This is a genomic window from uncultured Tateyamaria sp. (genome assembly GCF_947503385.1).
Lineage (GTDB): Bacteria > Pseudomonadota > Alphaproteobacteria > Rhodobacterales > Rhodobacteraceae > Tateyamaria.
The window spans coordinates 1-56290 of the sequence record NZ_CANNDO010000006.1 but is presented as its reverse complement, the minus strand read 5'-3'; the positions used below and the strand labels follow the sequence as shown (position 1 = coordinate 56290).

Sequence of the window (56290 nt, the reverse complement as noted above, 5' to 3'; positions counted from 1 at the left end):
TGATTGTCACCTCAAAGCTGTCGGGACCGTTGTAGTCGGGGTCCGGCGTGTAAGTCAGCGTGCCGTCAGGGTTCTGAGTGACAGTGCCGTTGTCAGGCTGGGTAAAGCTGTCGACCTCGAGCGGATCGCCATCGGGGTCCAAGTCGTTGGCGGTTGGGTCAAAAGTGACCTCGCCATCCTCGTCCACCTCGATGTCATCATCATTCGCGGTTGGTGCTTCGTTCTGCGGGTCGGTCAGGATCGTTTCGATCTGGCTGAACGTCAGGACCGAGCCGTCTTCGAATGTGACCGTACCCGACTGGGCGCCGCTGTCGGAGCCGTCGGTTGTGGCGTTAATGGTCACCTGACCGGTGCCACGCAGGTCGAGCACATCATTGTCGCTGGTGTCGTCGGGGCCATTGCCGCCCACAACGGTGTCGCCGTCTGCATCAGCCACATCGTCCACGATGAAGGTATCGTCGCCGTCCTCGCCAAACATCAGGTCGGACCCGGCACCGCCGGTGATCACATCATCGCCGGCCTCACCAAAGGGCGCATTGGCGTCAAATGCGATATCCGTGACGTTGATACCGGAATCGTTGCCACCATCCTGTTCGTGGATGATTTCCCAACGGCTGACCGGACCGGGGATGGTCACCAGAACCGAATGTTCGGCGCTGTCGTCGGAGGTGTAGTCGCTGTCGTTGCTTGTGGCCGTATCATTGCCCGGTACGCCGTTGCTGTCGGACAGGGTCAGACCGGATCCGGCATCGGACAGGATAACCTCAATCGGGTTGTCGTTCTCGTCAAAGGCGCGCACACGGATGACACCGTCACCATCAATGTCGTTGACGCGGAATTCCACGTTCTGCAACGGCGTGTCGGATTCCCAGCTGTAACGGCCGCTGTCACCCGCATTATTGAGCAGGCTCTCAAAGGACGAGCTGGCGCTGACCTCCGGATCATCGAGACCGGTGATGTTCTGGGTGTTTGTCTCGTATTCGTTATGATCGCCCGTGAACGCATCAATGGAGAATGTGATGTTTGCAGTGCCGGTGTCCTGCGTAAAGCCGGACACAGCCGCGTTGTTGGCAAAGTCAGACTGTTCGTCCCACTGGAACACTTCGCGGGTTACACCGCTCGTGCCGCTGTCGCCATAAATTGTGTCGTCGCCGCCCGCACCGTCGATGGTATCGTCACCACCGTTGCCAAAAATGACATCGTCGCCTTCGGTGATCTGGTCGCCACCCTGATTGGTTGGTGCGTTGGCATCGTCATAGCCAAGCTCCATGAGCTCACCTGACGCTTCGCCGTCCACCACGCCATCAGGTTCGACAGCCTGAATATCGCGGTCATAGACGGCGACATAGTCGATGGACCCCTTGAAGAACTGGTCGTAGCTGCCGTCGTCCGCTTCGCGCGCTCCAAAAGTGAAAATTTCGTCGTCGTTGTCGCCGATATCCATGGAGAAACCGGTTTTGTCGCTTTCGACCACCTGCGTTTCGCCCGTCGTCAGGTTCTCGACCGTAAAGGTCAGTCCACTGCTTGCGTCCCAGGAATAGGTCGCTTTGACGTTGTCACCCTGATCAAAGAAGTTCGTGCTGGTCTTGAGCACGGCTACGTCTCCATCGACGTAATGCAAGACTTTGACTTCGCCGTCCTGGCTCACTTGGATGCCAAACCAGCCTTCGCTGCTGCGATCTGCGTATTCGCCGCGGTTGACCAGCGTATCGTGTGACGTGCCGATGTGTTCCTCTTGGGTGAACTGAACCGAGATGGTGCCTTCGTTCAGGTCAAATGCAGATTCGTTGGGTCCGCCGTTGTCACCTTCGACATCGAAGCGGTCATTGTGACCATCGAGGTGCAGGCGTCCGCCCGAAATGTTTGCGCCGTTTTCGGGCGTGCCATTCTGTGTGAGACCGTCCGCGTTTCCGGTGTCCCCGTTTTCGTTACCGTTCAAAAAGTCCCACAGGCCAATGAGGTTCGTCGCAAAGGGATCGTTGAAGTTATCAGCCATTGTAATCGTCTCCATTCACAGGCGTCGGCACGCCATGCCGCACCACCGCGACCACCAAAAAAACACCCCGTAGGCTTGTCCGCGTCACACGCGACCGCCCCATCGAACGTCACCAAAACAGGAGAGCGCATTATGCGCATCGGCCCGGCAGGTTTAGGCCGGTGCCACATGCAGATCACATGGTTGCACGAAACAACCGACGCGACGGCACACCTCCTGCGTCTGCAATGACGCAAAATGTGCGGTCGCCCCCATGACCACAGACAAAGCCCCCCAGTTGGGCAAGGTGGTTGTACGGCCCGGTTTGAGGCAAACAAAGGGAAAAATGTCCGAAAAACGGCAGCATTTTGGTAACCATGTTTCACCAAACGGGACAGTTTGTGAACAATACGCAACCGAGGGTAGCGATTTCCGCGCTGTCGGACTTGCGAAGCGATCGGCGGAAAAGCGCTCATGGCCTTATGAAAAAGGGGTTTCGGCGGGATTTGACCGACACGCGCCTTCAACTTCTGGTTTCCAATTTGGAAACAGTCTGACCCCGCCGTTTGGAGAACCGTGCGCCACAAACGGCGCTGCACTGCGTTCACATTTTGTAATCAATTGTACCGCAAGCGCGAAATTGGTTCAGATTGGTGCTGTGAGGCGCCACATTTAACGAATCGTTTGCCTTATTTCGGTCAGCGGAACGCTGCTTGTGCCGGGTAAGCCTCGATGCGGCCATTTCCAAAGCGCTTCGATTGAACCGACTGTATACCAACCGCGCAACCGCGCAGCAGGCACCGAACCTTAGAAAGTACCGTTTATGACAACATTTTCCCTGAACATTTCCATTGATTCCTCGGATCTCATGCAGCTTCGCCAACAGGCCCTCGACATTGTCGTGCTTAAACCCGGCAGCGGCGGCACCGATCTGGTTTGGGTTGAGGGCACCCCGCAACAGCAAAACACGCTGACCTGGACCGACAACCTTCTTGTCTACACCTCCAACACCCCGGTGCAGGTTGGTGCGGTCATCACCCCCACGTCAGAAACGCCCGCTCAGACAGGCGAGGTTTACAGTGCGCAATCCTCGGGCCTTTTGACAAATGCTGGCCGGGGCGCGCCGGGCCAAATTCAGGTCACCAATGATGATTCTAATACAAATGTGCGCGGCTCCATGATGATCACAACCGGTCTGGCCCAAGCCTACACCTTCAACGGCCAGAACACGGCCAACCCGTTCTGCGCCGAATCTGTCATGTTCAACGCCCAAGCAAGCTTTCGGCCGGACAACACAGTGAGGCTTGTCATTGCGTCGAATGTGCTGCCCGGCGCAGTGCCACAGCAGATGTTCGGCCCTGCACTGACGGTCAGCATGGGATCGCAGACGAGCAAGGACATCGCCTATCAAAACGGCACGTTCGTCGAAACGTGACACCAAAAGCGGCCATGCGCCGCACGAAAGGGAAAAAGTCGGAAGCCTTGGTACCGATGGCCGGACTCGAACCGGCACGCCCGTGAAGGCGGGGGATTTTGAATCCCCTGCGTCTACCATTCCGCCACATCGGCTTCGCGCCCTGAATTAGCGAAGCGGATGCGGCGGGGCAAGCGCAATCCGTCTTGACGGCGCGCCACCTGCATGGTCTGCCCCGCCCCATGATACGCAGACTGTATGACTGGACGATGGGTTGGGCCGACCATCCTCGCGCTTTGTGGGTTCTGGCTTTTGTCGCCTTCATCGAAAGCTCGGTCTTTCCGATTCCCCCGGATGTCCTGATGATCCCGATGATCCTTGCCGCCCCGCACAGGGCGTGGCTGATCGCGGGGGTCTGCCTTGTGGCGTCGGTGCTGGGCGGCGCGTTGGGATATGCCATCGGGGCGTTCGCGTTCGAGACCATCGGTCAGCCCATCCTCGAAGCGCTTGGCAAGGGCGACACGATGGAGGCGTTCAACACGCGGTTCAACGATTTCGGGTTCTGGGCCGTGCTGACGGCAGGGATCACGCCCTTTCCCTATAAGGTCATCACCATCATGTCGGGTTGGACCGGAATGCCGCTGGCCACATTTATCGCCACATCCATCCTTGCCCGCGGCCTGCGCTTTTTCATCGTCGCGGGGCTGTTGTGGAAATTCGGCCACCCGATCCGGGACTTTATCGAACGCCGTTTGGGCCTGATGTTCACGCTGTTCATCGTCATTCTGGTGGGCGGGTTTTATGCGGTGACCGTGCTATGACGCGACGCGGACTGACTGCGCTGGCCGCGGGTGGCTCGCTTGCGCTGTTGCTGGGCGCATTTGCCTTTCAACATCTGGGTGGCCTGCCGCCATGCAAATTGTGCATCTGGCAACGCTACCCGCACGCGGTCGCGATTGTGCTGGGTGCGGTCGCCGTTTTGATCCCTGCCCCGATCCTTTTGGCGGCTGGCGCGCTTGCGGCGCTCGCAACCGCAGGGGTCGGCGGTTATCACGTGGGTGTCGAACAGGGGTGGTGGGAAGGCCCGACATCCTGCTCCGCGCAAGGTGTCAGTGGCGTAGACGCCGGGGCGCTTTTTGATCAGATCATGGCCGCGCCGATTGTGCGATGCGATGACATCGCATGGCAATTCGCGGGGCTGAGTATGGCAGGCTGGAATATGGTGATCTCACTTGGTCTGGCCGCCCTTTGGATCGCGGCCCTGCGGATCAAACTGACAGCCTAGTCGACAGCAACAGCGACGTCTCGCTCGCGACCACACCGTCGAGCCGCCGGATACGAAACAGAACCGCGTCAAACGCATCCAGCGTTTCAGTGCCGATCTCCACAATCACATCCCAGCGCCCATTGGTCGAATGCACGGCACGCATCTCCGGCATCCCTTGCAGGCTGCGCATGATCTTTTCAGTGCCCCGCCCCTCGATCCCGATCATCATTAAGCCGCGGACCGGATCGCGCTGCACATCCGCCTGCGTGACGACGGAAAAGCCGACGATGTCACCGCGCGCCACCATCTTGTCGATCCGCGCCCGCACCGTTGCCCGCGACAGGCCCAGCGTTGCGGCAAGGGTCGAATGCGACGCCCGCGCATCCGCGCGCAAGGCCGCCAGCAATTGATTGTCCACTTTGTCCATTCATACTGTCCAATTTGTACAATCATCGTGCAATACCGTCGATCCACACGCTTGTCGATGCCACAAAACGCACGCATGTCTCCCACAACGTCACCCGCCGGAGAATCCAACCATGTCCGTCCCTCCCATACACCTGATCGGCGTGCCGATGGATTGCGGCAAGCGCCGCCAAGGGTGCCTGATGGGCCCTGATGCCTACCGCACAGCCGGTCTGCAAGCGGCACTCGCAGATCTGGGCCACAGCGTCGACGATCGCGGCAATGTCGCACCCGATCCCTATTCCGAAACACCCGATGCCCACTTGCACGCCCGCGACGAGACCGTCGCCTGGACCACTGCGCTGTCCCGCACAGCGGCAAAGGCTGCGGCAACCGGCCTGCCCATTTTCATGGGCGGCGATCACGCGCTGGCCCTTGGCACAGTGCACGGCGTTGCGGCCCATGCCGCATCGGTTGATCGCGCGCTGTTTGTCCTATGGCTTGATGCGCACACCGATTATCACACCCCCGCCACCACCGCGTCGGGCAATCTGCACGGCACGCCGATGGGCTATGCCACGGGACGCGACGGATTTGATGGTTTTCCCGCTGTTGTCCACCCGGTGCCCCATGACCGCATCGCGATGCTGGGCCTGCGGTCTGTGGACGCGCCCGAACGCGCCGCAGTGCAGGCCACGGATGTGACTTACATCGACATGCGTCACATTGATGAGCACGGCATAGCCAAACCGCTGGCGGCTTTCCTCGACCGGGTTCAGGCCGCGGACGGAATGTTGCACGTCTCGCTTGACGTCGATTTTCTCGATCCCAGCATCGCGCCTGCCGTGGGCACGACGGTCCCCGGTGGCGCAACCCTGCGTGAAGCGCATCTGGTGATGGAAATGATCTGCGACAGCGGTCGCCTCACCTCGCTTGACCTTGTGGAACTAAACCCGTTTCTCGACGAACGCGGCCGCACGGCGCAGGTCATGGTTGATCTCGTGGCCTCGGCTTTTGGCCGCCGCGTTTTCGACCGCCCCACACGCGCCTATTGAAAGGATCCGGAATGGAGCCGTCTGACAAAGCCCTCGTGCCGTTCGTGTCTGTCGAACACATGATGCATCTCATCCATTATGTGGGACTGGACAACATGCTGTGCGGTCTCGCCGATTATATCGCCGACGACTTCAGCCGGTGGGAACAATTCGACAAGACGCCGCGCGTTGCCGCCCACTCGCCCGAGGGTGTGATCGAACTGATGCCCACGTCGGACGGAATCAGCTACGGCTTCAAATATGTGAATGGCCACCCCAAGAACATGGGTCAGGGCCTGCAAACCGTCACCGCCTTTGGCCTGCTCGCCGATGTGGACACCGGTTACCCGGTGCTGCTGACAGAGATGACCCTGCTCACCGCCTTGCGCACTGCCGCCACTTCGGCGTTGGTGGCCCGCACCCTCGCGCCCAAAGGTGCGACCACCATGGCGATGATCGGCAACGGCGCGCAATCGGAATTCCAAAGCCGTGCCATGCAGGCCATTGCAGGCATCACCCATGTGCGGCTCTTTGACATCGACCCTGATGCAACCGCGAAATGCGCGGCCAATCTCCAAGGATCGGGGCTGCACGTGACCACCTGCACGAGCGCCGAAGACGCAATGATCGATGCGCAAATCCTGACCACCTGCACCGCCGACAAAGCCTATGCGACGATCCTGACAGACAACATGGTCGGCGCGGGTGTGCACATCAACGCCATCGGCGGCGATTGCCCCGGCAAGACCGAAATCGCACCCGCGATCCTCGAACGCGGCGAAATATTTGTGGAATACCCGCCCCAAACCCGGATCGAAGGCGACATCCAACAACTCGACCCAGACCACCCCGTCACCGAAATCTGGGAGGTTCTCAAGGGTCGCAAACCAGGCCGGACATCCGACAAGCAGATCACGATCTTTGACAGTGTGGGTTTTGCCATCGAAGACTTTTCCGCCTTGCGCTTTGTGCGTGACCGGATTGCTGGCACGCCCTTTTACCATCCGCTCGACCTGCTCGCCGATCCCGACGATCCGCGCGACCTCTACGGAATGCTCACCCGCGCTCAAACCTGATCCCATCGTGGGTGCGCCCTCGGCGCACCCTATGCTGGGTTGGTGGGTGGGCGCCTTTGCGCAGCAAACAGACCACCCCACCAACAAAAAAGAAAAAGGCGCGCCAATGGCACGCCTTCCCAAACACTGCATCCACCCCTGCACCAAACCGCATTTTCAATGCGGCCTGATCCGCGGAGCCAATGTGCTGGCGCATTCAGTCGTCGCGATGAACCTTCTCACGCCGCTCGTGACGCTCCTGCGCCTCAAGGCTCATGGTCGCGATGGGACGCGCATCCAGCCGTTTCAGCGAAATCGGTTCGCCCGTCACGATGCAATAACCGTATTCACCTTCGTCGATCCGGCGCAGCGCTGCGTCGATCTTGGCGACCAGTTTGCGCTGACGATCCCGGGTGCGCAGTTCCAACGCGCGGTCGGTCTCTTCGGAGGCGCGGTCTGCCACGTCAGGAATATTGCGTGTGCCGTCCTGCAACCCCTCAATGGTGTCGCGGCTGCCCGCCATCAACTCGCCCTTCCACGTCAGCAACTTCCGGCGAAAGTACTCGATCTGCCGATCGTTCATGAACGGCTCGTCTTCGGCCGGGCGATAATCGTCCGGCAAGAACATTTCCTGCTTCATTTGCTTCCCCTCAATACGACTTGCGTTGGCCATGAACGGTCTGTTGGCTCCTCGTGCATCGCCCCCACCGGCTCCCTGCCGCAGCGTCTACCGGACGTATATGGGATTGTCACTACACAATCATGCGCCACATTGGCTAAAAGCCTCTCCATGAACTGAGGCCCGCAACAAGGTGATCCCACATGAAATTTCAAGGCACCGACGCCTATATCGCCACTGACGACCTGACGATTGCCGTCAATGCCGCCGTCACGCTGGAACGCCCCCTGCTGGTCAAGGGCGAGCCCGGCACTGGCAAGACAGAGCTGGCCAAACAGGTGTCGCGCAGCCTGGGCCTGCGCCTGATCGAATGGAACGTCAAATCCACTACCCGCGCGCAGCAGGGCCTTTACGAATATGACGCCGTCAGCCGCCTGCGCGACAGCCAACTGGGTGAGGACCGCGTGCATGACGTGTCCAATTACATCAAAAAGGGCAAGCTCTGGGAAGCCTTTGAGGCGGACGAGAAAGTCGTTCTGTTGATCGACGAAATAGACAAGGCGGATATCGAATTTCCGAACGATCTGCTGCAAGAACTCGATAAAATGGAGTTCTTTGTGTACGAGACCGGCGAGACGATTCAGGCCCGTCAGCGTCCCGTTGTCATCATCACCTCGAACAATGAAAAAGAACTGCCCGACGCGTTTTTGCGCCGCTGTTTCTTTCACTACATCCAGTTTCCGGACATGGAGACGCTCAAAGCCATCGTCGAAGTGCACCATCCCGGAATTAAGCAAAACCTGCTGACCACGGCGCTGACCCAGTTTTTCGAAATCCGCGACCAGCAGGGGCTGAAGAAAAAACCGTCAACATCCGAGGTGCTCGACTGGCTCAAGCTGCTCTTGGCCGAAGACATGGACGCCGAAGACCTCAAGGCCGACGGTGCAAGTGCCCTGCCCAAGCTGCACGGCGCATTGCTGAAAAACGAACAGGATGTGCACCTGTTCGAACGGCTGGCCTTTATGGCGCGTGGACAGCGATAGCCGCACGCCCCCTCTGGTACCCAACTCCAAAGGATCGCGCGCGCCCTCCGCGCTGCGCGCCTGCACGCATCTGCCTGAATTGCCAAAATTTCATCGCACCAAGCGAGTCTTTTGGGCCACAACGGAGCGCTGAGCCCTCTTGCCGCAGGGCCTGTGGATAAAATGTCTTTCTTTTGCCTGAAATGCTCCATATCTTGACCGTGATGAGAGGCGAAAACGCCCGCATCCAATATGCTAAAAAGCAGGCAGGCAGTATAAATGACCCCGAACGACGCACTCAACGTGCGCCCTCTGACTTTGTCGGATCGCCCGCAATGGGACGGTCTGTGGGCGGCCTATCTTGAATTCTATGGCACGTCCCGCCCCAAGGAAGTCTTTGACACGACCTTCCAACGCCTGATTGGCACCGACCCGCAGGATTTTTCTGCGCTGGTCGCCGAACAGGCCGGCAAGCTGGTCGGGCTGGTTCATTTCCTGTTTCACCGCCACTGCTGGCGCGTCGAAAATGTCTGCTACCTTCAGGATCTCTATGCGGATCCGTCGGTGCGTGGTCAGGGCATCGGGCGGCGCCTGATCGAGGCGGTATATGCCGCCGCCGACGCCGCAGGAAATCCGTCGGTCTACTGGCTGACGCAGGATACCAACGCGCAAGCGCGCAAGCTCTATGACCGCGTCGGCGCCCTGTCCCCTTTCATCAAATACGATCGGGGATAATCACCATGCGCCGCTTTGTTCTCCCCTTCGTGCTGTTGCTCAATGCCTGTGTGCCCGTGACCCCCGGCGATACGCCGTCGCGTGCGCTGCCGCAAACCTCCGACCTGCCGCCGATGAAGACCTTTGGCGCGCCGCGCCCCGAGGCACCGGTCAAATCCAACAATGATCTGGCGCTCGACTTTATCGAGTTGAGCTTCCAACTGGAATCGGGCCGTGACCTGCCCGTCTTTACCCGGTTCGAAGGACCTATCTCGGTCCGCGTCACCGGCGCGCCACCCGCCTCGCTGGGTGGTGATCTGCGCCGCCTGATGCACCGTCTGCGCACCGAAGCAGGCATCGACATCTACGAGGCAGCGCCGGGCAACAGCGCCAACATCACGATCGAGGCCGTCAGCCGCGCCGAGATCCGCCGCGCCCTGCCCCATGCCGCCTGTTTCGTGGTGCCCAACATCACAACCATCCGCGAATACAAGCCCAACCGCCGCAGCACCCGCACCAGTTGGTCGGCCCTGCGCAAGCGGGAAAAGTTGGCGATCTTCCTGCCCAATGACGCAAGCCCCCAAGAGGTGCGCGACTGTTTGCACGAGGAACTGGCGCAGGCCATCGGCCCGCTCAACGATCTTTATCGCCTGCCTGACAGCGTGTTCAACGACGACAACGTGCACACGGTGCTGACCGGTTTCGACATGCTGATGCTCAAGGCGTATTACGCACCCGAACTGCGCTCTGGCATGACGCGCGGACAGGTGGCACTGATGCTGCCCAAGATCTTTGGCCGCATCAATCCGCGTGGTGAGGCGTTGCCCGCCAAATTCGCAACCCGCACCCCCCGCGCCTGGAGCGATGCGGTCCAAACGGCGCTTGGCCCCGGGGCCAACGCCAACCAGCGCCGTGCCGCCGCCGCCCGCGCGCTGGAAATTTCGCAAGCCATGGGATGGCAGGATCACCGCCGCGCCTTTGCGCATTACGCCAATGGCCGTCTGCTGCTGTCCTCCGATCCCAAGGCCGCACAGACCCATTTCCGCGCCGCCGACCAGTATTACGCCGCGACCCCCGGTGCCACGCTGCACCGCGCCTATGTCGCGACACAGCTGGCCGCCTATGCGATCACCCGCGGTGACGGCGATGCCGCAATGCTCATCCTGTCGCGCCATATTGACGAGGCCGCGCAGAACGAAAATGCAGCCCTTTTGTCCACGCTCCTGCTGTTGCGCGCCGAGGCGCTCGACCTTCAGGGACGCACCGCCGAGGCACGTACCGTCAGGCTGGACAGCCTTGGCTGGGCGCGCTACGGCTTTGGCTCGGATTGGGCGGTGCGGGCCAAGCTGCGGGAAATCTCTTCTCTGAGTCCGTTGAAAGGTTAAGTCGCGCCGCTAAGTCCCTGACAGGGAACACGAAAGGCGCGATATGATCTATCTACCTGCAGCACTGATCGGCGCCGTGATCGGCGGCCTGAACGCCAAACGGCGCGGTGGCAAGGGTCTGGACATTGCGCAATACGCCGCCGTTTACGGCATCGCCTTTGCTCTGCTGGGTTTGATCGTGACAATCATTCTCGACCGCAACGGTGTGTTTGGCTGATGTTCCTGCCATTCTTCGAGCATTTGAGGCGCGCGGGTATCCCCGTCTCATTGCGCGAATTTCTGAGCTTTCTCAAAGGGTTGAAAGCCGGTCTTGCCACATATGACATCAAGGCGTTCTATTATCTCGCGCGCATCAGTCTGGTCAAAGACGAACGCAATATAGACAAGTTCGACCGCGCCTTTGCCGCCGCATTCGAAGGGTTGGAAGGCATCAGCATCGAAGAGGTGCTTGAGGCCGTCGACATTCCCGCCGACTGGCTCGAAAAGATGGCCGAAAAGCACCTGAGCGCAGAAGAACGCGCCGAAATCGAAGCATTAGGTGGTTTCGACAAGCTAATGGAAACGCTCAAGAAACGCCTTAAAGAGCAAAAGGGACGGCATCAGGGCGGCAACAAGTGGATCGGCACGGCAGGTACGTCGCCCTTTGGTGCCTATGGCTACAACCCCGAAGGTGTGCGTGTGGGCCAGAAGGACAGCCGCCACCAGCGCGCGGTCAAGGTCTGGGACAAGCGCGAATTCAGGAACCTCGACGACTCGGTCGAATTGGGCACGCGTAACATCAAAGTGGCGCTCAAACGCCTGCGCCGCTGGGCGCGGGATGGCGCGGCAGAAGAACTGGACCTGAACGGCACGATCCGCGCCACCGCCGAACACGGGTATCTGGATGTGCAGACCCGGCCCGAACGGCGCAACGCGGTCAAGGTGCTGCTGTTCCTCGATGTAGGCGGCAGCATGGACCCCCATATCAAAATCGTGGAAGAGTTGTTCTCGGCGGCAAAGTCCGAGTTCAAACACCTCGAACACTTCTACTTTCACAATTGTCTCTACGAGGGGGTGTGGCGTGACAACCGCCGCCGTTGGGACGCACAAACGTTGACCCACGAGGTGCTGCGCACCTATGGTCCGGACTACAAATGCATCTTTGTGGGCGATGCCAGCATGTCTCCCTACGAGATCGCCTATCCCGGTGGGGCCAACGAACACTGGAACGCTGAGGCGGGTCAGGTCTGGCTGCAACGGGCGCGGGACCAATGGGCGTCGAACCTGTGGATTAACCCGGTGCCCGAGAAATACTGGCCCTACACCCAATCCATCGCCATGGTGCAGGAGATTTTTGGTGCGGATACCATGGTGCCCATGACCCTCGAAGGGTTGAGCCGGGGGATGCGCGCGCTCACGCGTTAACACTTTGCGCGGGCGAGCGTCTGACCTAGGCTGCGCTCCATGTCGAACGCCCCTGTCTACCACATTGATCCGACGGCCTTTCACGCCGACCCCTACCCCGATCTTGCCGCAATGCGCGCGCACAGTCCTGTCTGCTACGTGCCCGAATTGGGCGCGAGCCTGTTCACCCGTCGCGATGACATCTTTCGTGAGGAAAAGCGCATTGCGCTGTTCTCCAGCCACCAACCGGAGGGGCTGCTGACAAAGGTCATGGGGGCCAACATGATGCGCAAGGACGGCGAGGCGCATATGGCTGAACGGCGCGCGCTGTTTCCGGCGCTCAGCCCGCGCACGGTGCGCGACGTGCTGGCACCACAATTCGCCGACATCGTCGCCCGTCAGTTGAAGCGGATCACGCCGCGAGGATCCTGCGATCTGGTGACGGACTATGCCATGCCCGTGGCCGCCGACGCGCTGCGGGTTATGACCGGCCTCACCAATATGGCCGCCGCCGACATGGACGCGGCCAGTCAGGCGATGCTGGATGCCGCGGCAAACTACCAGCGCGACCCGGATGTTGATCACAAAGGCTATGCCGCAGCCGAACAGGTGCTGGCGCTGATCAAGGCACGCCTGCCCGAATTGCGCGCCGCGCCCGATCTGTCGATTATTTCGGTACTGGATCAGGCCGGACTGTCGCTTGACGCGATTGCAGGCAATGTGCGCGTCATCATCGGCGGCGGCCAGAACGAGCCGCGGGACGCCATTGCCGGCACAGTCTGGGCGCTGCTGCGCCATCCCGACCAGCACGCCCAGATCCGGCAAGGCGCGGCCACGTGGGGGGACGCGTTTGACGAATACGTACGACTTGTCGCCCCCATCGGGATGTCGCCACGACGGGTCGCGCACAATGACAGCGCCTGCGGCGTGGCGTTCGAGGAAAACGAGCTCATCTTTTTCATGTTTGGTGCAGCGTGCCGCGACCCGGCACATTTCGACGATCCGGACCGCTTTGACATCCGCCGTAACACGCGCCCCGCGATCCCTTTCGGTGCCGGGCCACATTTTTGTGCCGGTGCTGCGGCCTCGCGAGCGTTGATCGCGGATCACGCGCTTCCCGCCCTTTTTGACGCTTTGCCCGGACTGCGGATTGCGGGGGATGTTCCGTTTGCCGGTTGGGCGTTTCGCGGACCTGTGCAACTGCCGGTGGCTTGGGATGTCTGAGCGCTTGCCTGCGCCCGTCCCGCGCCCCATATGCTATCTATGCTCAAGCTGACCCCGATCCTGCTGGCACTGCTCTATGGCCTTGTCATGTACCGCTTTTCAGTCTGGCGCACCTCGCGCGAGCTGGATGCGCAATCGACCGAACTGGCCGATCCGATGCTGCGCCAGATGTGCGACCAAATGGCCGCAGCGCTCGATCTGCCGCGCATCAAGGTGCATATCTACGAGATCGACCCGATCAACGGGCTGGCTGCCCCTGACGGGCGCATCTTTATCACCCGTGGGTTCTACAACAAGTTTCGCCAAGGTGCTGTTTCCGCTGACGAAATGGCCAGTGTGATTGCGCATGAACTGGGGCATGTGGCGTTGGGGCACAGCCGCCGCCGGATGATCGACTTTTCCGGCCAGAACGCGCTGCGCACCGCGCTGGCATTGGTGCTGTCACGTTTCATTCCCGGTGTGGGGGTCTGGATCGCCAATGTGCTCACCAGACTGTTGGCGGCGCGACTGTCGCGCAATGACGAATACGAAGCGGACGCCTATGCCGCTGCGTTGCTGACCAAGGCGGGGATTGGCGTGACGCCGCAGATCACCCTGTTTGAGAAGCTCGAAAGCCTGACACAGGCGCGCAAGGGTGCCGCACCCGCATGGTTGATGAGCCATCCCAAAACGGACGACCGCATCGCGGCCCTGCGCAAACTGGAAAGCCGCTGGCAGATCAGCGAACCATCTTAGCACTCCGGTAACCCTCGGCAGGTATAGCTCCACTCTCAGATTGGCAGACTTGGTGGACGCGCTGTGAAATCGTTAGGGGCCTTTGTGTTTACGCTTTTGCTGTGCCTGCCGCTGGTATCCGCGGCGCGTGCGGATGAGCCGGACACAAGCACGCGCCTGACCCTTGCGCTGCGGCAGGCGACACTGGTGCAAAGTATGCGCGCATCCACATGTTTTGCCATGGGCGGCATTGATCAGGACCGGCAGGGCGCGCTAGCGCTGGAACACGCGGACAGCTACGGCACAACGCTTGCGGCCCTGCGCGATGGGCACGATTGGCTGGGCCTGTCGCCCGCCCGAAATGCGGACGACGTGGCTGCCGTTGCCACTGCTGAAACGGTCTGGCGTGACTTCCGTCCTGCGGTCGATCAGATTATCGCCGGCGATCTGCACAGCGTTGTCATGCGCCAGATCATGCGCGACGCGGACCCAACTGTGGACAGCGCCACGCGCCTTTCCGGACATTTCTTTGACACGCTGGACATGCCAGCATCAGGCCCGCATATCCGGCAGGCGGCGCAATTGGCCGCGCATTACAGGATGCTGACCCAACGCGCCTTGGGCGAGATGTGTTTTGTGCTGTTCGATCTGGGCGGCGCGCCGATGCGCAGCCGCTTGTTGGAAACGCTCAGTGATATCGATCAGAGTTTCGCGCTGCTCAGTGAAGGCGGCACCGACATTGCGCCGCCCCCCAGCGCCCGCGTGTCGCGGAACCTGCGCACCGCGCATCTCTTCTGGAGCAAGATGCGCCCCACAATCGTGGCAGTGCAGTCCGATACTATGCCGGATGCGCTGACGGTGCAAAAGATGCTGAAGCTCAACAAATCCGTACTCAAGCAACTGGATCAGGCGGTGGACGGATATATCGGTTAGCGGTCCGGCGCCTGTGCCGCCGCAAGCGTTTTGCCCAGACGCGGCAGACGCGCCTTTTTCATCAGCGCGCGCAGCGTCCAGTCTTCGCCCGACAGATGCCGGGCCTGATCCAGCACGGAGTGCGCAACCTCTGCCACCGGCCCCGGCTGCGTTTGTGCACAGCGTTGCAAATATCCGTCCGGATCGACGCGGGACAATCCTTCTTCGGCCAGAATGTTGCGCGGGAAATCCTTGGCGTTCATGGTCATAATGATGTCGGATGACCCCTGAATGGCGGCTGCCAGCACATGAATGTCACCGGGATCCGGCAACCACAGCCGCGCCTCCAACTCGGGCGGGTGGCGGATCACAGCCTTGGGCCACGCCACAGCCAGTTGCGCGATCTCACCCCTTGCCTGCGCCTCGGCCACAGGCCCCAGACGCGCCGCCGCGCGGGCCCATTCCTCCAGAATGCGCGGCGACCATTGCGGCGTGAACAGACCTTGGCGCGCAACGCCCAACACCACCTCACGCATGACCGTCGGAAAGAGCACGTTGGCGTCGATCAGGATTTTCATAGCCGGAAAAACAGCGCCTTGAGATAGCCGGTTTCGGCCAGTTGCGGCAATTGCGGATGGTCCGGCCCGGCAAAGCCGGTGTGGATCAACGCAGCCTGCCGCCCTGCCCGCCCGATCCCACGTGCGGACGCGGCATAAAATTTGCCAAGGTCCGCCGCGTGCGAACAACTGCACAGCCCCAACACGCCACCGTCGGCCACACGGGCCGCACCCAGCCGTGCAATGCGTTCATAGGCGCGCAATCCCGCCTCCAACGCCTGTTTTGACGGGGCAAAGGCGGGCGGGTCGCAGATGACCATATCGAATAGAGCACCGTCCTCTGCCAGCGCCGCCAGCACGTCAAACGCATCGCTCTGCCGCGTGGCAAAACGTGCGTCTGCCTGCATAAGTGCGGCCCCCTCTGCCGCGAGGCGCAGCGCGGGTGCCGCACCGTCAACACAGGTTACGTGCGCCGCACCGCCCGCAAGCGCGGCCAAGCCAAAACCGCCCACATGGGAAAACACATCAAGCACCTTCGCTCCCTGCGCCAAACGTTGGGCAAAAGTATGATTGGGCCGCTGATCAAAGAACAACCCCGTCTTTTGTCCGCCCATGACATCCGCCAGATAGGTGGCGCCGTTCATCGGCACCGGCAAAGGGGCGTCCGGCGCCTGTCCCCGCACCACGCCCGAACTGTCATCCAGCCCTTCGAGCGTGCGCGTCCGGCCCGAGGCGTTTTTGATCACCACCTGCGCGCCGGTCACTGCCATGGCAGCATCCACCAGCACATCCAGCAAGACTTCGGCCCATGCTGCATTTGGTTGCACCACCAGCGTATCGCCAAACCGGTCAATGATCACACCGGGCAACCCGTCCGCCTCGGCATGGATCAGGCGGTAGAACGGCGCATCGTAGAGCCGAGTGCGCAGATCCAACGCCCGCGACAATCGCGCCTCAAGCCACGCCGCATCAATCTGCGCTGCGGGGTCACGGTCCAGCATACGGGCAAAGATGCGCGAGGCCGGATTGACCGCAACCAGCCCCATCGGGCTGCGCGCGTCATCCTCAAGAACGGCCAACGTGCCGGGGGTCAGCGCCTTGGTCCGCCGGTCGGTTACGACCTCATTGGCATAGGCCCATGGATGGCCATGGCGGATGCGGCGGGCGTCGACCTTGGGGCGCAGGCGCACGCGCGGACGGTCGGAGGCGGAAAAAGAGGGCGCTGTCATAGCGCCCTCCTCTACGTCTTTGCGATCAGATGCGAAAGATCACTTTTGCTGGTGGTTCATCGCCTGAACAAACCCAAGCCGTGGATTCTGGAACCCTTCGGCGCGGGTCAACTCTTGCCGGATCACCTCGGCGAGATGATCGGTGATGCGCACCTTTTGCGTTTGTCCCTGCGCGTCCGCATTGATTGCCTGCTGACCGCCAAACCCGTCAAGATCGGCATGGACCTCGCGCGTTTCGGCCAATGCGGCACCGGTTTCGGGATCACGCAATGTCAGTTCAAAGGTGATGTTGTGCACGCCGCCCACGCTGTAGCGGGCCTTTTCCGTCAGAGCGTGAAAGCGTTTGACGGTGATATCCAGCGACACAGGCAATGTGCCGTTGACCGATTGCGCACCGCGGGTCATCGCCGTGTCAAAAATGTCAGCGACCTGTTGGTGGCGATCACCGATGGGGTCGCCCCGCCACACGATGTCACCTTTGGGCAAATACCGGTTCGCCTCGGACACAGTCAGGCTGCGGGGCACGGTGATGGTGATGGCTTTGACCTGCACGTCCGTCAGCGGCGCAGCGGCTGGAATTGCCTGCGCTGCAGCTTCGACCGGCGCATTGGCCGATGACAAAGGAGTTGCCTCAAACGGGGCCGTGTTTGTGGGCACAATCGGTGCGCCACAGGCCGACACTAGGCCCCCCATCATCAGCAGCAAGGTGATCTTGATGCGTTTCATATCCACTCTCCAATCGGTGCGGTGGTCTCATGCCACCTCTCGTTATGGACAGGATCATGCGCGCGAATTGCGGCGAATTTGGGACAAATTTGGGCGAATTGCGCGATTGTTTCGCGGCGCGATCAGGAAGACGCACGCCCGTTGCGCGCACGCCAGCCCCCCCGACGACGCGGCGTGGCAATGCCCTGACGGCCTTCGCGCAGCACTTCGGTCATCGGGTGATCGGTATGTGCGGCACCGTAGGTGTCCAGCAACGCGGCCAACGCCTGATCCTGCGCCCGGTCCACCGGCAGGCTCAGTGCCCAGTCAAGAAAGATCGTGCGGCAATCCGGTTTGGTGATGCCCTCGATCCGGTACGCCTCATAGATCAGACCCTTGGGGTCATTGGCGTCGCCTGACTTGCTCATGTCGCCTGTCCTCTCTCTAGCGCTGCGTCGATGATCCCAGCGCTGTTGTCATAGAGTTCGGCCAGCTTGGCCTCGCTTGCCTCTATGCGCTCGGTTTCGGTGACACGCAACAGAATGGATTGGCCGCCCGCACCAATGTCTTCGACGGCAAACGCACCGGCGCTGAGCAGCCGTGTCGCCATCTGCACCCGGCTCATCAGTTGGTGCGCCTCGGCCAGCCTGTCGGCCTCTGCCGCACGCAGGACACCTGCGGCGGCGCAGGCACGCAAGCCATCCGCAATGTCGCGCGACGCAGTGCCCTGCAACAGCGCGCCCGTTTGCGATAAAAGTTCGATATCCTGCAACCGGCCCGGCCCGACCTTGACGTCCCAGAGCGATCCCGCCGCCTTGGCCGTCGCGATCCGGGTGCGCATCTCGGACAGGTCGCGCAGCAATGCGGGGGCGTCGCGCGGGGTGGCCAGAGTATCGCAGCGGAACACCTCGATATCCTCGGCCAGCGTGTCCGGCCCCGCGATGGGCCGTGCTCGGGTCAGGGCGAGGTGCTCCCAGAACCACGCGTCGCTGCGCTGATAGCTGTGGAACGCGGACCAACTGGTCGCAACTGGCCCCTGATTGCCAGAGGGACGCAAACGCATATCCGCCTCGTACAGCCGCCCCTGCGCTGTCTGCGCGGTCACGGCTGTGATCATGGCTTGGGTCAGGCGGGCATAGTAGGTGCGCGACGGCAGCGGTCGGGGGCCGTCTGACGCCTCGACCCCTTCTGCATCGTAGATGACAATCAGGTCGAGGTCCGATTGCGGCGTCAACCGCCCTGCCCCCAGTGACCCCATGCCCAGCACCACCGCCCCGCGACCCGGCGGGTCGCCGTGCCGTTTGGCAAACTGCGCCACCACTTCGGGCCAAAGCGCTGCGACGCAGGCCGCAGCCAGATCGGCGTAATGCTGTCCCGCTTCCTCGGCGGTGACGAGCGACCGCAGCATGTGGACACCGATGCGAAAGTGCCATTCCTTGGCCCACACGCGGATGGCGTCCAGCTTGGCCTCGTAATCCGTGGTGGCCGCCAACTGCGTCGCTGCGTCCGCACGCAACGCATCAAACCCCGGCCACGGCGCAAAGAAGCCGCCCCCCAGAACCGCGTCCAATACCTGCGCGTTGCGGGCAAGGTACTGCGCAAGCGCAGGCGACGTGCTGACGATATCCACCAACAGATCGACCAGCGACGGGTTCGCTTCGAACAGCGAAAACAGCTGGACGCCTGCGGGCAACCCGGCAAGGAACCCGTCAAAGGCCAGCAGTGCCTCGTGCGGGCGCGCAGCCTCGCCCAGACGCGCCAGCAACATGGGCTCGATACGGTCGAAGAGCGCGGCACCTCGTTCAGACCGCAGCGCAGGATAGTTGCGCCAGCGCGCTTGCACGGCCGCGTCAATCGGTTCAGGCGTGGCCGCCGCGTTTGGATCGGGGGCAAAAAACCCTTCGGTCTCGCCGTGCACCTCTGACAGACGTGACCGCAGCGTATCCTTGAGCGCGCCCACCTCCATGTCCATCATCGCGGCCAGCCGGTCGAACCCTTCGTCATTGCGCGGCAAATTATGGGTCTGGGCATCCTGCACCATCTGGACCCGATGTTCGATGGTGCGGGCAAAGCGGTAATGATCGGTCAGCCGCGTCGCCTGTCCGGAGGTGATCCAGCCCTTGTCCGCAAGCCGCGCCAACGCATCGACCGTGCCCCGCACGCGCAGATCGGCATCGCGCCCACCGGCAATCAATTGGCGTGTCTGGGTGAAAAATTCGATCTCGCGAATACCACCGCGCCCGAGTTTCATGTTGTGTCCAGGCAAGGTGATCGGCCCGCCCGTCCCCTTATGCGCGCGGATGGCAAGGCGCATGTCATGGGCATCCTGCACCGCTGCAAAATCGAGATGTCGCCGCCAGACAAAGGGGCGCAGATCGTCAAGAAAAGCTTGCCCCGCCGCGATGTCCCCCGCGCACGGACGCGCCTTGATATAGGCCGCACGCTCCCAAGTGCGCCCAAGGCTTTCGTAATATCGCTCTGCCGCCCCCGCAGACAGCACCACCGGCGTGACAGCCGGATCGGGCCGCAGCCGCAGATCGGTCCGAAACACATAGCCGGCATCGGTCAGATCGCTCAGCGTGGCGCACATCTGTTGCACCGCCTTGATGCAGGCACTGCGGATGGTCGGATAGTCTTCGGGCACGTGGCGCGTCTCGTCAAAGAGGCAGATCAGGTCCACATCGGAAGAGTAGTTCAACTCGCCCGCACCCATTTTGCCCATGGCCAGCACGAACAGACCCACGTCACCTGCGGGCAGCTTTCCCCGCTTGCGCTGCACCTCCAAGGCGGCGGTCAGTGCAACGTCACAGGCCATGTCCGCCAGATCGGTCAGCGCGCCCGTCACCTTTTCCAACGGCCATGCACCGCCAAGGTCCGCCAAGGCCGTCAGCAATGCCACACGCCGTTTGGACTGCCGCAAGGCGGATTTCACATCCACCTCGGGCCCCGGCGGGCGCAAGGCATCGGCCAGTGCCATGTCGGGCGCGTCCAGCGCGCCGGGCACCCAATCGGCCTCTTTCTCGATCAATGCGGCGAGATACGGGCTGCACCCTGCCGTGCCAGCCAACAGATCCCGCGCCACCGGGTCCGTGACACCAACCGCATCGGCCACCTCCTGCCCCCGGTCAGGTTGGAACGGACGCGGCATGGATGTGAGTGCAGACATCAGTGACATATCCGCACCCTTTCGCGCAGGTCGGCGCGCGTCAATGCCCCTTGTGCCCCCTGCCGCGCGCGCTAGGCTGCCACGAATGAGCAAGAGCCTGAAACGTGTCCGCGCGGCCATCGAAGCTGCTGGTATCGAAACGGAAATCATGGAAACGCCGCTTGCGCGCACCGCCGCCGATGCGGCCAGCGCCATCGGTTGCGAGATCGACCAGATCGCCAAATCCATCATCTTTCGCGGCGCGCACAGTGGTGAGGCAATTCTGTTCCTGACCGCGGGCGGCAATCGGGTGGACCCGGATCGCGCCGCCGCCCTCGCGGGTGAGCCGCTGGACAAGGCCGATGCGGCGCTGGTGCGTGCTCAAACCGGGTTTGCCATTGGCGGTGTGGCACCTGTCGGACATGTGAACCCGATCCGCGCCTTTGCCGACAGGCGGCTTTCCGATTTCAATGTGATTTGGGCCGCCGCAGGCACACCCCATCATGTTTTTCGCGCCAGCCCGGCTGATCTTATTCAAATTTCGGGCGCGGAACTTACTGATTTTACGCAGTAAAACGCCCATATGTAAAAAACGTTCACATTTTCTCTTGCAATGCGGCCCCGGGTGCCCATTTATTTGATGTGAAAGACATTCACATACACACCCCAACGGGCCACGCCCCCTTAAGAAAGGTAACGAAATGACGTCCATGTCCACCTCCGCACCCGCCCCGCGCAGCTCGGAGGGCTGGTTTACCCGCACAGAGCGGTGGCTTGACGACCGTGGCAAGGGCGCCTGGATCGCTGCCATGGTCCTCGGGTTCATCCTCTTCTGGCCTGTGGGCCTTGCCCTTCTGGCCTATATGATCTGGAGCAAACGCATGTTTTCCAAGTCCTGCACGACCCGCCGCATGGGGCGCACCATGACCACAATGCGCTCGACCGGCAATTCGGCCTTTGACGCATACAAGGCCGACACCCTGCGCCGTCTCGAAGAAGAGCAGCACAATTTCGAGGCCTTCCTCGAGCGTCTGCGCGAAGCCAAGGACAAGTCGGAATTCGACCAATTCATGGAAGAACGCGCAACCGCCGCGAAGTCCGAAGAGTAACACACAAACCGACAGGCCCCGGCACAACCGGGGCCCGTCCCGTTCCGGAGACCTCGATGCACCTCGCCGATCCTGTTACCCAACCTCAATTCTACCGCGACGTCGCGGGCAAGCGTCTGCTCGCCTGGATCGTTGACACCGTTTTGATCACTCTGATCTGCCTGCTTATCCTGCCGTTCACCGCGTTCATCGCGCTGTTCTTTTTTCTCGGGCTGATGGCGGTTGTCAGTTTTGTCTACCGGGTGCTGACCCTCGCAGGTGGTTCTGCCACCTTGGGTATGCGCCTCTTTGCCATCGAATTTCGGGATCGGCACGGTGCCCGCTTTGATCTGGGCACCGCGTTCCTGCACACGGTCGGCTACACGGTCAGCTGGGCCGTCGCCCCGCTGCAACTCATCTCGATCGTTCTCATGGCGACCTCTGGCCGGGGACAGGGGCTGACGGACATGCTCTTGGGCACCGCGGCACTGAACCGACGCGCATAACCGGGTGACCGGACAGAATGCAGGGTTGCGTGACCGGGGCGTCTTGCTATCATCACGCGCAACCCAATCAGGTCGTCCATGCGCCACACGCTTCCCCTTGCTCCGCAGTTTTACGTAACTGCGCCCCAGCCGTGCCCTTATCTTGAGGGCCGTATGGAGCGTAAGCTGTTCACGGCCTTGCAGGGCGAGAACGCGGAAAAACTGAACGACAGCCTCAGCCAACAGGGCTTTCGCCGGTCGCAAAACGTGCTCTACCGTCCGTCCTGCGCCGATTGCTCGGCCTGCCTGTCGGCCCGGATCGACGTCAGCGCCTTTGCCCCGACCAAAAGCCAGCGGCGCACCTCCAAACGCAACACTGATCTGGACCGGAGGGCCACATCTCCTTGGGCCACCGAAGATCAATACGCACTCTTTCGCGACTACCTGGACAGCCGGCACGCCGATGGTGGCATGGCCGACATGGACGTGTTCGAATTTGCCGCCATGATCGAAGAAACCCCGATCCGCAGCCGGGTGGTTGAATACACAACGGACCGAGGCAAGACGCTGATGGGGGTCAGCCTCACGGACGTTCTGACCGACGGGCTAAGCATGGTTTACAGCTTCTACGCCCCCGGTCACGAACGGCGCTCCATGGGGACCTATATGATCCTCGATCACGTCGAGATCGCGCGCGAAGCGGGCCTGCCTTATGTGTATCTCGGTTATTGGGTCCCCGGCAGCCAGAAGATGGGGTACAAGTCCAAGTTTTCCGGCCTCGAAGTTTATCTGGGCGGGCGCTGGCAAAAGATGTCGGACCCCGACAGCTTCAGCCCGGACACCCATCCCCTGTCCACTGACCCGATTGCGGAACAGGTGGCCAATATCTCCCTGCCCGACACGCGCCCCACACGCTAACTCCGGTCCAACGCTCCAACGCGCCCCCGTCTCTGTCCCAAAAAATCCTGGGGGAGCCGAAGGCGGGGGCAAAGCCCCCTACGCGCGCAGCGCCTTTATCCATAAATAGGCGTAAGGGCGGCCCACCGGGCCGCCCTTTCCTTTGGATCACGCCGCGAACGGCGGATCGGATCAGTTCGGGATCAAATCCGGGATCAGCGTCACGATCCCCGGGAACGACCACAACAACGCCAGCCCCGCCACCTGGATCAACACAAACGGTATGATCCCGCGATAGATATGACCGGTCGTAACCTCCTTCGGTGCCACCCCGCGCAGATAGAAGAGCGCAAAGCCAAAGGGCGGCGTCAGGAACGAGGTTTGCAGGTTCACGGCGATCATGATGGTCACCCATTTCGGGTCGAACGTCCCACCGTAAATGACCGGCCCCACAATCGGGATTACGATGTAGATGATCTCGAGGAAGTCGAGCACAAAGCCCAGCACAAACAGCACCAGCATCACAATCAGGAACACCGTGAACTCATTGTCGAACGACTTGAGGAACTGCTGGATGTAGTGTTCCCCACCGAACGAGATGACCACAAGGTTCAGGAGCTGCGAGCCGATCAGAATGGTGAACACCATCGACGTGACCTTGGCCGTTTCGCGCACCACTGGCGCCAGCACGCCGCTTGTCCACAGGATATAGCACGAGAACAGCAAGCCAAAGAGCGCATAGAGATACGCGCCATAGGCCACCACAAACCCGAACCAGCTTTGCGCCGATACGTCGTCCTGGTTGATCCGCAGGTCAAAGTTGATGCCCACAAGGATACAGACCACGATGGCCAGTGTGGACCAGATGATCACCTTGGGACTGCGGTCCATGTCGGTCAGCTTGCGGTAGGCCGCCAGCATGATCGCACCACCCGCGCCAAGCGCGGCCGCAGGCGTCGGATTGGTGATACCGCCCAGGATCGACCCCAACACAGCCACGATCAGCACCAGCGGCGGGAAGACAACCCGCACCAGTTCGTTCTGTGCACAGCGCTTCACGCCCTCGACCACGCCATACAGGATCAGCGCAAATGGGATGAACATCACAAACACGTAGTAGCCCGCACTGTTGAGTGGGCCGATCAGCACGATATCGGCAAGCAGTGCCAGAACCACGCCAATGCCCCCGACGATCAGCGGCTGGCTTTCGCGGCTGGGCGCGATGCCCTTGGCTGTGGTCAGGATCAGGCCCAGCAGGATCAGCAGGATGGCGGTGCCTGTGCCGATCGGTGCGGCTTCATCCACCTTGGTCTGGATGGCGGCGGCGATCTCTTCTTCGGTCAGCGCCTCGCTTTGTGTGGACACACCTGCCGCGTCAATCTCGGCCTGTTGGGTCAGTGCCGCGTCCCAAGCCTCTTGCCCGTGCAGTTCGATCATGGACGCCTTGCACTCATCCCCCACGTTCGTACGCAGGCTGGCCGACGCGCCCACATCCGAGAAGGACGAGACCGTCGTCGACTGGCTGCCCACCACGTTCAGGTTACCCAGCAAGATGGTGCCCACGATGATCAGGACTGGTGCGCCAAGGAACCATGTGAAGGCTTCGTTACGGGTGATTGGTTCGGCATTGGTTGCCCCCATTTCCACCGCGGGCGCCTTTTCCGGGTTCAGCAGCGCATACCCAAAGGCATAAAGCGCATAGAGCAGCGCCAGCATGATCCCCGGCAACAGCGCCGCCTGAAACAATGTGCCCACGGACAGCACCGCAGGCTCACCCAGATAGGTCAGCGCGTCGGTACAGCCCGCGACCTGCGCCCGGCTTTCCTGCGCGGCCGAATACAAATCACCCGCCAGCGTGCCCAGCAGCACGATCACGATGGAGGGCGGAATGATCTGCCCCAGCGTGCCGGAGGCCGCGATCACCCCGGTGGCAATCTCGGGTGAATAGTTGTTGCGCAGCATCGTGGGCAGGGCCAAAAGGCCCATGGTCACCACGGTCGCCCCCACAATCCCGGTGGAGGCCGCAAGGAACGCGCCCACCACAACGATGGACACAGCCAGACCGCCCGGCAGCGGACCAAAGACGCGCGCCATGGTGGTCAGCAGATCATTGGCGATCTTGGAGCGTTCCAGCGTGATCCCCATCAGAACGAACATCAGCACCGCCAGCAGCGTCTCGATCGACTGACCCGCGAGGACCCGTTCGTTCATCCGGTTCACGACAAAGGATACGTTCCGGTCCAGCGCCACTTCCCAGCCGCGCGGGAACACAGGCTCACCAATGCGCGGCAAGTCCGGGTATCGGAACAGGGATATCGTATCGGGTTTGACCCCGGAGTTGACCAGATCGCGATAGGCTTGCGCGCTTTCGTCGATGGCCTGATGGATCAGCAGACCCGCGCTGTCCAGCGCCGCGATAATCGCAAAGGAGATGACCCCGGCGCCCGCAATGGCAAAGGCCACCGGAAATCCCGAAAGGATGCCGCCGAACAGGCAGACAAACACGATAATCAGGCCGATTTCGACCCCATCAAGACCAAACAGCATCAGTGCGTCCCCTCATAGGCTTCTTCACCTTCGCCCAAGGTGTCGCGGTCGAGATATTTGCCTTCGGACGCTTCGCCCTCTTTCCACTCAAGATACGAGCGGTAGAAGAAGGCGATTGCGTGCAAAAAGACGAGCCCGGCAAAGGCAACCAGCAGGATTTTGAACAGGAAATACCCGTTGAACCCGTTGGGGCTAAAGCCGATGGTTTCCACATTCCAGCGGACCGCCGCAGCCGAGCGTTCGGCGCGTTCAATTGTCCAGCTGGCCGCCGGTTTCGGCGTCACGAGGTGGCGCCACAGGAAGTACCAGCCATACATCCAGATGAGAATGGCCGACGGCGCCATAAAGATCAGAGAACCCACCATGTCGATGATGCGTTTGGTCCGGTGCGATACGGCGGAATAGATCAGGTCGACGCGCACATGCCCGCCCTGCACAAACGTGTAGGTCACGCAAAGACAGACGACCAACGCGTTGTAAAGTTTCAGTTCTTCGGCAAACCACGAAATGTCGAATTGCAGCGGAATACCGAATCCGATGGAAATGTCGGGCCGGGTAAAGATGCGCTGCATAAAGACAATGACGATCTGTTGGATCACCATCAAAAGCCCCGCCCACGCGGCAAATCGGCCAACCGTGTTGGCAATGCCTTCGAACAGGCGGACACAGCCCCACATGAACTCGTTGCGCCAAAGGCCCACACCCGTCAACACGAGTATGAGGGCAAGAATTGCAAAGAAAAACTCGACCGAACCGCCGTAGTAGACGACGTGCATCAGGGACAGCTTGTCTTCGGGCGTGTTGTTCCACGTGATCCAGTCCAGCCAGTAGGCCGGATGCAGGATCGCCCACAAGAGGTCATAAAACCCGGCTGCAAGGTTTTGAAAAAACCAGATAATCCCGTCCAGTAGCGTCAGAAAGACGCCTCTGCCTTCGGTCTCATCGCCCATGATGTGCCCCCCTTGTCCGCCGGTTCTCAGCGGGTTCTGCCTGTTGTGTGCAGACCCAAGGGCCCCGGGGAAACCCCGGAGCCCTTGGGCAGACTGTCAGATCTTGGCTTAGCCGCCCAGCACGCGCACGCGCTGTGCCACATAGTAGCCGTCGGATTTGTTGATCCAGCTGGCCGATGTGGCGAGGCTTTCCTCGAACGATTTGCGTGTTTTCGCAAACAGCTCGTCGCCCATGTTTTCGTCCATGACTTCGGCCGACGCCGCGCCAAACGCATCCCAGACGTCGTCGGAGAACTGCAGGGTTTTCACGCCTTGCTGTTGCAGACGGGCCAGTGCCGCACCGTTGTTTGCCAGCGTCTCGGACAGCTGGAAATAGGTGGTGGCGCGGCTTGCGTTCTGCAGGATCGCCTGATGCTGCGGCGTCAGGTCGTTCCACACGTCAAGGTTGACATTGGCGGCCAGAGCCGAACCCGGCTCGTGGAAACCAGCGGTGTAGTACACCTTGGCCACCTCTTGGAAACCGGCGCGTTCGTCAGCCATCGGGCCAACCCACTCCAGACCGTCCAGCGCGCCCGAAGACAGCGCCTGATACAGTTCACCGCCGGGGATGTTCTGAACGGAGGCGCCCAGTTTGCCCAGCACCTTGCCGCCCAGACCGGGCATACGGAACTTCAGACCGTTGAAGTCGGCCGCCGAGTTGATCTCGTTGCGGAACCAGCCACCGGACTGCGAACCGGAGTTCCCGGCCAGCAGACCTTTGAGGTTGAAGATCTGGCCCAGCTCGTCGTGCAGTTCCTGACCGCCGCCATGCTCGTACCAGTTGGTGACTTCCTGCGCTGTGCCGCCAAAAGGAACGGCGGTGTAGTAAGCGTAAGCCGGGTGCTGACCGATAAAGTAGTAGTCAGCCGAGTGATACATGTCCGCCTGGCCCGACGACACGGCGTCAAACACTTCGAACGCGCCAACCAGTTCACCAGGGGCTTTCTTGTCGATGGTCAGCTGACCGTCGGACATCGCGCCCACGAACTGCTCAAGATAGCTTGCAGCGTCGTCCAGCACGGCAAAGCCGCGGGGCCACGATGTGACCATGGTCAGGGTGCGCTTGCCTTGGGCATAGGCCGGTGCGGCCAGCGTGGTTGCGGCGGCGGCTGTACCACCAAGCGCAGAAGTTTTCAGAAAAGAGCGACGATCCATGAAAGTAATCCTCCCAGATATGATGCCCTGCCCTGTCGAATGGACGGGCGGATCGTTTCGAGTGTGGCACACCATACGTATGAGGTGCGCAAAGGAAATACCTAGTACTGCGTAGTCCCGCTTCCAGTTCGACGGTTTTTGCGCGTTTGTTCCGTGAAAACAGACAGGGATTCGCAGGTGTGTCGCGCTGTTAGCGCTACAACTTGAACCAACCGCACTTTGATTCGGCGCGTAATCGTCGTATCGAATCATCTTATGCTGCGTGCCCTGCCCGTCCTGCGCCTGTCTTATGCGCAAAAGCTGTCATTGGTGGCAGCCGTTCCGCTGATCCTCGCGGTGGCGGCGATTGCCGTGCTGGTGGCCAACCAGTCCCGCGCGCTGGCCGAACGCGAGATCCAGACGCTTGAGGCGCAGTTGATCGAAGCGAAAAAGCGCGAATTGCGGAATTACGTGACCCAAGCGCGCAACGGGTTCTACTTTATCTACGGCTCCGCAGCCCCCGACGATCAGGAGGCCAAGGATCAGGTGGCGCAAATCCTGTCCGCGATGATCTACGGGGACGAAGGGTTTTTCTTTGTCTACGACTATGACGGCACCAATCTGGTCAGCCCGCGCCAAACCGACATGATCAACCGCAATCATCTGGACCTGACCGACAGCACCGGAACCCCCGTCGTCGCGGACCTGATCGAGATCGCGCGGCAGGGCGACGGGTATCTCACACATCTGTGGCCCAAACCGTCAAACGGGCAAGAGGCCGAGATGATCACCTATGTCACCTCCTTTCCGTCGTGGCGTTGGGCGGTGGGTACGGGCGTGTTTATCGACGACGTCCTGAATTCTGTTGCCGCGGCGCGGGCCGATGTGGAGGCGCGGGTCGAACGGACCTTCTACTATATTCTGGGCATCACGCTGGCGGCGCTGCTGCTGGTGTTTGGCTCGGGCATGGCATTGAACATCCGCGAACGTCGGCTGGCCGACGCCAAACTGAAAAAACTCACGCAGCGCGTGTTTGACGCCCAAGAAGAAGAACGTGGCCGCGTGGCGCGCGAATTGCATGACGGGATCAGCCAGATGCTGGTCGGCGTCCGCTATGCGCTGGACAGTGCCCGTCGCCGTCTGCTGCGCAGCCCCAACACCGCCAATGAACCGCTTGAACGTGGCATCGACGATCTGGGAACCGCCATTGCCGAGGTCCGCCGGATCAGCCGCGACCTGCGGCCCGGCGTTCTCGACGATCTCGGGCTTGGCCCTGCGCTCAAGGCGCTGGTGGAGGATTTTGCCGTGCGCACGGAAATTGAGGTGGATTTCAACACGGTCGTGTTCCACAATCGTTTGGATCAGGACGCCAAGATCGCGCTCTACCGCATTGCGCAGGAGGCGCTGACCAATATCGAACGGCACGCCAGCGCCACCCGCGTGTCGGTCGATCTGCGCGGCCACCGGCGCGGTGCCACCCTGCGGATCAGTGACAACGGTGTGGGCCTACCCGCACGGGTACGCCAAGGGGCAAGCGGTCTGGGCCTGCGCAACATGCAGGAACGGGTGGAACAACTGGACGGTCAGTTCCGTATCCTCGCCTCCGCTGGCAAAAGCACCGGCACCGTGGTCGAGGTCACCGTACCGCTGACCCACCTCCTGCCCCCCGAAGAGACCGCCGCAACAAAGGACCGCGCCCGCGCATGACCCCGATCCGCATTATGATCGTCGACGACCACCCCATGGTCGCCCAAGGCATTCAATCCGTGCTCGAAGAGCATGACGACATCACCGTGATCGCCACCTTGGGCAACGGGCGCGCGGCCTTGGATGCGCTCGACACGCTAAACCCGGACGTGATCCTGATGGATTTGAACATGCCCGAGATGGGCGGGCTCACAGCCACGGAACTGGTGCTGGAAAAGCGCCCCGGCACGCGGGTGCTGATCCTGTCGATGCATGACAGTCCGGAATACATCACCTCTGCCCTCAGCCACGGCGCGATGGGTTACGTCCTGAAGGACGTGCCGACAGATGAGATCAAGATTGCCATCGACACGGTGATGCAGGGCGGTCGCTATCTCTGTACCGGGGCCGAAGGGGCAATTGCGCCCAAATCCAACGGCGCAGGCGATGCGCTGACGGGGCGCGAACAGACGATCTTGCTGCAACTGGCCCAAGGGATGTCGAACAAGGACGTGGCCGGTGCGCTCGACATTTCCGTGCGCACGGTCGAGACACACCGCAAGAACATCAGGCGCAAGCTGGGCATTTCCTCCACAGCCGGTCTGACGCGTTATGCGCTGGAACATGGGGTGCTACAGGGCACGGGGAATGCGCTGTAGCCATTTCGCGGTAACGTGAGATTTACCAATGTCCTGCTAACTGACTGCATGACACCCGCAGCGTTGCACACCGCCCCCGAACCGCAGGCGCATCAAAGCGCCGAAATGTCCCATTTCGCGCATCGGCGTGCGGCGATCGATCTGATCGCGACCCTGCGTGCCCGGATGGTGCGCTGTGCGCTCTTTGGCACCTATCTGCTGCGCCCGCATCCGATCACACCGGAAGATGAGGAGACGCGCGCAATGTGGCGCGCCAAGTTCGAAGAACAGCATGTGGACATTCTGCGCGCCTACAGCCTGCTTGAGGGGCGCGACCCCACCGGCGCATTGCCGCCGGAGATCTGCGCGTGAATCACGCAATCCGTCAAACTCTGGCCAAAGCAGTTGGACGTCCTGCACAGGATGCTTGAACTGACCAAAGCCCTGCGCGACGCGCTGTCGTGCAGTGACGCCGAACTCGACACCGCGCTAAAGGCGCATTTCGTGTTTGGCCGTGGCCAGTTCTATCAGGCGGTGACCGAGATTTGCGATGGGCTTTGGTCCCAATTGGATCAGCAGCGCGATCAGGACATGCAGCAAGCCCGCGAAAATGGTGCGGCCATCGACGACATCTTGGGGCGTCTGGAACGGATCGGCAAACACGTGCGCCTTGTATCCCTGAACGCCTCGGTAGAGGCTGCGCGCGTGGGCGACGCGGGGCGCGGTCTGGGCGTGATTGCCGTCGAATTCAAATCCCTCGCCGAGGAAATCCAGCATCTGGCCGCCTCGGCACGTGACAATATCAACGGTATGACCAAGGGTGCAGGCTAAATCCCGCCCTCAAAATTGCTGATCTGTCGCACCTGACGCTGTCTCAGCAACAATATTCCGATTTTTTCCAGCCCCACGACACATTTGTCGTGGGTTTGCCTGTTGACGCTGGTCGCAGACATGCATAACGTCCGCGTCACGCAAGCAAAGAGGTCTTCGGTCCATGACCGTTCTGGTAGACATCCTGGTACGAAAGCGCATGGGCCGGTAACGGAAATCCAAACCGACACCCATGCGCCCCCGAAACCCGGGGGCCTTTTTTTTGCGCAAAAGAAAAACGAAACCGCAATCGGAGCACGCGGATATGACACGTCAAATGACCGGAGCGAAAATGGTTGTCCAATCCCTGATCGATCAGGGTGTGGACACGGTATTCGGATATCCCGGAGGTGCTGTGCTACCGATTTACGACGAGGTCTTTCAACAGAACTCGATCAAGCACATCCTTGTGCGCCACGAACAAGGTGCGGTGCACGCCGCCGAAGGCTACGCGCGTGCCACAGGCAAGCCGGGTGTGTGCCTTGTGACGTCCGGCCCCGGAGCGACAAATGCCGTTACCGGGCTGACGGACGCGTTGATGGATAGCATCCCGATCATAGTGCTCACCGGTCAGGTGCCCACGTTTATGATCGGCTCGGACGCCTTTCAGGAGGCCGACACCGTCGGCATCACGCGCCCCTGCACCAAACACAACTGGCTGGTCAAGGAAACCGACGCCCTGTCCGGCACTCTGCACGAAGCGTTCCACGTGGCCACAAGCGGTCGCCCCGGCCCCGTCCTCGTGGACATCCCCAAGGACGTGCAATTTGCCACCGGCACCTATTCCGGGCCGAAACCGTCCGCCTCGCACTACCAGCCCCGCGTCAAGGGCGACATGGAAGAGATCACCGAACTGGTCGCCGCCATCGAAACGGCCAAACGCCCGATCTTTTACACCGGCGGCGGCGTGATCAACTCGGGCCCCGGCGCAAGCCAGCTTTTGCGCGAACTGGTTGAGGCGACCGGCTTTCCCATCACCTCGACCCTGATGGGCCTTGGTGCCTACCCCGCCAGTGGCAAGCACTGGGTTGGGATGCTGGGAATGCATGGTCTTTATGAGGCGAACATGGCGATGCACGACTGTGACCTGATGATCAACATCGGCGCGCGGTTTGACGACCGGATCACGGGCCGCATCGACGCGTTCAGCCCAAAATCGAAAAAGGCCCATATCGACATCGACCCCTCCTCGATCAACAAGGTGATCAAGACGGACATCCCCATTGTCGGTGACGTCGGCCACGTGCTCGAAGACATCCTGAAGGTCTGGAAATCCCGCGGCCGCAAGACCAACGCAAGCGCGGTCGCGCAGTGGTGGACCAAGATTGACGAGTGGAAGGCGGTGGACTGCCTCAAGTTCAAGCAGGAAGGCAAGACGATCAAGCCGCAATATGCGCTCGAACGGCTTGAGGCGCTGACCAAGGATCACGACCGTTACATCTGCACCGAAGTGGGCCAGCACCAGATGTGGGCGGCGCAGTATCTGGGGTTCGAGGACCCCAACCGCTGGATGACGTCGGGGGGTCTGGGCACCATGGGTTACGGCTTTCCCGCATCCATCGGCGTGCAGATGGGTCACCCGGACGCGCTGGTGATCAACGTGGCAGGCGAAGCGTCATGGCTGATGAACATGCAGGAGCTGGGGACAGCGATGCAGTTCAACCTGCCTGTGAAACAGTTCATTCTGAACAACGAACGGCTGGGTATGGTGCGCCAGTGGCAGGAGCTGCTGCATGGCGAACGCTATTCGCACAGCTGGTCCGAAAGCCTGCCAGATTTCGTAAAGCTGGCCGAGGCGTTCGGGGCCAAGGGTATCCTGTGTGATGACCCTGCCGACCTCGACGATGCAATCATGGAGATGCTCAACCATGACGGCCCTGTCCTGTTCGACTGTCTGGTGGAAAAGCACGAAAACTGCTTTCCCATGATCCCGTCAGGCAAAGCTCACAACGAGATGCTGCTCGGCGAGGCCGAAACGCAGGGTGTTATTGATGCGAAGGGGTCGGTTCTGGTGTGACCGCCGTTTTCCGACACGGAAAATGGACCGGAAACCGTGTCGGTTTCCGCCACCTCTGCCCAAAATAAGAAAGCCGAAAAAAATGTCCGCTCTAAAAATCAAAAAAGGCTCCACCAGCCATTCCGCCTATAACCTGCGGCCCACGTTCAGCGACGTGGTGGAAAAGCACACGCTGGCGGTCCTTGTCGAAAACGAACCCGGCGTGCTGGCGCGGGTCATTGGCCTGTTTTCAGGTCGGGGCTACAACATCGAAAGCCTGACCGTGGCCGAGGTGGACCATCAGGGACACCTCAGCCGCATTACCATCGTCACCACCGGCACGCCGCAGGTCATCGAACAGATCAAGACACAGCTGGGCCGGATCGTACCCGTCCACGAGGTACACGACCTCACCGTCGAAGGTGCCAGCGTCGAGCGGGAACTGGCAATGTTCAAGGTGGCCGGACAGGGCGAAAAGCGTGTCGAGGCGCTGCGGCTGGCGGATATCTTCCGGGCCAATGTGGTGGACAGCACTCTGGAAAGTTTCATCTTCGAAATCACAGGCGCACCGGAAAAGATCGACGCCTTTGCCGATCTCATGCGCCCATTGGGTCTGGTCGAAGTGGCGCGAACAGGCGTCGCCGCCCTGCCTCGCGGCGACTGACCCCGACGCCTAGCGGAACGGCGTGTCGGGCTGCAACAGTCGTTTGTGAAACGGCAGCAAGGCGTCAACGCCGCAGTACCCGCCCGCTTTGCCCGCCGCTTTGGCGCTGGCGTGGGACGTGCCGAGGTGTTCATAGACCATACGCACCACCCGTTCGCCATCCGGGCTTTCCCGGACGGTGCGGGCCACGTACCCCACCCAGTAATTCTGTTCGAATGACGACACCCGCGTCAAAAAATTGAACGACGCCGTGCGCGCGTTTTGACGCGAGATCATGGAGGCCACGCCATCCTCCTGCCGGAACAGGATGCCACGAAACTCACGCGCGGCCCGGTTGATCGGCAGGCCCTGCGCCTCCATCGCGGCGCGCGCCTCGTAGCCGCGCACAAACGTCGTCGTCTTTTCGCGGAACACCCAGACCAGACCGATCACATAGCGGGACTGGTCCAGAAAGCTGCGGCGGGTAAAGCGATAAAAGCCTGACGGAAACATGTCTTCGGGCACAAAGCTGACGTCTTGGCCTAGGAAAGGGCGCAGGAATGCGCTGTTCAGCGGGTCTTCACCGTCCACGATGCTGGCGACGGGTTCCAGCAATACGCGCGCGTCCACTTCGAAAAAGTCGCAGATTCGCGCCAGAACGTCGGGGCGCGGGAAACTTTCGCCCGACAAATAGCGGTTGAACTGGGTCCTGTTGATGCCCAGCTGACGCGACAATTCGGAAATTGACGGGTACGCACGCGCCAACTGGCGCAGGTTCGCTCCAAACATGCTGCGCAATTCTGCCGGTGATCGGCGCATATCCGACATAGGGGTCTCTTTTCGTCAACTTGTTTGCACGAACACCGCGCGGAACCCACATTTGGACACTGTCTCACCCCTGAGTGACGCCATATAGCATCAGACCTGACGTGAAAATGCAACCGCACGATAAGCGCACGGACACAAAATGCAAGCGTACGTTGCCCACTTTACCATGTATTCAATGCCACAAATTGAGTTTCATAGGGGCACCCCAACTCAAGGTAGAAGAATGATTGGTGTAATCCTTTGGAGTGATCCTACCGAGAAAAAAGCCGTGATCTGGTGTGAAGACCACGGCGATCTCGCGTTCTTGTCCCGGCCCGATGCGATTGAGCTGCCCGACGCCTTTGTCGACGTCGGCGACGTTGTCGAATTTGACCTGCGCACCAAGCGCAGCACCCGTCAGGTCGAAAACGTGAAAATCCTGTCCGAAGCCCGTGCGGCCCCTCTGGTGGAGGAGTTGCGCACGACGCAGTCCGCGGTGCCTGCCGCGCATCTGCACCAAACCGCAGAGGTGATCCCGTTTCGGCTGGATGCCCCGGTGCGCCGTGCCGCGCAGTCGACCCCAAAAGTTCAGCGTCAAGGCTAGGCCGATTTTGTCGGCATTGGGAAAGACCGGTCGAAATTGAACATGCAGGGGCCCTAACCGGCCCCTAGCCTCGTTACAACTTTGCGAGGCTGACATGACCCAATCCGATCTAGATACCGTTCGCCGTCCCATTGCGTCGGCGCACGGATTGCCAAACGCGCATTACACCGATCAGTCCGTTTTTGACGAAGAACGCGACGCGCTGTTGGCGGCAGAGTGGGCCGGGCTTGGCGTTGTTGCGGATGTGCCCGAACCCGGCGATGCGCGCCCCTTGGACTTTCTTGGTATGCCGCTGCTGCTTTTGCGCGACAAGGCAGGTGCGGTGCGCGTGTTTCACAACATCTGCCGCCACCGGGGCATGATCCTTGTGGATGCGCCGCGCAAGATCGAAGGGGCGCTGCGCTGCCCCTATCACAGCTGGTGCTACAGCACCGATGGTCGGCTGGTGTCCACGCCGCATGTCGGTGGACCGGGCCAGAACACGGCCCAAGGGATCGAGCGCGACAGTCTCGGTCTTATGGAAGTGCGCAGCCACATCTGGATGGGGGTTGTCTGGATCAACCTGAGCGGTGACGCCGCGCCGTTCGAAGAACACCACGCCGACCTGCTGACCCGTTGGAGTGAATTCGACCGCCCGCTGTTTCACGGCGGTGCCGACAGCAGCTTTGCCCTTGATGTGGCGTGCAACTGGAAGCTGGCGGTGGAAAACTACTGCGAAAGCTATCACCTGCCGTGGGTGCATCCCGGTCTCAACAGCTATTCCCGGCTTGAGGATCATTACCATATCGAGGCCGCAGACAGGTATTCGGGTCAAGGCACGCATGTGTACCGCCAACTCGCCGGACCAGAGGGTCAGACATTCCGGGATTTCGACGGGCTGACCTCGAAATGGGACACCGCCGCCGAATATATCGCGGCTTATCCCAACGTGCTGCTGGGGGTCCATCGCGACCACGCCTTTGCCATTGTGCTGACGCCCAAGGGTCCGGGTCACACGCAGGAGCACATCCATCTGTTCTACCCCCAAGCGGACACCGATGCCGACCTGCGCGCGCGCAACACCGCACAATGGAAGGCGGTGTTCGAAGAAGACATCTTTGTCGTCGAGGGGATGCAGCGGGGCCGCCATGCGCCAGCCTTTGACGGCGGACGGTTTTCCCCTGCCATGGATGGGCCAACGCATATGTTCCACACCTGGGTCGCCGCTCGCGTCCAGCAGCACAGAGCACAGGCACACGCCGCCGAATGAATGCGCTGAACACGGCCTTGCTGGACGCACATGCACGGGATGACCGGACCGCGCTGGTGGCGCTTTACCAGCAGGCAGCAGAGGGTGCGCAGGACGACGCGCGCGGGTTTTTCTTGACCCAAGCCTATGTGTTCGCGCTGGAAACCGGGCACCCTGATTGCGCCGCGCTGCGCGCCAGCTTGGTGGCGATGGGGCGCGAGGCGCCGGGCTGATCAGCGCGGGGGTGGGCGCCGGGTGGGCCAATCGGTGGCCTGATGCCACGCTTCGGCCAGTTGCAAGAGCCGCGCATCGCTGCCCCTTGGACCGATCAGTTGCAGCCCCATAGGCAGGTTGTCCGGGCCGCCAAATCCTGCGGGCACGGACACGACAGGCAGACCGATCAGGCTCGCAGGCACAACAACCTCCATCCAGCGGTGATAGGTGTCCATTGTCGTGCCTGCGATCTCACGGGGCCAATCAAGCGTCACGTCGAAGGGCCACATCTGCGCCGTTGGCAGCGCCAGAGCGTCATAGGACTGGAAAAGCGTCACCGCCGTCTTGAACCAGTCGGTGCGGATCACGCTGGCGGCGTGCACCTCCGTGGCCGACAGCGCCAAGCCACGGGACACCTCCCATTGCGCTTGCGTGTTCAGGTGCGCCCGCTGGCGCTCGTTGTGGTAGAGAGGCGCAAGGCCGCCCGCGACCGCAAAGCTCCGCAACGTGGTCCAGGACTGCCAAAGCGCGTCGCGCCCGAACGGCGCATCCATCGCCTCGACCACGCAACCCAGATCGCCGAATTGCGCCAACGCATCTGCGCACAGCTCCAACACGCCGGCCTCCATAGCAAGTGCGCCACCCCAGTCGCCCAGCCACCCGATGCGCGGGCCAGCCAGATGCCCGTCAATCTGCGGCAATGTCGGCGCGGCACTCAGCCCGTGCGGCTGGCGCGGATCCGCGCCCGCCATCGTGTCCAGAAGCGCCGCCAGATTGCGCGGACAGCGCGCCATCGGACCATTTGTCGCCAGTTGGTGCAGGAATGCGTCGCCCTGCGGCTCCGACGGCACCAGCCCCCAAGTGGGCCGCATCCCATAGACGTTGTTCCAACCCGCCGGGTTGCGCAGGGAGCCCATCATATCGGACCCGTCCGCCACGCTCAGCATTGCACAGGCCAGTGCCACCCCTGCCCCGCCCGATGACCCGCCCGCGCTGCGCGCCGTGTCGTATGGGTTGCGCGTCGCGCCAAAGACCGGGTTCGTGCTGTGCGAGCCGAGACCAAATTGCGGCGTATTGGTCTTGCCGATGACAATCGCGCCAGCGGCGCGAAGCCGGGCTACCATGATGTCATCCTGCGCGGCCATCTGCCCGGCAAAAATCGTCGATCCCATGGATGTCGGGAACCCGGCGGCGTTGGCCAGATCCTTGATTGCAATGGGGATGCCGTGCAGCCATCCGCTGCGGTCACTGCCATCTGCCGCGCGCGCGTCGGCCATCAGCGCGTCCGGATCCTTGAGCGCGACAATGGCGTTGACGTCGCCGTTCACCGCATCAATGCGCGCCAGCGTGGCCTGCATCAGGTCCACCGCACGCAGATCACCCGCAGCCAACGCTTGTGACAGCGCCAACGCGCTGCTGCCGGGTCCCAAGGTCACGGTATTGATCCACAGGCAGGCGGACGTGGCGTGCCGCGATCCGTCGCCCCGTCAAAACTGTACCAGCCGCCCCCATGGGCGATCAGCCATATCTCGAACGCAAGCCACGCGTTTTTATGGGTGCCCCCGGTCAGATCGTTGGGCACGCCAAACCCATCCCCATCCAGAAATGTGACCCCATTCCGGCACGGCGTCCGTGGACCCACAGCACGCACAAATGGGTCGAACCATACCACAAGCTCATCATGCGTCGCCCGCAAATTGGCCGCAGAGGCCAGCCCCGCACATCGCCCGCTGGTCAGTTGCAAGCCCGGCGGCGTGACCAGAATGTCGTCACTGTAAAATCGCAGATCGCCCGATATCAGCCCTGCCGCGACCATGCGCCCATAGGCCAGGGCCGTTTCCTCTTCGGTCCATCCCTTGGCCAGCGGCATCCAGTCATCGAACGTCGCGCGGTCCAGCACACAGCCCGGGTCCACCGCACCCGATCCGTCATCATATGAAACAAAGGCGCGCAGCACGTCCGGATCGGTCAAAGCGGGTGCGCCTGTCACTGTGGGAAATGTGATGGTACAGATGTCCGCAGCCAGCAACACGTGGCCGCCCGCCAGCGGTTGCCCGCGCGATGACAGCGCCGCGATCTGGCCCGCGTCAAATCCTTCCGCTTTGGCCTGCGCCGCAGTTGCGGGGCCAATCACGCAGCCTTGCTGGCCAAGGTATGTCGATAAGACGGGCTGGTCATGTGCTACCTGCCCAAACGCCGCACCGCCCTGCATGGCAATGGAAACAATCAGGGCAAGCGCCCTAGTCACCCTGCGCCTCGGCCCGGGTCTTGCCACTGACATCCATGGCCAGCGTGGCGGCCATGAACCCGTCAAGATCACCATCCAGCACACCTTTGGTATCGGACGTCTCGTGATTGGTGCGCAGGTCCTTCACCATCTGGTAGGGTTGCAGCACGTAAGACCGGATCTGGTTGCCCCAGCCTGCATCTCCCTTGGCTTCGTGGGCCGCGTTGATGTCGGCGGTGCGGCGCTCCAGTTCCAACTGATAAAGGCGGCTCTTCAGTGCCTTCATCGCGATGTCCCGGTTTTGGTGCTGCGATTTCTCGGACGAGGTCACCACGATACCCGTGGGATGGTGCGTGATCCGCACTGCCGAGTCGGTGGTGTTGACGTGCTGGCCACCCGCGCCCGAAGACCGGTAGGTGTCGATGCGGATGTCGGCGGGGTTCACCTCCACCTCAATGTTGTCGTCCACAACCGGATAGACCCAGACCGAACTGAACGAGGTATGCCGCTTAGCCGCCGAATCGTAGGGCGAAATGCGCACCAGCCGATGCACGCCGCTTTCCGATTTCAGCCAGCCATAGGCATTTTGGCCGGTGATCTTGTAGGTTGCGGATTTGATCCCCGCCTCGTCGCCGCCCTGTTCGGCCTGCAACTCGACGTTATAGCCCTTCTTCTCCGCCCAGCGGACATACATCCGCGCCAGCATTGATGCCCAGTCGCAGCTTTCGGTACCACCTGCGCCCGCGTTAATCTCAAGAAAGGTGTCGTTGCCGTCGGCCTCCCCGTCCAGCAGCGCCTCCAACTCCTTTTGCGCCGCCAAAACGGCCAGCGACTTCAGAGCGGCCTCGGCGTCCCCCACCACCTCTGCGTCTTCTTCCATCTCGCCCAACGCGATCAACTCGATGTTGTCGGCAAGGTCTTGCTTGATCTGCGCGTGCGTGTCCATCGCGTCGACCAGCATCTGCCGCTCGCGCATCAGTTTTTGCGCAGCGTCCGGATTGTCCCACAGGTTTGGGTCCTCAACACGTGCGTTGAATTCCTCAAGCCGATGCTGAGCGGTGTCCACGTCCAGACGCTGCGCCAGCAGATCAAGCGATTTTTCAATCTCTTCCACGGTGTTCTGAACTTCGGCGCGCATGAGACCCTTCCTCTTACAGAGCCTTCGAATAGCGGATGGTCCGGGCGGTCACAAGCCAGAGCAACGCCAAAAGGGATGGCGGGTGGGGCGTCGTGGCCGGGCGCAGGCCCGGACACGCGCGTCACATGCCATCCTCAATACAGACCACCCGAGCTGAGCGTGCCAAAATTGGCCTTGTTGCCCACCACGGCCTTTTTCCCGGTCGACGTTGTGACCTGCCGGCCCCCGCCGCCCGCCTCTTCGAACAGCGGCAGGTCCGCACCCATGGCAAACCCACCGTCAAAGGTGATGCCAAAGATCGGCTCTTCGCCCTCGCGGAAACATTCGGCCACGACATTGTCGCCCGACGCCTCGGCACTCAGCCGCGAACCGGTGAACCGGTCGATCTTTTTGAATTCACATTGCTCCGGCACTTCAAAGGCCCCGCCACCGTATTTCTTGATGGCCTCCCCCATAAAATCCGCAAACACGCCGCCACAGGTGCGTCCGCTCGACACCGATCCGCCCAAGGGCTGAGGCTGGTCATAACCGATATAGCAGCCCGCCACGATATTGCTGGAAAAGCCCACGAACCACACGTCCTTGGTGTCGTTGGTTGTGCCCGTCTTGCCTGCGATCGGCACCGGCAGCTTGATCGACCGGGCGGTGCCACGATCCACCACGCCCTTCATCATCGACGTCAGCTGATAGGCCGTGACCGGGTCCATGACCCGTTCCCGGTTCGACACAATCTTGGGGCTGAACCCGGGGTCGAGGCTCGCCAGTCGGGTGCATTCCTCGCAATCGCGCTGGTCGTGGCGATAGACCGTGCGGCCAAACCGGTCCTGCACGCGGTCCACCAGCGTCGGCCGCACCCGTTCGCCACCGTTGGCAAACATCGCATAGGCCGACACCATCTGGTACAGCGTCGTCTCTTCGGCCCCCAGCGAATTGGCAAGGAAGGGCCGCATCCGGTCATAGACCCCAAATTCTTCGGCATAGCTTGCCACCACTTCCATCCCGACCTCCTCGGCCAGACGGATGGTCATCAGGTTTCTTGACTGTTCGATGCCCGTGCGCAACGGCGTGGGCCCGTAAAACTTGTTGGACGAGTTCTTGGGCCGCCACAAACCCTGCGGCGTGTTCACCTCGATGGGCGCATCGACCACGATGGTGGCTGGCGTGTAGCCACTGTCCAGTGCTGCGGCATAGACAAAGGGTTTGAAGCTGGAACCGGGCTGACGTTTTGCCTGCGTGGCGCGGTTGAACACCGAATGCTGGTAGCTGAACCCGCCCTGCATGGCGATCACGCGGCCCGTGTTGACGTCCATCGCCACAAACCCGCCCTGCACCTTGGGCACCTGCCGCAGGCTCCAACGAAGGAACGACCCGTCACCGTCGGCGGTCATGGCGCGCACATGCACCACGTCCCCAACCTCGAAATTGTCAACGAAGTTGCCCTTGAGCCATTTGATGTCCTCGCGCGGCACCACAGGTGCCGGCTCCTCCTCGGTCCAGCCTTCGATGCCGACGCGGAGCTGTTGGTCCTCGACCGCCAGCACCACTGCCGGGCGCCACACCCCATTCAGGTCGATGTCGCGCGCCACGGTCAGCGCAGGCAGCGTCACGGCCCAGTTTTCCAGATCCGCCCCTTCCAGCTTCTTGCCGGTGCCACGCCATTCGCCCTGATTGCGATCATAATCCTCGAGCTTGCGGCGCAGGGCACGCGCCGCAAAGGGCTGCATCTCCGCGTCAATGGTCGCGCGCACGGTGTAGCCGCCGGTAAAGAATTCGCCTTCGCCAAAATCCTCACTCAGCTGGCGACGGATTTCGTCGGTGAAATAATCACGCGGCGGCAGTTCCGCCTTGAAGCTCTCGAAATCACCGTTCTGCACAGATTTCAGCGGCATCGCCCGCTCGCTCTCATATTCCGCGCGCGTGATATACCCGTTTTCATACATCTCCTTGAGCACGAAGTTCCGGCGCGCCATCAGCCGGTCCTTGCGCCGCACGGGGTGGAAATCGGACGGCGCTTTGGGCAGGGACGCAAGGAATGCCGCCTCATGCGGGGCCAGATCACTCAGCTTCTTGTTGAAATAGGTCTGCGAGGCTGCCGCAACGCCATAGGAGTTCTGCCCAAGGAAAATCTCGTTCATGTACAGTTCGAGGATCTTTTCCTTGCTCAACGCCTCTTCGACACGGGCGGCGAGGATGATTTCCTTGATCTTGCGTTCGGCCTGCCGGTCGCCCGACAGCAGAAAGTTCTTCATCACCTGTTGCGTGATGGTCGAGGCGCCGCGTACGTCCTGCCCTCGCGACCGGATCGCGTCATAGGCGGCAGAGCCGATGCCCCGCAGATCGTAGCCTTCGTGGGTGTAGAAATTCTTGTCCTCGGCGCTGATGAATGCCTGTTTGACCAGATCGGGGATCGTGTCGGCGGGCGCAAACAGGCGACGCTCCTGCGCAAACTCGTCAATGATCTGACCTTCGCCGGAATAGATGCGGCTGATGGTTGCGGGTTGGTACTGCGCAAGGCTCTCATGGCTGGGCAGGTCGCGCCCATACATCCAGAACACGGCACCAATCGACAGGGCGACCATCATGGCCCCCATCGTGATCGTGGTGAATATCCCGCCAAAGAAGGAAAGAATGAACCGGAACATGGCCGCCCGCCTGTGCATGAACTGCGTTTTTATTGGGCTTCAACATACGCCTTTGCGCAGGCATCGTCAAAAGGTTGCCCATGCAAGATGCCGCCGATGTTACTGGCGGATCAGGGGCCGCGTGGCCGCGTCCGTGTCGCGCCATGCGAGGATGCCACCCGCCAGCGCCTCCACCATCACCGCGCGCCACACCGGATCGCGCAAATTGGCCAGATCGCGGGCGTCGGACAAAAACCCGACCTCAACCAGAACGGACGGGATATCGGCGCTTTTCAACACGGAAAACCCGGCTTCGCGGCGCGGGCGCTTGTTCATCGGGCCACCGGCGGCGCGCATCGCGTTGATCAGGGCTGTGGCCAGCGTGTCAGTGCGCGGCATCGTCTCGGTGCGCGCAATCTCCATCAGGACGGTGGCCACCTCATCATCTGCACCGCTTAGATCAATGCCCGCCAGAATGTCAGACCGGTCATGCTGTGCGGCCAGTTGGGCAGAGGCCGCATCGCTTGCCTCGTCGGACAGGGTGTAGACGGTGGCCCCCCGCGCCTGCCCCTGACTGAGCGCGTCAGCGTGCAAGGATACGAACGCATCCGCGCCAACCTGATGGGCCAGCGCCACGCGACCCGGCAACGACACAAACACATCTTCGTCCCGCGTCATCACAACCTCAACCCCACCTGCCCGGCGCAATGCATCTCGCAAATCGCGGCCAATGCTCAGCATCAACTCCTTTTCACTGGTGCTTTCCCGCACCGCACCGGGGTCGATGCCACCGTGGCCGGGATCAATCACCACGACAAAGCTGTCCGGCGCAGCCGGAGCCGGTGCCGCCGCAGCCTGCACGCCCCATCCCGCATCGTCCGGCGCGCGCGCCTTGGCAGAAAATGCATCCGCATCAACGGCTTTGAGCGTTATGTTCAACGTGGCGCGCCCATTGCTCTGGTCCACCGGCATCCCGATGGACGTGGGCAGCATCGGCGCATTCAGATCCAGCACCAGCCGCGACCAGCCGGGCTTGAACACACCAAAGCGCACGTCCGCGACGCGGCCTGCCTCCGCCAGCAAGTCGCTGCGCACGATGCCTTCGAAATCGACCTCCCGGAAATCCGCCACAAGCCGCGCCGGATTGTCGAGGGTAAAGACGCGGAACGGCACGCCCTGACTAAGCGACAAGGTCAGGGTGGTCCGACCAAACCAGCCGTCCTCGATCCCGCTGGCCGCAGGATCAATCCGCGCAAGACCGCTGAGGTCCTGCGCTTGCGCCGCAGAGGCCGCCAGCCAGATCAGAATTGCCGAGAAAAGTGCCCGCATCGGTGCCCGCTTGTTTTGCCACCACCATAGGCCAAGCGGCCCGGTACGGAAATGCCCCCTGTCACCGCCGCGCCATGAAATCGCGCAAGCGCTGCAAACCCTCGGCGATGTCTTGCGTGCTGCGCGCATAGGAAAAGCGCAGCGTCTGATGTCCCCGCACCGGGTCAAAGTCGAGGCCGGGTGTCACCGCGACCCCCGCCCGGTCCAGAATTTCGGCCGCAAAGGCGCGGCTGTCATCGGTCAGGTCCGACACATCCGCATAAACATAGAACGCCCCGTCGGGTGGTGCGATGTTGGTAAAACCGGCCATTGGCAGTCCGTCGAGCATCAGCGCGCGATTCGCCCGGTAAACGGCCAGATTTGCCTCAAGCTCCTCTGGTGCGTCCATCGCGGCAAGGGCCGCCACTTGGCTCGCATGGGGCGCGCAGATGAACATGTTTTGTGCCAGCCGTTCGACCACCCGCACATGGTCCGCCGGCACCACCATCCAGCCTACCCGCCATCCGGTCATGGAGAAATACTTGGAAAACGAATTGATCACATAGACATCGTCACTGATCTCAAGCGCAGAGACCGCTTTGGCCTCGTACTCGATGCCGTGGTAAATCTCGTCGCTGATGAACGCGGCACCCGCCCCTTGCGCTGCGTGAACAAGCGTCCCCATCGCATCGCGGGCCAGCATCGTACCCGAGGGGTTCGCGGGCGACGCCACCAACAAACCCGCCAGATCTTGCCCCGCAAGGTCGGCTGCAACCGGTTGCAAACGGTGTTCGGGGGCGGTTTGCAGATCGACGGGCACAAGGCCCAGTGCGCGCAGGATTTGCCGGTAGCTTGGATAGCCGGGCGCACCGATCCCTACCCGGTCGCCGCTGTCAAAAAGCGCATTGAATGCCAGCAGGAACCCGCCTGACGCGCCGGAGGTGATCACGACGCGCGCGGGATCAAGGTCGATGCTATACCACTCGCCATAAAGCTGCGCGATGCGCGCCCGAAGCTCTGGCAGCCCCAACGCCACGGTGTAACCCAGCGGTCCGGCCGCCATCGCATCGGTCAATGCGCGGATCGCCGCCTGCGGTGCGCCGGTGCCGGGCTGGCCCACTTCCATATGGATGATGTGGCGTCCTGCGGCCTCGGCGGCCCGCGCGGCTTCCATGACGTCCATCACGATGAAGGGATCGATGTCGCTTCGGCTTGAGGTTCGCATGGCGTCTCCTATGATCCTTGCATGACCTTTCATCGGCTTCTGTGGCAGGCGTCAATCCTGCTTTTGCTGTGCGCGCTGGCCCTGCCCGCCCGCGCTGTCACCCTGTTGCGTGATGCGGACATGGAATATGCCTTGGCGCAAGTGGCCGACCCGATCCTGCGGGCAGCCGGGCTGAGCGCATCGGGGACAAAAATCCTTGTCGTGGATGACGGGTCTCTGAACGCATTTGTGATCGGCAATGACGCGATTTACATCCATTCGGGCCTGATCTCGCGGATGGACAGGGCCGCGATGCTGCAAGCGGTGATCGCGCATGAGGCTGCCCATATCGCCAACGGACACATCACCCGGCGGCTGACCAATCTGGGGGCGGCCCGCAATGCCGCGGCCCTCGGCACGGCACTTGCCATCCTTGCGGGTGCCGCGTCCGGCAGCGGCAAGGCGGCGACCGGCCTTGCCATCGGCGCGCAAAGCGCGGCACAGCGCCAGTTTCTTGCCCACACACGCGCCGAGGAAAGCTCTGCCGACCAATCGGGCCTGCGCTACATGCGCAGTGCGGGTGTGCCGGTGTCGGGAATGCTGGACGTGATGCAACTCTTTCGCGGGCAAGAGGCCCTGTCGGCAGGTCGTCAGGACCCCTATGTGCGCTCCCACCCGCTCAGCCGCGACCGTCTGCGCGCGATTGAGGCGTTCGCCGCCGCCGCGGCCCGTGCCGAAACCGGTGGGGCCACGCCAGCGGATTACTGGTTCCTGCGCGCCAAAGGCAAGCTGACCGCGTTCCAGCGGCGCGGCAGCTGGACGTTGCGGCGGCTGGATGACAGCGGCGCGCAAGACATCGCTCTGATGCGCGAAGCGATCGCCCGACATCGCAATTCCGACACCAAACGCGCAGTGGCGGCGATCAACAAAGCCATCGCGCTGCGCCCGCAGGACCCGTTCTATTACGACCTCAAGGGCCAGATCCTGATGGAATCGCGCCAGTTCAACGCCGCCGTCAACGCCCATGCCCAAGCGGTAAAGCTGCGGCCACGCGACGGGCTTTTGCAGGCGGGCTATGGCCGGGCACTGCTGGCGACCGGCAATGACCGCGCAGCGCTCCAAGCGCTCGAACGTGCCCGCCGCGTCGATTTCCGCGACAGTTCCATGCTGCGCGACCTCAGCGTTGCCTATGCCCGCAATGGACAACGCGGCATGGCCTCCCTTGTCACCGCCGAACGCTACGCTCTGCGCGGTCGGCTTGAGGACGCGGGAATTCACGCGAAACGGGCCTCCGGGCTCTTGCCCGAAGGGTCCGGCCCTTGGCAACGTGCACAGGATGTGCTCCTTGCCTCTGAACGTGCCGCCAAGAAACGGAGATAGTCGATGATGTTGCGTACCCTCTTTGCTGCCCCTGCCTTGGCCCTGTGTATGGCCCTGCCCGCAAGCGCTCTGGACCTCACCCAGATGACCGACGAGGAACGCGCGATCTTCCGCGAAGAGGTCCGCGCCTACCTGCTCGACAATCCGCAGGTGATCATGGAAGCCGTCGCCGTTCTCGAAGAACGCGAAGCCGCCGCACAGGCGCAAGCCGATCAAAGCCTGGTGTCAGACAACGCCGCCGACATCTTTGACGACGGGTTCAGCTGGGTGGGCGGCAACCCGGAGGGCGACATCACACTGGTCGAATTCCTCGACTACCGCTGCGGGTTCTGCAAGCGCGCCCACACAGAAGTGGCCAAGCTGCTGGAAACCGACGGCAATATCCGCCTGATCGTCAAGGAATTCCCGATCTTGGGCGAACAGTCCCTGCTGGCATCGCGCTTTGCCGTGGCGACCAAGCAGATTGCGGGCGATGACGCCTACAAGGGTGTGAATGATGCGCTGATGGCGATGAACGGTGACGTCAACATGCGTGCGCTGCGCCGCATGGCCGCGACCTTTGGCCTTGATGCGGACGCGATCGAGGCGCAGATGGACAGCGCCGAAGTCACCGACGAAATCCGCCGCACCCGCGCGCTGGCGCAGCGGTTGCAAATTACCGGAACGCCGACCTTCGTGCTGGAAGATGAACTGCTGCGCGGCTACCTGCCCTATGACGAGATGCAGGCGCTGGTCAACGACAAGCGGGGATGAGCCGCTTTCTTGATCTGCACGTGCCCGGTACGCCGCTGGTGATGCCAAACCCGTGGGACGTGGGCAGCGCGGTGATGTTGCAGGCCTTGGGCGCGCACGCATTGGCGTCGACCTCTGCCGGGGCGGCGTTCGCGCAGGGCAAACAGGACGGCGACCTTTCGCTGGACGAAATGATCGCTGCGGCGGTTGCGATAAACGGTGCAACGGATGTGCCTGTCTCTGCCGATCTTGAAAACGGTGGGGGCCAAAGCCCTGATGCGGCGGCTGCGGCAGTGGCATTGGCAGCGCAAGCGGGGCTTGCGGGCGTCTCCATCGAGGACCTTGGGCAGATTGCAGGCGATCCAATCTATCCGTTCGATCTGGCACTGGCCCGTGTGGAGGCGGCCGTCGACGCGGCCCGCGCGCACGGCATTGTCCTCACGGCCCGATCCGAAGGCTTGCTAACCGGCACACTCACGCTTGAACAGGTTTGCGACCGGATGACGGCCTTTGCCAGCGCGGGCGCGGATGTGGTTTTTGCCCCGGCGCTTGCATCCTCGGATGATGTACGCGCGGTGGTCAAAGCGGCGGGCGACACGCCTGTCAGCGTGTTGGTCGGCGCAGCCAACACCGCATTGACGGTGCAAAATCTTGCAAACCTTGGCGTGGCACGGATCAGCGTCGGCTCCGGTCTGGCCCGCGCAGCCTATGGCGGTGCCCTGTCGGTGATCCGCGCAGCCCTGTCAGACGGTCGTTTCGACTATCCCCAAAGCACCGCCAGCTTTGCCGAGATCGAGGCCCTGCTCAGCCCAAAATCCTGACACTCTCTGGTGACGCGACGATGGGACGGTGGGCGGGGCGCCTTTGGCTTCAGCCAAACAGCGCCGTACATCCGTCTACTCAGCCGCTTGCGCCGCTTCTGCCGCGTCCAATTCTGCGGCCTTCTTCTCGACCTGTTCGACGATGTGTTCGACCATCTGATCGTTGTCCATCGCGTGGCTCTTGGCCCCGCCCAGATAGACCATGCCGCGCCCCGATCCGCCGCCGGTCCAGCCCACATCCGTCATCAGCGCCTCGCCCGGCCCGTTCACAACGCAGCCGATGATGCTCAGGCTCATCGGCGTCTTGATATGCGCCAGCCGCTCTTCCAGCGTCTCGACCGTCTTGATCACGTCAAAGCCTTGTCGCGCGCAGGACGGGCACGAGATGATGTTCACGCCGCGGTGGCGCAGCCCCAGGGATTTGAGGATCTCATAGCCGACCTTGACCTCTTCGACCGGATCCGCCGAAAGCGACACGCGGATCGTGTCACCGATGCCCATCCACAACAGATTGCCCAGCCCAATGGCCGACTTGATCGTGCCCGACGTCAGCCCGCCCGCCTCGGTGATGCCAAGGTGGATCGGCGCATCCGTCGCCTCAGCCAATTGCTGGTAAGCGGCGGCGGCCATGAACACATCCGACGCCTTGCAGCTGATCTTGAATTCGTGAAAGTCGTTGTCCTGCAGGATCTTGATGTGGTCGAGGCCGGATTCCACCATCGCGTCCGGGGTCGGCTCGCCATATTTTTCCAGCAGGTGCTTTTCAAGACTTCCCGCATTCACTCCGATGCGGATCGAGCAATTGTGGTCGCGGGCGGCCTTGATGACCTCCTTGACCCGGTCCTCGGACCCGATATTGCCCGGGTTGATGCGCAGGCAAGCGGCCCCCGCCTCTGCCGCCTCGATCCCGCGTTTGTAGTGGAAATGGATATCGGCCACGATCGGCACAGGGCATTCCGGCACGATCTCTTTCAAGGCAGCCGACGACGCCTCATCCGGGACAGAGATGCGCACAATGTCCGCCCCCGCCTCGGCCGCCGCCTGCACCTGTGCGATGGTGGCCGCCACATCGGTGGTCAGCGTGTTTGTCATGGTCTGCACCGTGATCGGCGCATCGCCGCCCACCGGCACATTGCCCACCATGATCTGGCGGCTTTCACGGCGGTAGATATTGCGCCACGGGCGGATGTGGTTCAGCGACATGGGGACCCCGTCAAAAGCCGATCAGCAGTTGTCAGACAAAATAGACAGTGCGGTGCAAAGCGGCAATGGGGTGCGGCGCTTATTCCGTGTCTTGGGTGATGGCTGCGGCCCGCGCCTCGGCATAGCGCACCAGCCCCTCATCGGTGGACACGTCCACGGGCAGATACGTTTCCTTGAGGCCCGCAATTTCAAGCGGCAGGTTCGACGTCACCTGACCGGTGTCACCCACAGGGCCATAGAATTTATCATTCATCGCAAAATAGATCGCACCGCTTTCGCCTGTGCGCAGGGTCGGCGCCTCTTCTGTCAGAGGGGCGTTCCACGTGTCACCCGCCTGCATTGTCGCCTCAAAGATCACAGTGCCGTCCGCAGCACGCACACGCACCCAGCTTGGGCGAACGGCGACCATGGTCAGTCCCGGTGTCACGTCTTCGACAACGCGTGGCACCGATGGCGCATCCAGCGCCTCTTGCAGAGCGCGGTCCACGCCAGCGACGGTTTCAGGCGCCGCGCCGGGGGTCGCGAACGTGCCAAGGTCGCGGGGGTTCAGCGTCGCAATCGGTGCGTCACGCGCAACAAGCACCGGCACGTCAAGCGCCTGCGGGCGATACAGTCGGTCCAGCGCATCTGCACGCGGCGTTTCAATGGATGGGCCAGCAGGCGTCGCGGCCGGTGCCACAGCGTCAAGCGGGTCCAGATCCGACAGCACAACAGGCGTCTGTTCCACCGGGGCCACCTGCACGCGCTGCACTTCTTGCAGGACGGCAAAGCCACCCCAGCCGATGCCACCGATCAGCGCCAGCAAGACCAGCGAAGACCCAATGGCGCGCGGCTCGATATGCGACCAGATGGCCTCTGCCGCCGGGACAAACGGTGTCGCGGGGGCGGAAAAGATATCTGCGCCCGGACCTTTGCCCAAACGATCCTCGCGGGACGGCTTTTTGATAACAGAGGCTTCGGCAGACATGCCATGCGCCACTTCGAACCCGCTTTCCTGACAAAAAATGGAAAAGGCGTGGTCCGGGTCCATGTTCAGGTAGCGCGCATAGGACCGCACGTAACCAGCGATAAAGCCTGGCGTATCAAAAGCGCTGGGATCGCAGGCCTCGATGGCGGCGATATAACTTGCCTTGATGCGCAATTCACGCTGAACGTCCAAAAGGGATTTGCCGAGCGTCGCGCGTTCGCCGCGCATGACATCGCCCAAACGCAGCTCAAAGTCGTCAAAGCCCTTTGGCTTTGCGACTTCATTTGTGTCGGATTTATCGGCTCTGCGCCCGATCATTCCCGCTGCCCCAAATGTCCCTAGTGTCAGCTATCGCACAGGTTGCGATTCGCTTCACCGTGTTTGTTAGGCACAGGTTAACACACCGCAAGGCCGTTTGCACATTTTAGCTGATTATCCGGCACTTTCTGCGCGGTTTAGCGCGCAATGCGACCAAAGTTGATCCATCGCATTAACCAATGCATCAATTTCCCCCGGACCATGGACGGGCGACGGTGTGAACCGCAACCTCTCTGTGCCGCGCGGCACTGTGGGAAAGTTGATTGGCTGCACGTAGATGCCGTGATCCTGCAACAGCATATCGCTCAGCATCTTGGTGTGCACCGGATTGCCCACCATGACAGGCACAATGTGGCTCCCATGGTCAATGATCGGCAGACCCAATCCCTTGAGCCGCAGCTTGAGCGCTTTGGCCTGCGCCTGATGGTCCGCGCGCAGATTTTCCGCCGTCTTCAGAAAGGCGACAGAGGCCGCAGCCCCCGCAGCAACGGCGGGCGGCAATGACGTGGTAAAGATAAAGCCCGGCGCATAAGACCTTATGGCGTCACACATTTTTTCCGATGCCGCGATATAGCCGCCCATCACCCCATACGCCTTGGCCAGCGTACCATTGATGATGTCGATACGCCCCATCAGCCCATCGCGTTCGGCCACACCAGCACCGCGCGGGCCGTACATGCCCACCGCGTGCACCTCGTCGATATAGGTCAGCGCACCAAACTCGTCCGCCAGATCGCAAATCGCCTCGATCGGGCCAAAATCTCCGTCCATCGAATAGATCGATTCAAAGGCGATGACCTTGGGCGCATCCGCGTCGTCCGCCGCCAACAGCTCGCGCAGGTGATCGAGATCATTGTGACGGAAGATGCGCTTGGCACCGCCATTGCGGCGCACCCCTTCGATCATCGAGGCGTGGTTGAGCGCGTCAGAATAAATAATGAGGCCTGGAAACAGCTTGGGCAGCGTACTTAATGTGGCGTCATTGGCGATGTAAGCGCTGGTAAACAGCAGCGCAGCTTCCTTGCGGTGCAGATCAGCCAGTTCCGCCTCGAGCCGTTTGTGATAGACAGTTGTGCCCGAGATGTTGCGCGTGCCGCCCGAACCGGCCCCAGTGGCGTCAATCGCCTCGTGCATGGCCTTCAACACGATCGGGTTCTGGCCCATGCCCAGATAGTCGTTGCCGCACCAGACAGTGATCGGCTTTTGAGTGCCATCCGGCTGCGTCCAGCTTGCATGAGGGAACTGGCCCTTTTGCCGCTCAATATCGATAAAGGTGCGGTAGCGCCCTTCGTCGTGCAGCCGTTGCAACGCGTGATCCAGTTGGCCGTCGTAATCCACCGAAAGGTCCCCTTCGTCTCTGCCCGCGGCACCGCCGCCGGACTATTTAGAACGAATATAGATTGCCAGAGCGCCGTTCAATGCAAATGACATGCGCGTCATGTCGCAGGTTGGCGGTTCCGACGTGCCGATATGCGTCCGATATTTCCGATACTTGGCGTCCGACCGGCGCGACCGCGTTGATCTGGATCAACCGCAGCCTCTGGACAGTCCGTTTGGCTCTGCGCACTGTGCGCCGCGACAGATATTCAGGAGCGACCATGACCCTCGACGCCGTCCTTTCCCGCATTGACGCCGACCTGCCCCACGCGACCGAACGGCTGATGGAGCTGTTGCGCATCCCGTCGATCTCGACCGACCCGGCCTTTGCCGAACACTGCCAGACGGCGGCGGACTGGCTGGTGGCGGATCTCGCCAGCATCGGGGTCAAGGCGGACAAGCGGGACACGCCGGGCCACCCGATGGTGGTTGGGCACGTGGACGGCGACGGCCCGCACCTGCTGTTTTACGGCCACTACGACGTGCAGCCCGTCGACCCGCTCGACCTGTGGGACCGCGACCCGTTCGATCCAGAGGTACAGGACACGCCCAAAGGCCGCGTGATCCGCGCCCGCGGCGCGTCTGATGACAAGGGCCAACTGATGACTTTTGTCGAGGCGTGCCGCGCGTGGCAGGCCGAACACGGCACCCTGCCCTGCAAGATCACCTTCTTTTTCGAAGGAGAGGAAGAATCGGGTTCGCCCTCCCTTGTGCCGTTCATGCAAGCCAACGCGGATGAACTGCGCGCCGATCTCGCGCTGATCTGTGACACGGGCCTCTTTGAATCGCGCGTGCCCGCAATTGTCACGATGCTGCGCGGCCTGCTGGCCGAAGAGATCACAATCACCGCCCCCGACAAGGACCTGCATTCCGGGATGTATGGCGGCGTGGCGATGAATCCGATCCGCGTGCTCAGCCGCGTCCTTGCCGGGCTGCATGATGATCAAGGCCGCGTGACCGTGCCGGGGTTTTACGACGGCGTGCCTGAACTGCCCGACGCGATCCGCAGCCAATGGCAAGGGCTGGCATTTGATCACAAGACGTTTCTTGGCGACGTAGGCCTGTCCGAGCCCGCAGGCGAACAGGACCGCACCCCGGTCGAGATGATCTGGTCCCGCCCGACCTGTGACGTCAACGGCATCTGGGGCGGCTATACCGGCGATGGGTTCAAGACGGTCCTGCCGTCGCAAGCCTCCGCAAAGGTCAGCTTTCGCCTCGTGGGCGATCAGGACCCGCACAAAATCCGCGACAGCTTCCGCCAGATGGTCCGGGACACGCTGCCGCCAGACTGCACGGTTGAATTCACCGGGCATGGTGCCAGCCACGCCTCGTCCACACCAACCGACGCGCCCGCATTCGAGGCCGCGCGGACCGCGCTCAGTGACGAATGGGGTGTGCCTGCGGCCTATGTGGGCTGCGGCGGGTCGATCCCGATTGCGGGTCATTTTCAGGACATCCTCGGAACAACGCCCATGCTGATCGGCTTTGGCAAGGATGACGATCAAATCCATTCGCCCAACGAAAAATACGATATGGAGAGCTTTCACAAAGGCATCCGCAGCTGGGCCCGCGTGTTGGCGGCGCTGACATGACAATGCCCCGGCCCCGTATCTTTGCAATCGCCCCGTTTGGGCCTGAAACGCGCCCCCCGTGCCGTTCCGGGCCCGCCCTCACCCCGCAGCCGGGCGCGTGCGCGCAACGCCCGGACCTAGGCCGACATGTCTTCTTCTGACCCAAAATACCACGGGGGTGTGGGGGCTGGCCCCCACTCCGACGTCGCAGATATCGCCCATGATGTCATTGGCAGCGGTCCGCCTGTGCTGCTCTTGCACGGGTTTCCGCAGACGCGCGCGATGTGGCACGCCATCGCCCCCCGCATCGCTGAGGCGTTCACGGTCGTCACCGCAGATCTGCGCGGATACGGGCACAGTCACCGGCCCGCGGACATGGAAGAGATGAGCTTTCGCGCCATGGCGGCCGATCAGGTGGCGCTGATGCGCCGCCTCGGGTTCGACCGCTTTCACGTTGTGGGCCATGATCGTGGCGGGCGCACGGCGCACCGCATGGCCCTCGATTCGCCCGATGCGCTATTGTCCATGACCGTTATGGACATCGTGCCCACGCAATTTCTGCTGACCCGGATGACCCACGAGATCGCGCGGGCCTACTATCACTGGTTGTTCCTTGCGCAGCCCGAACCCCTGCCCGAAACGCTCATCAACCGCGACCCGGTCGCGTATTTCGAGGGCATCCTGACCGGCATCGGCGGCGACGGTGCCCAATTCGACCCCCGCGCGATGGAGGCGTATCGCACCGCGTGGCGCAACCCGGACGTGGTGCGGTGCATGTGTAATGACTATCGCGCCGCCATTGACGTCGATCTGGCGCTGGACACCGCCGATCTGCACCGCACAGTCGATATCCCGTCCCTCGTGCTTTTTGGTGCCGATGGTATCATGGCCCAGCATTTTGATGTGCCCGGCACATGGGCCCCGCATCTACGCGATATGCACAGTCAGGCGATCCCCGGCGGCCATTTCTTTCCCGACACACATCCCGGCGCGACCACCCAAGCGCTGCTTGATTTCCTTGGCGCACAGGCTCAGATCGCGCCGTAAAACCGCTCGGGCAACAGGTATTGCGTGTCATATTCAGGGCGGTCGAATTGATAAAACCCGGTCTCGCCCCGGGGTTTAAAGCTGCGCTGCATTCTGCGCCGCAAGGGCCGCATGTCGAACGCGTCCTGCATCTCCAGCGTCTCGAATGCCTCGAACACAGCGCGGTCCTCACCGCGCGCTTCGGCAAACCAGTGCCGCCCGACAGCGGCATCCTTGATGGTTGAATTCAGCGCATCCGTCACGGCGTTGCGCTGATCCATCACGCCCGAGTAGATGCCGAAATCGCAGAATTTCAGATGAAACAGGAACAGAGGTTCCGGTGTCAGCAGTTTCGGAAACTGCGTAAAATGCCCGCCCCGCGCGATCTTGACCGGGGCCGACACGATGCACGGTTTCGAATAATGCGGCGCGGGCCTTACATGGCGACGCGGCCCGAGGATACGATCCTCGATCGGCGCATCCTCCAGATCGACGCGGTGGATCACCTCCAGCCCAAGCGGGGTAAACACTTTGCCCTTGGGCGATTGCCTGAGAAAATCTGGCAATGATCCGTCCACGCCGGGGTCCCACACCACCAACTCGTCTACGTCACCCACGACGATGTGTTTGTAGTATTTGCGCAGCCCCTCGACGAGGTTGTTCAGCAACTGCCAGCGTTTGACATCAAAATTCTTGTGCGGGTCGCCCGGAATGCCAAAGATGTTGCACCCTTCGGCCAGCGCCGCCACCTCTGCGCCGCGCCCGTGATTGACGATGTAGCAGTTTTCCCGCCCGAACATCTCACCGTAGTGGCGCAGCCACGCTTTGAGGAAAAACGCATCATCGCGCACCATGGTAACGGCGGCCACTGTTTGCATCTGCTAGGGTCCTGCTCGGGATCGTTTTGCGGCACACTAGCCGATGAAGTCCCCCCTGAGAACGACAAAAGAGCGCTTATGACCCTGCCCGCCGCCTTTGCCGACACCGGATTTTTCGCCACGCGCGCCGGGGACAGGCCCATCACGCGCTATCAGGTGCTGGGCGAACGGTCATCGGGCACGAACTTTGTCAAGCGTCTGCTGGGCCGCAACACGCCCCTGAAACCGTCGGAGGCGCTGGGGTGGAAACACGGATTTCCGCATATGATGGCGATCCCAGCGGACATGGCTGTGATCTGCGTGGTGCGCCGGGCCGACACGTGGGCGCGGTCCATGTTCGACAAACCCTGGCACACGACGCCCGCGATGCAGCAGATGGCATTTTCGGAATTTCTGCGCGCGCCGTGGGATACGGTCATTGACCGACCCCGCTATTTCGAGGGGCTGGTGCCCGATGGCAGTATCGGCGCGCCATTGCAACATGACCGTGATCCGGCCACGGGACGCGCCTTTGCCAACCTCTTTGCCCTGCGGCGCGCCAAGCTGGCGCATCTGCTGACACTGCCCGCGCGCGGCTGCACATGTGTCGTTCTGCGGATGGAGGACGCGCAGAGCGCACCCGAGGCGACGCTGGCGCGGCTCGCAGATGCGCTTGGCACGGAACCCGGCGCGGATTTTCGCCCCGTCGTCAAACGGTTGGGGTCCAAGTTCAAAGCCGCAGTGCCCGCACGCCCCACCCTGCCCGATGACTGGAGCGCGGACGACCTTGCCCATCTCAAGGCGTCGGTGGACGCAGAACAGGAAGCGATGCTGGGATATGCCTACTAGGGCGCGGACACTCTGACGACATCTGAGGAAAGTGGCGCGGTTGACGGGGCTCGAACCCGCGACCCCCGGCGTGACAGGCCGGTACTCTAACCAACTGAGCTACAACC

The 56290-nt window shown here is 61.8% G+C and carries 54 protein-coding genes and 1 tRNA gene (1 of these 55 cut by a window edge); 32 read left to right on the top strand and 23 right to left on the bottom strand.

Annotation, left to right across the window (positions count from 1 at the left end; genetic code table 11):
• A protein-coding gene (locus Q1A85_RS17555; RefSeq protein ID WP_299692465.1) for an Ig-like domain-containing protein crosses the window boundary here: on the bottom strand, positions 1 to 1996 show its beginning. It extends 6113 nt beyond the left edge of the window; 1996 of the gene's 8109 nt are visible here — the first part of the coding sequence; the start codon lies at positions 1994 to 1996; the stop codon falls past the left edge of the window.
• Positions 1997 to 2843: 847 nt separating this feature from the next.
• On the opposite strand from Q1A85_RS17555, the gene Q1A85_RS17550 reads away from it, so the two are divergent.
• Positions 2844 to 3410, top strand: coding sequence for a hypothetical protein (locus Q1A85_RS17550; protein ID WP_299692462.1), 567 nt, complete (start codon positions 2844 to 2846; stop codon positions 3408 to 3410).
• Positions 3411 to 3458: 48 nt separating this feature from the next.
• On the opposite strand, the gene Q1A85_RS17545 is transcribed toward Q1A85_RS17550, so the two are convergent.
• A tRNA-Leu gene (locus Q1A85_RS17545) sits at positions 3459 to 3544 on the bottom strand.
• Between the two features lie 87 nt (positions 3545 to 3631).
• On the opposite strand from Q1A85_RS17545, the gene Q1A85_RS17540 reads away from it, so the two are divergent.
• A complete protein-coding gene (locus tag Q1A85_RS17540; protein ID WP_299692459.1) occupies positions 3632 to 4210 on the top strand; it encodes a YqaA family protein in 579 nt (192 codons plus the stop codon).
• The gene (locus Q1A85_RS17535) at positions 4207 to 4674 is read left to right on the top strand and encodes a disulfide bond formation protein B (RefSeq protein WP_299692456.1); all 468 of its coding nucleotides are present in this window, start codon (positions 4207 to 4209) and stop codon (positions 4672 to 4674) included. The genes Q1A85_RS17540 and Q1A85_RS17535 overlap by 4 nt, the downstream gene beginning before the upstream one ends.
• On the opposite strand, the gene Q1A85_RS17530 is transcribed toward Q1A85_RS17535, so the two are convergent.
• The gene (locus Q1A85_RS17530) at positions 4658 to 5083 is read right to left on the bottom strand and encodes an Lrp/AsnC family transcriptional regulator (RefSeq protein ID WP_299692453.1); all 426 of its coding nucleotides are present in this window, start codon (positions 5081 to 5083) and stop codon (positions 4658 to 4660) included. The genes Q1A85_RS17535 and Q1A85_RS17530 overlap by 17 nt on opposite strands.
• A 112-nt stretch (positions 5084 to 5195) precedes the next feature.
• On the opposite strand from Q1A85_RS17530, the gene rocF reads away from it, so the two are divergent.
• Together rocF and Q1A85_RS17520 are read left to right on the top strand one after the other, a co-directional pair.
• A complete protein-coding gene (gene rocF / locus Q1A85_RS17525; protein ID WP_299692450.1) occupies positions 5196 to 6116 on the top strand; it encodes an arginase in 921 nt (306 codons plus the stop codon).
• Positions 6117 to 6127: 11 nt separating this feature from the next.
• Positions 6128 to 7171 carry an ornithine cyclodeaminase gene (locus Q1A85_RS17520; protein WP_299692447.1) on the top strand — a complete coding sequence of 348 codons (1044 nt, stop codon included), beginning with the start codon at positions 6128 to 6130 and terminating at the stop codon, positions 7169 to 7171.
• 196 nt (positions 7172 to 7367) lie between these two features.
• On the opposite strand, the gene dksA is transcribed toward Q1A85_RS17520, so the two are convergent.
• Positions 7368 to 7823, bottom strand: a complete 456-nt coding sequence (gene dksA / locus Q1A85_RS17515; protein WP_299692444.1) for an RNA polymerase-binding protein DksA — start codon at positions 7821 to 7823, stop codon at positions 7368 to 7370.
• A gap of 149 nt (positions 7824 to 7972) precedes the next feature.
• On the opposite strand from dksA, the gene Q1A85_RS17510 reads away from it, so the two are divergent.
• From Q1A85_RS17510 to Q1A85_RS17475, 8 genes are all read left to right on the top strand, one after another.
• Positions 7973 to 8812, top strand: coding sequence for a MoxR family ATPase (locus tag Q1A85_RS17510; protein ID WP_299692441.1), 840 nt, complete (start codon positions 7973 to 7975; stop codon positions 8810 to 8812).
• Positions 8813 to 9070: 258 nt separating this feature from the next.
• On the top strand, positions 9071 to 9526 hold the full coding sequence (locus Q1A85_RS17505) for a GNAT family N-acetyltransferase (RefSeq protein ID WP_299692438.1): 456 nt from the start codon (positions 9071 to 9073) through the stop codon (positions 9524 to 9526).
• 5 nt (positions 9527 to 9531) lie between these two features.
• Positions 9532 to 10890, top strand: coding sequence for a DUF2927 domain-containing protein (locus Q1A85_RS17500; RefSeq protein WP_299692435.1), 1359 nt, complete (start codon positions 9532 to 9534; stop codon positions 10888 to 10890).
• A 43-nt stretch (positions 10891 to 10933) separates the two neighbouring features.
• On the top strand, positions 10934 to 11107 hold the full coding sequence (locus Q1A85_RS17495) for an apolipoprotein acyltransferase (protein WP_299692433.1): 174 nt from the start codon (positions 10934 to 10936) through the stop codon (positions 11105 to 11107).
• Positions 11107 to 12294, top strand: coding sequence for a VWA domain-containing protein (locus Q1A85_RS17490; protein ID WP_299692430.1), 1188 nt, complete (start codon positions 11107 to 11109; stop codon positions 12292 to 12294). The genes Q1A85_RS17495 and Q1A85_RS17490 overlap by 1 nt, the downstream gene beginning before the upstream one ends.
• A gap of 39 nt (positions 12295 to 12333) precedes the next feature.
• Positions 12334 to 13497, top strand: coding sequence for a cytochrome P450 (locus Q1A85_RS17485; RefSeq protein WP_299692427.1), 1164 nt, complete (start codon positions 12334 to 12336; stop codon positions 13495 to 13497).
• A 39-nt stretch (positions 13498 to 13536) separates the two neighbouring features.
• The gene (locus Q1A85_RS17480; protein WP_299692424.1) at positions 13537 to 14232 is read left to right on the top strand and encodes a M48 family metalloprotease; all 696 of its coding nucleotides are present in this window, start codon (positions 13537 to 13539) and stop codon (positions 14230 to 14232) included.
• Positions 14233 to 14295: 63 nt separating this feature from the next.
• Complete coding sequence (locus tag Q1A85_RS17475; RefSeq protein ID WP_299692421.1) at positions 14296 to 15144, top strand: hypothetical protein; 849 nt, start codon at positions 14296 to 14298, stop codon at positions 15142 to 15144.
• On the opposite strand, the gene Q1A85_RS17470 is transcribed toward Q1A85_RS17475, so the two are convergent.
• The 5 genes from Q1A85_RS17470 to Q1A85_RS17450 form a co-directional block, all read right to left on the bottom strand.
• Positions 15141 to 15701: an RSP_2648 family PIN domain-containing protein gene (locus Q1A85_RS17470; protein WP_299692418.1), complete on the bottom strand. Its 561-nt coding sequence runs from the start codon at positions 15699 to 15701 to the stop codon at positions 15141 to 15143. The genes Q1A85_RS17475 and Q1A85_RS17470 overlap by 4 nt on opposite strands.
• A complete protein-coding gene (locus tag Q1A85_RS17465; protein WP_299692415.1) occupies positions 15698 to 16909 on the bottom strand; it encodes an RSP_2647 family RNA methyltransferase in 1212 nt (403 codons plus the stop codon). The genes Q1A85_RS17470 and Q1A85_RS17465 overlap by 4 nt, the downstream gene beginning before the upstream one ends.
• 39 nt (positions 16910 to 16948) lie before the next feature.
• On the bottom strand, positions 16949 to 17635 hold the full coding sequence (locus tag Q1A85_RS17460) for a DUF6778 family protein (RefSeq protein ID WP_299692412.1): 687 nt from the start codon (positions 17633 to 17635) through the stop codon (positions 16949 to 16951).
• A 122-nt stretch (positions 17636 to 17757) separates the two neighbouring features.
• Positions 17758 to 18042: a hypothetical protein gene (locus Q1A85_RS17455; protein ID WP_299692410.1), complete on the bottom strand. Its 285-nt coding sequence runs from the start codon at positions 18040 to 18042 to the stop codon at positions 17758 to 17760.
• Positions 18039 to 20789, bottom strand: a complete 2751-nt coding sequence (locus tag Q1A85_RS17450; protein ID WP_299692407.1) for a glutamine-synthetase adenylyltransferase — start codon at positions 20787 to 20789, stop codon at positions 18039 to 18041. The genes Q1A85_RS17455 and Q1A85_RS17450 overlap by 4 nt, the downstream gene beginning before the upstream one ends.
• A gap of 76 nt (positions 20790 to 20865) precedes the next feature.
• On the opposite strand from Q1A85_RS17450, the gene Q1A85_RS17445 reads away from it, so the two are divergent.
• The 4 genes from Q1A85_RS17445 (at position 20866) to Q1A85_RS17430 (ending at position 23250) form a co-directional block, all read left to right on the top strand.
• Entirely contained in the window at positions 20866 to 21333 is a 468-nt protein-coding gene (locus Q1A85_RS17445; protein ID WP_299692405.1) for a YbaK/EbsC family protein, read from the top strand.
• A gap of 127 nt (positions 21334 to 21460) precedes the next feature.
• Positions 21461 to 21868: a DUF2852 domain-containing protein gene (locus tag Q1A85_RS17440; protein ID WP_299692402.1), complete on the top strand. Its 408-nt coding sequence runs from the start codon at positions 21461 to 21463 to the stop codon at positions 21866 to 21868.
• A 56-nt stretch (positions 21869 to 21924) separates the two neighbouring features.
• Entirely contained in the window at positions 21925 to 22353 is a 429-nt protein-coding gene (locus tag Q1A85_RS17435) for an RDD family protein (protein WP_299692399.1), read from the top strand.
• Positions 22354 to 22431: 78 nt separating this feature from the next.
• The gene (locus Q1A85_RS17430) at positions 22432 to 23250 is read left to right on the top strand and encodes an arginyltransferase (RefSeq protein WP_299692396.1); all 819 of its coding nucleotides are present in this window, start codon (positions 22432 to 22434) and stop codon (positions 23248 to 23250) included.
• 171 nt (positions 23251 to 23421) lie between these two features.
• On the opposite strand, the gene Q1A85_RS17425 is transcribed toward Q1A85_RS17430, so the two are convergent.
• The 3 genes from Q1A85_RS17425 to Q1A85_RS17415 form a co-directional block, all read right to left on the bottom strand.
• The gene (locus Q1A85_RS17425) at positions 23422 to 25776 is read right to left on the bottom strand and encodes a TRAP transporter large permease subunit (RefSeq protein ID WP_299692393.1); all 2355 of its coding nucleotides are present in this window, start codon (positions 25774 to 25776) and stop codon (positions 23422 to 23424) included.
• Entirely contained in the window at positions 25776 to 26726 is a 951-nt protein-coding gene (locus Q1A85_RS17420) for a TRAP transporter small permease subunit (protein ID WP_299692390.1), read from the bottom strand. Before Q1A85_RS17420 ends, Q1A85_RS17425 begins: the two co-directional genes overlap by 1 nt.
• Before the next feature lie 108 nt (positions 26727 to 26834).
• The gene (locus tag Q1A85_RS17415) at positions 26835 to 27920 is read right to left on the bottom strand and encodes a TRAP transporter substrate-binding protein (protein ID WP_299692387.1); all 1086 of its coding nucleotides are present in this window, start codon (positions 27918 to 27920) and stop codon (positions 26835 to 26837) included.
• A gap of 255 nt (positions 27921 to 28175) precedes the next feature.
• Here Q1A85_RS17415 and Q1A85_RS17410 point away from each other — a divergent pair, with 255 nt between their 5' ends.
• The 6 genes from Q1A85_RS17410 (at position 28176) to ilvN (ending at position 33753) form a co-directional block, all read left to right on the top strand.
• The gene (locus Q1A85_RS17410; protein ID WP_299692384.1) at positions 28176 to 29606 is read left to right on the top strand and encodes a cache domain-containing protein; all 1431 of its coding nucleotides are present in this window, start codon (positions 28176 to 28178) and stop codon (positions 29604 to 29606) included.
• Positions 29603 to 30244 (top strand): response regulator transcription factor, encoded by a 642-nt coding sequence (locus Q1A85_RS17405; protein ID WP_299692381.1) that lies wholly within the window; start codon positions 29603 to 29605, stop codon positions 30242 to 30244. Before Q1A85_RS17410 ends, Q1A85_RS17405 begins: the two co-directional genes overlap by 4 nt.
• A 48-nt stretch (positions 30245 to 30292) precedes the next feature.
• Positions 30293 to 30595, top strand: coding sequence for a hypothetical protein (locus Q1A85_RS17400; protein ID WP_299692378.1), 303 nt, complete (start codon positions 30293 to 30295; stop codon positions 30593 to 30595).
• A 51-nt stretch (positions 30596 to 30646) separates the two neighbouring features.
• Entirely contained in the window at positions 30647 to 31054 is a 408-nt protein-coding gene (locus Q1A85_RS17395) for a methyl-accepting chemotaxis protein (RefSeq protein ID WP_299692375.1), read from the top strand.
• Between the two features lie 304 nt (positions 31055 to 31358).
• Positions 31359 to 33110: an acetolactate synthase 3 large subunit gene (locus Q1A85_RS17390; protein ID WP_299692371.1), complete on the top strand. Its 1752-nt coding sequence runs from the start codon at positions 31359 to 31361 to the stop codon at positions 33108 to 33110.
• Positions 33111 to 33192: 82 nt separating this feature from the next.
• Complete coding sequence (ilvN, locus tag Q1A85_RS17385) at positions 33193 to 33753, top strand: acetolactate synthase small subunit (RefSeq protein WP_299692368.1); 561 nt, start codon at positions 33193 to 33195, stop codon at positions 33751 to 33753.
• 9 nt (positions 33754 to 33762) lie between these two features.
• Here ilvN and Q1A85_RS17380 read toward each other — a convergent pair whose 3' ends face one another.
• Positions 33763 to 34560 (bottom strand): helix-turn-helix transcriptional regulator, encoded by a 798-nt coding sequence (locus tag Q1A85_RS17380; protein WP_299692365.1) that lies wholly within the window; start codon positions 34558 to 34560, stop codon positions 33763 to 33765.
• Positions 34561 to 34783: 223 nt separating this feature from the next.
• Between Q1A85_RS17380 and Q1A85_RS17375 the strand changes: the two genes are divergently transcribed.
• The 3 genes from Q1A85_RS17375 (at position 34784) to Q1A85_RS17365 (ending at position 36604) form a co-directional block, all read left to right on the top strand.
• Positions 34784 to 35143, top strand: a complete 360-nt coding sequence (locus tag Q1A85_RS17375; RefSeq protein WP_299692362.1) for a hypothetical protein — start codon at positions 34784 to 34786, stop codon at positions 35141 to 35143.
• Between the two features lie 94 nt (positions 35144 to 35237).
• Entirely contained in the window at positions 35238 to 36392 is a 1155-nt protein-coding gene (locus tag Q1A85_RS17370) for an aromatic ring-hydroxylating dioxygenase subunit alpha (RefSeq protein ID WP_299692359.1), read from the top strand.
• The gene (locus Q1A85_RS17365; RefSeq protein ID WP_299692356.1) at positions 36389 to 36604 is read left to right on the top strand and encodes a hypothetical protein; all 216 of its coding nucleotides are present in this window, start codon (positions 36389 to 36391) and stop codon (positions 36602 to 36604) included. Before Q1A85_RS17370 ends, Q1A85_RS17365 begins: the two co-directional genes overlap by 4 nt.
• Here the strand turns inward: Q1A85_RS17365 and Q1A85_RS17360 are convergent, their stop codons facing one another.
• From Q1A85_RS17360 to Q1A85_RS17335, 6 genes are all read right to left on the bottom strand, one after another.
• On the bottom strand, positions 36605 to 38020 hold the full coding sequence (locus Q1A85_RS17360) for an amidase (protein WP_299692353.1): 1416 nt from the start codon (positions 38018 to 38020) through the stop codon (positions 36605 to 36607). It abuts the gene before it with no gap.
• Complete coding sequence (locus tag Q1A85_RS17355) at positions 38017 to 38832, bottom strand: hypothetical protein (RefSeq protein ID WP_299692350.1); 816 nt, start codon at positions 38830 to 38832, stop codon at positions 38017 to 38019. Before Q1A85_RS17355 ends, Q1A85_RS17360 begins: the two co-directional genes overlap by 4 nt.
• Positions 38825 to 39949, bottom strand: a complete 1125-nt coding sequence (gene prfB, locus Q1A85_RS17350) for a peptide chain release factor 2 (RefSeq protein ID WP_299692348.1) — start codon at positions 39947 to 39949, stop codon at positions 38825 to 38827. Before prfB ends, Q1A85_RS17355 begins: the two co-directional genes overlap by 8 nt.
• A gap of 134 nt (positions 39950 to 40083) precedes the next feature.
• Positions 40084 to 42591 (bottom strand): PBP1A family penicillin-binding protein, encoded by a 2508-nt coding sequence (locus Q1A85_RS17345; protein WP_299692345.1) that lies wholly within the window; start codon positions 42589 to 42591, stop codon positions 40084 to 40086.
• Between the two features lie 99 nt (positions 42592 to 42690).
• Positions 42691 to 43899 (bottom strand): N-acetylmuramoyl-L-alanine amidase, encoded by a 1209-nt coding sequence (locus Q1A85_RS17340; protein ID WP_299692342.1) that lies wholly within the window; start codon positions 43897 to 43899, stop codon positions 42691 to 42693.
• A gap of 61 nt (positions 43900 to 43960) precedes the next feature.
• The gene (locus Q1A85_RS17335) at positions 43961 to 45103 is read right to left on the bottom strand and encodes an aminotransferase class I/II-fold pyridoxal phosphate-dependent enzyme (protein WP_299692339.1); all 1143 of its coding nucleotides are present in this window, start codon (positions 45101 to 45103) and stop codon (positions 43961 to 43963) included.
• Positions 45104 to 45124: 21 nt separating this feature from the next.
• Between Q1A85_RS17335 and Q1A85_RS17330 the strand changes: the two genes are divergently transcribed.
• From Q1A85_RS17330 to Q1A85_RS17320, 3 genes are read left to right on the top strand one after another with little or no spacing between them, the layout of a single operon-like run.
• Positions 45125 to 46462, top strand: a complete 1338-nt coding sequence (locus Q1A85_RS17330; RefSeq protein WP_299692336.1) for a M48 family metalloprotease — start codon at positions 45125 to 45127, stop codon at positions 46460 to 46462.
• A 6-nt stretch (positions 46463 to 46468) separates the two neighbouring features.
• Positions 46469 to 47215, top strand: a complete 747-nt coding sequence (locus Q1A85_RS17325; RefSeq protein ID WP_299692938.1) for a DsbA family protein — start codon at positions 46469 to 46471, stop codon at positions 47213 to 47215.
• A complete protein-coding gene (locus Q1A85_RS17320; RefSeq protein WP_299692333.1) occupies positions 47212 to 48015 on the top strand; it encodes an isocitrate lyase/phosphoenolpyruvate mutase family protein in 804 nt (267 codons plus the stop codon). The genes Q1A85_RS17325 and Q1A85_RS17320 overlap by 4 nt, the downstream gene beginning before the upstream one ends.
• Before the next feature lie 75 nt (positions 48016 to 48090).
• Here the strand turns inward: Q1A85_RS17320 and ispG are convergent, their stop codons facing one another.
• The 3 genes from ispG to hemA all read right to left on the bottom strand — a co-directional run bounded on the left by ispG (position 48091) and on the right by hemA (position 51841).
• Positions 48091 to 49218 (bottom strand): flavodoxin-dependent (E)-4-hydroxy-3-methylbut-2-enyl-diphosphate synthase, encoded by a 1128-nt coding sequence (gene ispG / locus Q1A85_RS17315; RefSeq protein WP_299692330.1) that lies wholly within the window; start codon positions 49216 to 49218, stop codon positions 48091 to 48093.
• A gap of 79 nt (positions 49219 to 49297) precedes the next feature.
• Positions 49298 to 50503 (bottom strand): RodZ domain-containing protein, encoded by a 1206-nt coding sequence (locus Q1A85_RS17310; RefSeq protein ID WP_299692327.1) that lies wholly within the window; start codon positions 50501 to 50503, stop codon positions 49298 to 49300.
• A 114-nt stretch (positions 50504 to 50617) separates the two neighbouring features.
• Complete coding sequence (gene hemA / locus Q1A85_RS17305) at positions 50618 to 51841, bottom strand: 5-aminolevulinate synthase (protein ID WP_299692324.1); 1224 nt, start codon at positions 51839 to 51841, stop codon at positions 50618 to 50620.
• Positions 51842 to 52101: 260 nt separating this feature from the next.
• Here hemA and Q1A85_RS17300 point away from each other — a divergent pair, with 260 nt between their 5' ends.
• Together Q1A85_RS17300 and Q1A85_RS17295 are read left to right on the top strand one after the other, a co-directional pair.
• Positions 52102 to 53472, top strand: coding sequence for a M20/M25/M40 family metallo-hydrolase (locus tag Q1A85_RS17300; RefSeq protein ID WP_299692321.1), 1371 nt, complete (start codon positions 52102 to 52104; stop codon positions 53470 to 53472).
• A gap of 126 nt (positions 53473 to 53598) precedes the next feature.
• Complete coding sequence (locus tag Q1A85_RS17295) at positions 53599 to 54498, top strand: alpha/beta hydrolase (RefSeq protein WP_299692318.1); 900 nt, start codon at positions 53599 to 53601, stop codon at positions 54496 to 54498.
• Here the strand turns inward: Q1A85_RS17295 and Q1A85_RS17290 are convergent.
• The gene (locus Q1A85_RS17290) at positions 54483 to 55355 is read right to left on the bottom strand and encodes a glycosyltransferase family 2 protein (RefSeq protein ID WP_299692315.1); all 873 of its coding nucleotides are present in this window, start codon (positions 55353 to 55355) and stop codon (positions 54483 to 54485) included. The genes Q1A85_RS17295 and Q1A85_RS17290 overlap by 16 nt on opposite strands.
• A gap of 78 nt (positions 55356 to 55433) precedes the next feature.
• On the opposite strand from Q1A85_RS17290, the gene Q1A85_RS17285 reads away from it, so the two are divergent.
• The gene (locus tag Q1A85_RS17285) at positions 55434 to 56183 is read left to right on the top strand and encodes a hypothetical protein (RefSeq protein ID WP_299692312.1); all 750 of its coding nucleotides are present in this window, start codon (positions 55434 to 55436) and stop codon (positions 56181 to 56183) included.
• The last annotated feature ends 107 nt before the right edge of the window (positions 56184 to 56290 follow it).

Excerpts from the sequence above, each read along its gene's own strand:
- Q1A85_RS17550 (WP_299692462.1), top strand. The coding sequence starts at position 2,844 with ATGCAGCTTCGCCAACAGGCCCTCGACATTGTCGTGCTTAAACCCGGC.
- Q1A85_RS17540 (WP_299692459.1), top strand. The coding sequence starts at position 3,632 with ATGATACGCAGACTGTATGACTGGACGATGGGTTGGGCCGACCATCCT.
- Q1A85_RS17535 (WP_299692456.1), top strand. The coding sequence starts at position 4,207 with ATGACGCGACGCGGACTGACTGCGCTGGCCGCGGGTGGCTCGCTTGCG.
- Q1A85_RS17530 (WP_299692453.1), bottom strand. The coding sequence starts at position 5,083 with ATGGACAAAGTGGACAATCAATTGCTGGCGGCCTTGCGCGCGGATGCG.
- rocF (WP_299692450.1), top strand. The coding sequence starts at position 5,196 with ATGTCCGTCCCTCCCATACACCTGATCGGCGTGCCGATGGATTGCGGC.
- Q1A85_RS17520 (WP_299692447.1), top strand. The coding sequence starts at position 6,128 with ATGGAGCCGTCTGACAAAGCCCTCGTGCCGTTCGTGTCTGTCGAACAC.
- dksA (WP_299692444.1), bottom strand. The coding sequence starts at position 7,823 with ATGGCCAACGCAAGTCGTATTGAGGGGAAGCAAATGAAGCAGGAAATG.
- Q1A85_RS17510 (WP_299692441.1), top strand. The coding sequence starts at position 7,973 with ATGAAATTTCAAGGCACCGACGCCTATATCGCCACTGACGACCTGACG.
- Q1A85_RS17505 (WP_299692438.1), top strand. The coding sequence starts at position 9,071 with ATGACCCCGAACGACGCACTCAACGTGCGCCCTCTGACTTTGTCGGAT.
- Q1A85_RS17500 (WP_299692435.1), top strand. The coding sequence starts at position 9,532 with ATGCGCCGCTTTGTTCTCCCCTTCGTGCTGTTGCTCAATGCCTGTGTG.
- Q1A85_RS17495 (WP_299692433.1), top strand. The coding sequence starts at position 10,934 with ATGATCTATCTACCTGCAGCACTGATCGGCGCCGTGATCGGCGGCCTG.
- Q1A85_RS17490 (WP_299692430.1), top strand. The coding sequence starts at position 11,107 with ATGTTCCTGCCATTCTTCGAGCATTTGAGGCGCGCGGGTATCCCCGTC.
- Q1A85_RS17485 (WP_299692427.1), top strand. The coding sequence starts at position 12,334 with ATGTCGAACGCCCCTGTCTACCACATTGATCCGACGGCCTTTCACGCC.
- Q1A85_RS17480 (WP_299692424.1), top strand. The coding sequence starts at position 13,537 with ATGCTCAAGCTGACCCCGATCCTGCTGGCACTGCTCTATGGCCTTGTC.
- Q1A85_RS17470 (WP_299692418.1), bottom strand. The coding sequence starts at position 15,701 with ATGAAAATCCTGATCGACGCCAACGTGCTCTTTCCGACGGTCATGCGT.
- Q1A85_RS17465 (WP_299692415.1), bottom strand. The coding sequence starts at position 16,909 with ATGACAGCGCCCTCTTTTTCCGCCTCCGACCGTCCGCGCGTGCGCCTG.
- Q1A85_RS17460 (WP_299692412.1), bottom strand. The coding sequence starts at position 17,635 with ATGAAACGCATCAAGATCACCTTGCTGCTGATGATGGGGGGCCTAGTG.
- Q1A85_RS17455 (WP_299692410.1), bottom strand. The coding sequence starts at position 18,042 with ATGAGCAAGTCAGGCGACGCCAATGACCCCAAGGGTCTGATCTATGAG.
- Q1A85_RS17450 (WP_299692407.1), bottom strand. The coding sequence starts at position 20,789 with ATGTCACTGATGTCTGCACTCACATCCATGCCGCGTCCGTTCCAACCT.
- Q1A85_RS17445 (WP_299692405.1), top strand. The coding sequence starts at position 20,866 with ATGAGCAAGAGCCTGAAACGTGTCCGCGCGGCCATCGAAGCTGCTGGT.
- Q1A85_RS17440 (WP_299692402.1), top strand. The coding sequence starts at position 21,461 with ATGACGTCCATGTCCACCTCCGCACCCGCCCCGCGCAGCTCGGAGGGC.
- Q1A85_RS17435 (WP_299692399.1), top strand. The coding sequence starts at position 21,925 with ATGCACCTCGCCGATCCTGTTACCCAACCTCAATTCTACCGCGACGTC.
- Q1A85_RS17430 (WP_299692396.1), top strand. The coding sequence starts at position 22,432 with ATGCGCCACACGCTTCCCCTTGCTCCGCAGTTTTACGTAACTGCGCCC.
- Q1A85_RS17425 (WP_299692393.1), bottom strand. The coding sequence starts at position 25,776 with ATGCTGTTTGGTCTTGATGGGGTCGAAATCGGCCTGATTATCGTGTTT.
- Q1A85_RS17420 (WP_299692390.1), bottom strand. The coding sequence starts at position 26,726 with ATGGGCGATGAGACCGAAGGCAGAGGCGTCTTTCTGACGCTACTGGAC.
- Q1A85_RS17415 (WP_299692387.1), bottom strand. The coding sequence starts at position 27,920 with ATGGATCGTCGCTCTTTTCTGAAAACTTCTGCGCTTGGTGGTACAGCC.
- Q1A85_RS17410 (WP_299692384.1), top strand. The coding sequence starts at position 28,176 with ATGCTGCGTGCCCTGCCCGTCCTGCGCCTGTCTTATGCGCAAAAGCTG.
- Q1A85_RS17405 (WP_299692381.1), top strand. The coding sequence starts at position 29,603 with ATGACCCCGATCCGCATTATGATCGTCGACGACCACCCCATGGTCGCC.
- Q1A85_RS17400 (WP_299692378.1), top strand. The coding sequence starts at position 30,293 with ATGACACCCGCAGCGTTGCACACCGCCCCCGAACCGCAGGCGCATCAA.
- Q1A85_RS17395 (WP_299692375.1), top strand. The coding sequence starts at position 30,647 with ATGCTTGAACTGACCAAAGCCCTGCGCGACGCGCTGTCGTGCAGTGAC.
- Q1A85_RS17390 (WP_299692371.1), top strand. The coding sequence starts at position 31,359 with ATGACACGTCAAATGACCGGAGCGAAAATGGTTGTCCAATCCCTGATC.
- ilvN (WP_299692368.1), top strand. The coding sequence starts at position 33,193 with ATGTCCGCTCTAAAAATCAAAAAAGGCTCCACCAGCCATTCCGCCTAT.
- Q1A85_RS17380 (WP_299692365.1), bottom strand. The coding sequence starts at position 34,560 with ATGTCGGATATGCGCCGATCACCGGCAGAATTGCGCAGCATGTTTGGA.
- Q1A85_RS17375 (WP_299692362.1), top strand. The coding sequence starts at position 34,784 with ATGATTGGTGTAATCCTTTGGAGTGATCCTACCGAGAAAAAAGCCGTG.
- Q1A85_RS17370 (WP_299692359.1), top strand. The coding sequence starts at position 35,238 with ATGACCCAATCCGATCTAGATACCGTTCGCCGTCCCATTGCGTCGGCG.
- Q1A85_RS17365 (WP_299692356.1), top strand. The coding sequence starts at position 36,389 with ATGAATGCGCTGAACACGGCCTTGCTGGACGCACATGCACGGGATGAC.
- prfB (WP_299692348.1), bottom strand. The coding sequence starts at position 39,949 with ATGCGCGCCGAAGTTCAGAACACCGTGGAAGAGATTGAAAAATCGCTT.
- Q1A85_RS17345 (WP_299692345.1), bottom strand. The coding sequence starts at position 42,591 with ATGTTCCGGTTCATTCTTTCCTTCTTTGGCGGGATATTCACCACGATC.
- Q1A85_RS17340 (WP_299692342.1), bottom strand. The coding sequence starts at position 43,899 with ATGCGGGCACTTTTCTCGGCAATTCTGATCTGGCTGGCGGCCTCTGCG.
- Q1A85_RS17335 (WP_299692339.1), bottom strand. The coding sequence starts at position 45,103 with ATGCGAACCTCAAGCCGAAGCGACATCGATCCCTTCATCGTGATGGAC.
- Q1A85_RS17330 (WP_299692336.1), top strand. The coding sequence starts at position 45,125 with ATGACCTTTCATCGGCTTCTGTGGCAGGCGTCAATCCTGCTTTTGCTG.
- Q1A85_RS17325 (WP_299692938.1), top strand. The coding sequence starts at position 46,469 with ATGTTGCGTACCCTCTTTGCTGCCCCTGCCTTGGCCCTGTGTATGGCC.
- Q1A85_RS17320 (WP_299692333.1), top strand. The coding sequence starts at position 47,212 with ATGAGCCGCTTTCTTGATCTGCACGTGCCCGGTACGCCGCTGGTGATG.
- ispG (WP_299692330.1), bottom strand. The coding sequence starts at position 49,218 with ATGTCGCTGAACCACATCCGCCCGTGGCGCAATATCTACCGCCGTGAA.
- Q1A85_RS17310 (WP_299692327.1), bottom strand. The coding sequence starts at position 50,503 with ATGATCGGGCGCAGAGCCGATAAATCCGACACAAATGAAGTCGCAAAG.
- Q1A85_RS17300 (WP_299692321.1), top strand. The coding sequence starts at position 52,102 with ATGACCCTCGACGCCGTCCTTTCCCGCATTGACGCCGACCTGCCCCAC.
- Q1A85_RS17295 (WP_299692318.1), top strand. The coding sequence starts at position 53,599 with ATGTCTTCTTCTGACCCAAAATACCACGGGGGTGTGGGGGCTGGCCCC.
- Q1A85_RS17290 (WP_299692315.1), bottom strand. The coding sequence starts at position 55,355 with ATGCAAACAGTGGCCGCCGTTACCATGGTGCGCGATGATGCGTTTTTC.
- Q1A85_RS17285 (WP_299692312.1), top strand. The coding sequence starts at position 55,434 with ATGACCCTGCCCGCCGCCTTTGCCGACACCGGATTTTTCGCCACGCGC.